40 protein-coding genes, 3 tRNA genes and 1 pseudogene (1 of these 44 running past the window's edge) are annotated in these 57,671 nt (G+C 54.0%); 35 read left to right on the top strand and 9 right to left on the bottom strand.

Translation table 11 applies throughout. The features are described 5' to 3' along the window. The 5 genes from M3087_RS05940 to M3087_RS05920 form a co-directional block, all read left to right on the top strand. Positions 1-10 carry the 3' portion of an alpha-isopropylmalate synthase regulatory domain-containing protein gene (locus tag M3087_RS05940; RefSeq protein ID WP_249094368.1) on the top strand. It extends 1,538 nt beyond the left edge of the window, so 10 of the gene's 1,548 nt are visible here — the last part of the coding sequence; its start codon lies off the left edge, out of view; the stop codon is at positions 8-10. A 48-nt stretch (positions 11-58) separates the two neighbouring features. Next, positions 59-1,123: a 3-isopropylmalate dehydrogenase gene (leuB, locus tag M3087_RS05935; RefSeq protein ID WP_022385122.1), complete on the top strand. Its 1,065-nt coding sequence runs from the start codon at positions 59-61 to the stop codon at positions 1,121-1,123. Between the two features lie 304 nt (positions 1,124-1,427). Continuing rightward, positions 1,428-2,585 carry a peroxiredoxin family protein gene (locus tag M3087_RS05930; RefSeq protein WP_249094366.1) on the top strand — a complete coding sequence of 386 codons (1,158 nt, stop codon included), beginning with the start codon at positions 1,428-1,430 and terminating at the stop codon, positions 2,583-2,585. A 199-nt stretch (positions 2,586-2,784) separates the two neighbouring features. Continuing rightward, positions 2,785-4,380, top strand: coding sequence for a glycoside hydrolase family 28 protein (locus M3087_RS05925; RefSeq protein ID WP_249094363.1), 1,596 nt, complete (start codon positions 2,785-2,787; stop codon positions 4,378-4,380). A 116-nt stretch (positions 4,381-4,496) separates the two neighbouring features. Continuing rightward, a complete protein-coding gene (locus M3087_RS05920) occupies positions 4,497-7,142 on the top strand; it encodes a pectinesterase family protein (protein WP_249094361.1) in 2,646 nt (881 codons plus the stop codon). Here M3087_RS05920 and M3087_RS05915 read toward each other — a convergent pair. Next, positions 7,139-7,642 (bottom strand): GNAT family N-acetyltransferase, encoded by a 504-nt coding sequence (locus tag M3087_RS05915; RefSeq protein ID WP_022385126.1) that lies wholly within the window; start codon positions 7,640-7,642, stop codon positions 7,139-7,141. The two genes, M3087_RS05920 and M3087_RS05915, sit on opposite strands and share 4 nt — an antisense overlap. A gap of 80 nt (positions 7,643-7,722) precedes the next feature. Between M3087_RS05915 and M3087_RS05910 the strand changes: the two genes are divergently transcribed. The 3 genes from M3087_RS05910 to M3087_RS05900 all read left to right on the top strand — a co-directional run bounded on the left by M3087_RS05910 (position 7,723) and on the right by M3087_RS05900 (position 13,488). Continuing rightward, a complete protein-coding gene (locus tag M3087_RS05910) occupies positions 7,723-8,544 on the top strand; it encodes a tetratricopeptide repeat protein (protein WP_106484493.1) in 822 nt (273 codons plus the stop codon). Between the two features lie 794 nt (positions 8,545-9,338). After that, positions 9,339-10,229, top strand: coding sequence for a DUF4377 domain-containing protein (locus M3087_RS05905; RefSeq protein WP_249094358.1), 891 nt, complete (start codon positions 9,339-9,341; stop codon positions 10,227-10,229). 160 nt (positions 10,230-10,389) lie between these two features. Continuing rightward, a complete protein-coding gene (locus M3087_RS05900) occupies positions 10,390-13,488 on the top strand; it encodes a glycoside hydrolase family 2 TIM barrel-domain containing protein (RefSeq protein WP_410796880.1) in 3,099 nt (1,032 codons plus the stop codon). Between the two features lie 140 nt (positions 13,489-13,628). On the opposite strand, the gene recQ is transcribed toward M3087_RS05900, so the two are convergent. After that, the gene (gene recQ, locus M3087_RS05895) at positions 13,629-15,449 is read right to left on the bottom strand and encodes a DNA helicase RecQ (protein ID WP_249094465.1); all 1,821 of its coding nucleotides are present in this window, start codon (positions 15,447-15,449) and stop codon (positions 13,629-13,631) included. A 667-nt stretch (positions 15,450-16,116) separates the two neighbouring features. Here recQ and M3087_RS05890 point away from each other — a divergent pair. The 6 genes from M3087_RS05890 (at position 16,117) to M3087_RS05865 (ending at position 22,395) form a co-directional block, all read left to right on the top strand. Then, complete coding sequence (locus tag M3087_RS05890) at positions 16,117-16,572, top strand: helix-turn-helix domain-containing protein (RefSeq protein WP_369861041.1); 456 nt, start codon at positions 16,117-16,119, stop codon at positions 16,570-16,572. Positions 16,573-16,747: 175 nt separating this feature from the next. Further along, positions 16,748-18,796: a dipeptidyl peptidase 3 gene (locus M3087_RS05885; protein WP_249094355.1), complete on the top strand. Its 2,049-nt coding sequence runs from the start codon at positions 16,748-16,750 to the stop codon at positions 18,794-18,796. 15 nt (positions 18,797-18,811) lie between these two features. Beyond that, a complete protein-coding gene (locus M3087_RS05880; protein ID WP_317236692.1) occupies positions 18,812-19,474 on the top strand; it encodes a DNA alkylation repair protein in 663 nt (220 codons plus the stop codon). A 206-nt stretch (positions 19,475-19,680) separates the two neighbouring features. Beyond that, positions 19,681-20,157: a Fur family transcriptional regulator gene (locus tag M3087_RS05875; protein WP_022385134.1), complete on the top strand. Its 477-nt coding sequence runs from the start codon at positions 19,681-19,683 to the stop codon at positions 20,155-20,157. 29 nt (positions 20,158-20,186) lie between these two features. Beyond that, complete coding sequence (locus M3087_RS05870; protein ID WP_022385135.1) at positions 20,187-21,461, top strand: adenylosuccinate synthase; 1,275 nt, start codon at positions 20,187-20,189, stop codon at positions 21,459-21,461. A gap of 250 nt (positions 21,462-21,711) precedes the next feature. Further along, positions 21,712-22,395, top strand: a complete 684-nt coding sequence (locus M3087_RS05865) for a zinc metallopeptidase (protein ID WP_249094350.1) — start codon at positions 21,712-21,714, stop codon at positions 22,393-22,395. 88 nt (positions 22,396-22,483) lie between these two features. On the opposite strand, the gene M3087_RS05860 is transcribed toward M3087_RS05865, so the two are convergent. Beyond that, on the bottom strand, positions 22,484-24,457 hold the full coding sequence (locus M3087_RS05860) for a transglycosylase domain-containing protein (RefSeq protein WP_249094347.1): 1,974 nt from the start codon (positions 24,455-24,457) through the stop codon (positions 22,484-22,486). A 113-nt stretch (positions 24,458-24,570) separates the two neighbouring features. Here M3087_RS05860 and M3087_RS05855 point away from each other — a divergent pair, with 113 nt between their 5' ends. Together M3087_RS05855 and M3087_RS05850 are read left to right on the top strand one after the other, a co-directional pair. Next, the gene (locus M3087_RS05855) at positions 24,571-25,107 is read left to right on the top strand and encodes an HD domain-containing protein (RefSeq protein WP_249094344.1); all 537 of its coding nucleotides are present in this window, start codon (positions 24,571-24,573) and stop codon (positions 25,105-25,107) included. Positions 25,108-25,196: 89 nt separating this feature from the next. Next, positions 25,197-27,956 (top strand): putative LPS assembly protein LptD, encoded by a 2,760-nt coding sequence (locus M3087_RS05850; protein ID WP_249094340.1) that lies wholly within the window; start codon positions 25,197-25,199, stop codon positions 27,954-27,956. Between the two features lie 128 nt (positions 27,957-28,084). Here M3087_RS05850 and ung read toward each other — a convergent pair whose 3' ends face one another. Next, positions 28,085-28,747, bottom strand: coding sequence for a uracil-DNA glycosylase (ung, locus tag M3087_RS05845; protein WP_106484502.1), 663 nt, complete (start codon positions 28,745-28,747; stop codon positions 28,085-28,087). Between the two features lie 159 nt (positions 28,748-28,906). Then, positions 28,907-29,944, bottom strand: coding sequence for an aspartate--ammonia ligase (asnA, locus tag M3087_RS05840; RefSeq protein WP_022385141.1), 1,038 nt, complete (start codon positions 29,942-29,944; stop codon positions 28,907-28,909). Between the two features lie 220 nt (positions 29,945-30,164). Here asnA and M3087_RS05835 point away from each other — a divergent pair. After that, positions 30,165-30,236: transfer RNA gene (locus tag M3087_RS05835), tRNA-Arg, on the top strand. 714 nt (positions 30,237-30,950) lie between these two features. Here the strand turns inward: M3087_RS05835 and dinB are convergent. Then, the gene (gene dinB / locus M3087_RS05830; RefSeq protein ID WP_249094335.1) at positions 30,951-32,027 is read right to left on the bottom strand and encodes a DNA polymerase IV; all 1,077 of its coding nucleotides are present in this window, start codon (positions 32,025-32,027) and stop codon (positions 30,951-30,953) included. A gap of 210 nt (positions 32,028-32,237) precedes the next feature. On the opposite strand from dinB, the gene M3087_RS05825 reads away from it, so the two are divergent. Beyond that, on the top strand, positions 32,238-37,871 hold the full coding sequence (locus M3087_RS05825; protein ID WP_249094332.1) for an alpha-2-macroglobulin family protein: 5,634 nt from the start codon (positions 32,238-32,240) through the stop codon (positions 37,869-37,871). A gap of 87 nt (positions 37,872-37,958) precedes the next feature. On the opposite strand, the gene M3087_RS05820 is transcribed toward M3087_RS05825, so the two are convergent. Beyond that, positions 37,959-38,558: a MarC family protein gene (locus M3087_RS05820; RefSeq protein WP_022383343.1), complete on the bottom strand. Its 600-nt coding sequence runs from the start codon at positions 38,556-38,558 to the stop codon at positions 37,959-37,961. A 162-nt stretch (positions 38,559-38,720) separates the two neighbouring features. Between M3087_RS05820 and M3087_RS05815 the strand changes: the two genes are divergently transcribed. From M3087_RS05815 to M3087_RS05790, 6 genes are read left to right on the top strand one after another with little or no spacing between them, the layout of a single operon-like run. Continuing rightward, the gene (locus M3087_RS05815; protein ID WP_106484506.1) at positions 38,721-39,413 is read left to right on the top strand and encodes a Crp/Fnr family transcriptional regulator; all 693 of its coding nucleotides are present in this window, start codon (positions 38,721-38,723) and stop codon (positions 39,411-39,413) included. A gap of 36 nt (positions 39,414-39,449) precedes the next feature. Next, on the top strand, positions 39,450-41,513 hold the full coding sequence (locus M3087_RS05810; protein ID WP_249094331.1) for a M3 family metallopeptidase: 2,064 nt from the start codon (positions 39,450-39,452) through the stop codon (positions 41,511-41,513). Positions 41,514-41,554: 41 nt separating this feature from the next. Next, positions 41,555-42,007, top strand: coding sequence for a DUF4847 family protein (locus tag M3087_RS05805; RefSeq protein WP_106484508.1), 453 nt, complete (start codon positions 41,555-41,557; stop codon positions 42,005-42,007). Between the two features lie 30 nt (positions 42,008-42,037). Then, positions 42,038-42,472 (top strand): deoxycytidylate deaminase, encoded by a 435-nt coding sequence (locus M3087_RS05800; RefSeq protein ID WP_022383347.1) that lies wholly within the window; start codon positions 42,038-42,040, stop codon positions 42,470-42,472. 10 nt (positions 42,473-42,482) lie between these two features. Then, complete coding sequence (locus tag M3087_RS05795) at positions 42,483-44,132, top strand: S41 family peptidase (protein WP_249094329.1); 1,650 nt, start codon at positions 42,483-42,485, stop codon at positions 44,130-44,132. After that, positions 44,129-44,680 (top strand): 5-formyltetrahydrofolate cyclo-ligase, encoded by a 552-nt coding sequence (locus M3087_RS05790; RefSeq protein WP_262918898.1) that lies wholly within the window; start codon positions 44,129-44,131, stop codon positions 44,678-44,680. The genes M3087_RS05795 and M3087_RS05790 overlap by 4 nt, the downstream gene beginning before the upstream one ends. A 20-nt stretch (positions 44,681-44,700) precedes the next feature. Here the strand turns inward: M3087_RS05790 and M3087_RS05785 are convergent, their stop codons facing one another. Both M3087_RS05785 and recF read right to left on the bottom strand, forming a co-directional pair. After that, positions 44,701-44,991, bottom strand: coding sequence for a DUF721 domain-containing protein (locus tag M3087_RS05785; protein ID WP_022383350.1), 291 nt, complete (start codon positions 44,989-44,991; stop codon positions 44,701-44,703). Continuing rightward, the gene (gene recF / locus M3087_RS05780; RefSeq protein WP_022383351.1) at positions 44,988-46,109 is read right to left on the bottom strand and encodes a DNA replication/repair protein RecF; all 1,122 of its coding nucleotides are present in this window, start codon (positions 46,107-46,109) and stop codon (positions 44,988-44,990) included. The genes M3087_RS05785 and recF overlap by 4 nt, the downstream gene beginning before the upstream one ends. Before the next feature lie 820 nt (positions 46,110-46,929). On the opposite strand from recF, the gene M3087_RS05775 reads away from it, so the two are divergent. From M3087_RS05775 to M3087_RS05725, 11 genes and pseudogenes are all read left to right on the top strand, one after another. Beyond that, a complete protein-coding gene (locus M3087_RS05775) occupies positions 46,930-47,604 on the top strand; it encodes a tetratricopeptide repeat protein (protein WP_022383352.1) in 675 nt (224 codons plus the stop codon). A gap of 218 nt (positions 47,605-47,822) precedes the next feature. After that, positions 47,823-48,317, top strand: a complete 495-nt coding sequence (ribH, locus tag M3087_RS05770; RefSeq protein ID WP_022383354.1) for a 6,7-dimethyl-8-ribityllumazine synthase — start codon at positions 47,823-47,825, stop codon at positions 48,315-48,317. A gap of 51 nt (positions 48,318-48,368) precedes the next feature. Continuing rightward, positions 48,369-48,451: transfer RNA gene (locus tag M3087_RS05765), tRNA-Tyr, on the top strand. 8 nt (positions 48,452-48,459) lie between these two features. After that, positions 48,460-48,532: transfer RNA gene (locus tag M3087_RS05760), tRNA-Gly, on the top strand. A gap of 436 nt (positions 48,533-48,968) precedes the next feature. Then, entirely contained in the window at positions 48,969-49,604 is a 636-nt protein-coding gene (locus M3087_RS05755) for a hypothetical protein (protein WP_022383303.1), read from the top strand. A gap of 67 nt (positions 49,605-49,671) precedes the next feature. After that, positions 49,672-50,169: a sigma-70 family RNA polymerase sigma factor gene (locus M3087_RS05750; RefSeq protein WP_022383304.1), complete on the top strand. Its 498-nt coding sequence runs from the start codon at positions 49,672-49,674 to the stop codon at positions 50,167-50,169. Between the two features lie 74 nt (positions 50,170-50,243). After that, positions 50,244-51,404 (top strand): FecR family protein, encoded by a 1,161-nt coding sequence (locus M3087_RS05745; RefSeq protein WP_249094326.1) that lies wholly within the window; start codon positions 50,244-50,246, stop codon positions 51,402-51,404. Positions 51,405-51,450: 46 nt separating this feature from the next. Then, the gene (locus tag M3087_RS05740; protein WP_022383306.1) at positions 51,451-51,774 is read left to right on the top strand and encodes a YbjQ family protein; all 324 of its coding nucleotides are present in this window, start codon (positions 51,451-51,453) and stop codon (positions 51,772-51,774) included. A gap of 446 nt (positions 51,775-52,220) precedes the next feature. Further along, a pseudogene (locus M3087_RS05735) lies at positions 52,221-55,549 on the top strand (SusC/RagA family TonB-linked outer membrane protein). Positions 55,550-55,578: 29 nt separating this feature from the next. Continuing rightward, positions 55,579-57,141 carry a RagB/SusD family nutrient uptake outer membrane protein gene (locus tag M3087_RS05730; RefSeq protein ID WP_249094324.1) on the top strand — a complete coding sequence of 521 codons (1,563 nt, stop codon included), beginning with the start codon at positions 55,579-55,581 and terminating at the stop codon, positions 57,139-57,141. Positions 57,142-57,170: 29 nt separating this feature from the next. Then, on the top strand, positions 57,171-57,671 hold a 501-nt coding region (locus M3087_RS05725), incomplete at its 3' end, for a substrate import-associated zinc metallohydrolase lipoprotein (protein ID WP_249094322.1).

Here is a 57,671-nt window from a genome sequence, read left to right as displayed (position 1 = left end):
GTTGAACTGAAATAATACGTATTTTTGCAATCCAAAACACTCACAAACTTACAACAGTATGGAATTTAAAATAGCAGTATTGGCCGGCGACGGCATTGGCCCTGAGATATCCGTGCAGGGTGTGAATGTGATGACAGCCGTGTGCGAGAAGTTCGGGCACAGCGTGAACTATGAATATGCACTCTGTGGAGCCGATGCCATCGACAAGGTGGGCGACCCCTTCCCCGAGGCGACCTACGAGGCGTGCCGGCGTGCCGATGCCGTGCTCTTCTCTGCTGTCGGACACCCGAAGTTCGACAATGACCCCACGGCGAAGGTTCGTCCGGAACAGGGGCTGCTGGCAATGCGCAAGAAGCTGGGACTTTTCGCCAACATCCGTCCCGTGCAGACGTTCAAGTGCCTGCTCCACAAATCGCCCTTGCGCAAGGAGCTGGTCGAGGGGGCCGACTTCATCTGCATCCGCGAGCTCACCGGAGGCATGTACTTCGGTGAGAAGTATCAGGACAATGACAAAGCCTACGATACGAACTACTACACCCGTCCCGAGATTGAACGCATCCTGAAAGTCGGCTTTGAGTATGCCATGAAGCGCCGCCGCCACCTCACCGTGGTCGACAAGGCGAACGTGCTGGCATCCTCCCGTCTGTGGCGTCAGATAGCCCAGGAGATGGCACCCGCCTATCCTGAAGTGACCACGGACTACATGTATGTCGACAACGCCGCCATGCGCATGATTCAGGAGCCGACCTTCTTTGACGTGATGGTGACGGAGAACACCTTCGGCGACATCCTGACCGATGAAGGCTCTGTCATCAGCGGTTCAATGGGACTCTTGCCGTCGGCATCGACCGGGGAGAGCACGCCGGTTTTTGAACCCATCCACGGTTCGTGGCCGCAGGCAGCCGGACTGAACATTGCCAATCCGGTGGCACAAATCCTTTCGGTGGCGATGCTCTTTGAGTATTTTGACCGGAAGGAAGAAGGCGCGCTCATCCGCCGTGCCGTCGATGCTTCCCTGGATGCCAACGTGCGCACACCCGAAATCCAGGTGGAAGGTGGAGCCCGATACGGCACGAAGGAAGTGGGCGAGTGGATTATCGACTACATCCGCCGCGAGGCATAGAACCCGCAGGAGACTGGACGGACGGAGGGACTTCTCCCTCTTCCAACACAGGGACAGACCTGGAACAAGCCGGCCTTAGACAGACCAAAGTATTATACTTAGCCTGCCTAAGTATTATACTTAGGGTGCCAAAGTATTATACTTAGGTCTGTCTAAGTGGCGGTTTAGCCGGGTCTGTCCCTTACTTTGATGCGGTGGATGTACGCCAAGGACGCGATGGAAAGAAAAAACGTGCTTCAAAGTGCTTTGAGATGTCATATTTTTTTGTTCCTTTACAGCCGCAAAAATAAAACATGAAGCAACCATGAAACGATTATTCAGCTATTTGATGGGAGGATGCCTGCTCGCAGCCTGTGCAGCTCCCCAACACGATGAGATCAGTGGTGAACTGACCGACCTGGATGCCGACAGCATCATCGTCTATTCCTACCCGTTCGGTTCACGCAGCCAGGACGATGTAAAGATGGATACGATTGCCGCTCCGCAAGGCAAGTTCGTCGTCAATGTGGGCGACAGCGTGGTGAAGGGTGTCACCATCCGTCCGTGGAAGACCCCGGTACCCGATGCCGATGGCAAGATTCGTCCGGTAATGATGAAGGGTGTCAACTTTATTCTTGTTCCGGGTGCTCCCCTGACGCTGACCGGAACGCTGGATAACTATACACTGGGCGGTTCCCCCGTCTATGAAGCTTACAATACCCTGCTGACTCAGCTGAAGCCTTATGAAGCCAAGATTGACTCCGTGAGCAAGCTGTGCAGGGATATGGGCAAGCAGGGCGTAGGACGCGACTCCATCATGCAGGCTTATGCTCCGGTGGAAGGATGGCAGGACGAGATGGAGCAAATCCATGTGGACTTCGTGAAGCAACATGCCGACCAGGATGCAGCCCTGTTGGCGTTGCTCAACGTACGTTCGGTAAAGAGCATCCATGAACTGCTGGGCGCAATCGCCGAACCGGTACGTACGGGTGTCTTGTCGTCCGTCTATGACGTCATGAAGACGAACAATGACAAGGCGATGGCACGCGAAGCCGCCAAAGAGAAAATCAAGGAGGGCGCCGAAGCTCCCGACTTCACTCTGAAGGATATCAACGGCAAGGACTTTACGCTTTCTTCGTTGCGCGGCGGTAAGTATGTCGTGCTCGACTTCTGGGGAAGCTGGTGCGGATGGTGCATCAAGGGCATGCCCGACATGAAGAAGTACTATGAGAAGTACAAGAACAAGCTGGAGATTGTCGGCATCGACTGCAATGACACCGAAGACTCCTGGAAGGCTGCCGTCGAGACCCATGCACTCCCGTGGATTCACGTACGCAATGCCGGCGACCCGGACATCAGCGTGATGTATGCCATCGAAGGCTATCCCACCAAGATTGTGCTCGACAAGGAAGGCAAGATTGCCAAAGTCGTTGTCGGCGAAGATCCCGAGTTCTATAAGTACCTGGATAGCCTGTTGAAGTAAGCTGTCCGTAGCCCGGAACGGGAAAAGAAGACGACGCAGGGTGAACATGACCGCTCATCCTGCGTCGTCTGTGTATATACGGGTCACGAAAGTTGCATCTTCTCCCGCAGTTGCCTACTTTTGTCCCGTCAAAATTATTCTCTACTGAATTGTTAACCACAACTGGAGCTTGCGACAGTTGCATAAAACTATCGAAAACATGAAACCGACAATCCCTTTCCGTACGCCGATGCGTGCGCTGCGGGCGATGGCTGTTGCCGCCTGTCTGTGGGCAGGAGCCTGCCTCCCGTTGCCTGCACAGACCCAGGCTGTCATCCCGACTGCCGACCAGGTGGGCGCAGCTTGTATGCCCGACACCTTGGCACCCATCCGTGCCCCGTTTGAGATGCCCCAACTCACACGTCCCGTCTTTCCGGACCATACGCGGACGCTGACCGCACAGGAACTGCAGCAGCACCGGCTGGCATCCGTTGCCATCCAACAGGCCATCGACGAGACCAGCCGACGGGGAGGAGGGACGGTCATCGTGCCGTCCGGTGTGTGGAACGTGGGACGCATCGAACTGAAAAGCCGCGTCAACCTGCATCTGTCTGAGGGAGCCGAGCTGCACTTCAGCGGACGGGTGGAAGATTACCTGCCCGTGGTCTTCACCCGCAGTGCGGGCGTCGAGGGGATGTCGCTCGGCAGCTTCGTTTATGCGTGCGGACAGGAGAATATCGCCTTGACCGGAAAGGGACGGCTCATCGGTCCCGAGCGCGACTGCCCCATCCTGAAACAGAACATCGGCTATGGCGACTTTGACCGCTACATTGCCTATGACAAGCCTGCCACCGAACGCATCTATGACGGGCATGACGGCACGGCGGTCTTCCTGCCAACCTTCATCGGACCAGTCAACTGCCGCAATGTCCTCATCGAAGGCGTGAGCCTGGAACGTTCGGTGTTCTGGAACATCGTGCCTACCTACTGCGACGGGGTCATCATCCGTGGCGTGACGGTGAACTCCGCCGGCATCCCTACGGGCGACGGCATGGACATCGAGTCGTGCCGCAACGTGCTGATCGAGTACAACACGATTTCAGCCGGAGACGACTGTTTCACGCTGAAGGCAGGACGGGGGATAGACGGTCTGCGGGTGAACCGTCCGAGTGAGAACATCGTCTTGCGCTACAACCTCGCGCTGACCGGTCACGGCGGCATCACCTGTGGCAGCGAGACTGCCGGAGTGATACGCAACGTGTATGCCCACGACTGTGTGTTCCAGGGCACAGACGTCGGGCTGCGCTTCAAGACACGACGTCCGCGGGGCGGAGGAGGCGAACAGCTCTACTATGAGCGCATCCGCATGAACCTGCATGCCACTGCCATCCACTTTGACATGCTGGGCTCCAGTCAGTACGTCGGTTCACTGGCAGGACGTGCGTGGGTCGAGCCGGACCGTTTCACGCCGTTCTACCGTCAGGTCCGCATCAGCGATGTCGTGGTGGAGGACGCGACCCACTTCCTCAAGGTCAGCGGCATCCCCGAATCGCCGGCAACGGACGTACGCATCTCGCGCGTCACCTCGAACTCTGGACAGCTCATCCGCATTCACGACATGGACGGTCTGGTGTTGGAAGATGCCGAACTGACTTCGCCTGACAATACCGTGGAGATATCCGACGGACGCAACCTCCGCTTCGAACGTGTGTCGTTCAAGGTGGACGGCGGACGGGTGTACCGGCAGATTGACGGCAAGCTCTCGTCACACATCGACTTCGTGGACTGTACACCCGAGGTGGAAGCCAAGCCGTGAGGCAGGGCAGCGTCGGCGGAGCGTGAAAAAGAGGTTAAATCTCAGGCGTGAGACTAAGCTTCGGACACCACGCCGCGTCTTAGATACAATCAAAAGAACAGTAACAGAACATCCTTATGAAAATGAATATCCTATGCGTGGGACTGCTCGCCTGCTGGTGGGCAGCCCCGTTGGAGGCTCGCTCGTTCGTCACGGTTGTGGCAGCGGACGGGAGTGGAGACTACCGTACCCTGCAGGAAGCCGTGAATGCTTGTCCGGCGGACGGAGACCGGCACCTCATCTTTGTGAAGAACGGAGTCTATGCCGAGCGGGTGAACCTGCCCAAGGGCAAGCTCATCAGCCTGCTGGGAGAAAGCCGCGACGGAGTGGTCCTCACCAACGACCGTAACCGGGGCAAGAACAGCCCTTACCGGAACTTCCGCGACATCACGACCTTGCAATGCTACGGCGACGACTTCTACATGGAGAACCTCACCGTGCGCAATACGGCAGGCAATGTCGGGCAGGCGGAGGCGCACTTCATCGCCGGGGCACGTCAGGTCTACCGCGACTGCCGTTTCACCGGATACCAGGACACGCAGCGCACGAAGAACGGTGCGTACGCCTACTTGCAGAACTGCCGCATCGAAGGGGCTGTCGACTTTATTTACGGGGACGGGCTGATGTATTACGACCATTGCACGATTCATTCCGTGAAGGGAGGAGGATACCTGACGGCTCCTGCCGAGTGTGCCCATACGACGGAACCGGCTGCTGACGGCAAACCTCTTCATTATGGCTACATCTTCCGCAACTGCAACCTGACGGCGGACCGCGACGTGCCTGCTGGAAGTTACTACCTGGGACGTCCGTGGAAGGAGCAGGCGGCTTCCTATTTCATCGGTTGCCGGCTGGGTGCGCATATCCATGCCAAGGGCTGGCGCGAGTGGAACGGCAACGGGGCGACTGCTGACTTTGCCGAGTCCGGCAGCCTGGATGCAAAAGGTGCTCCGGCAGATGTCAGCGGACGGGTGGCATGGAGTCGTCAGTTGTCCGAGGAGGACGCACGTCGGCTGACTCCCGAGACCGTGTTTGCCGTGATGTCCGGCGGAACAGACTTCCGTGTGAACGACTACTACCGTCCGGTGGAAGGTCCGGCGTGGGCAGAGCAGACGGGAAACGACCTGACTTGGGCTGCCGTACCCGATGCAGCAGGTTATCTGGTGTTCTGCGACGGCAACTACCTGACCGCCGTTGAGGGGACTTCATGCCGGGTGGACCAGGCAGAAGGACACATCTATACGGTGAAAGCCGTCTCGGCTGTGGGAGCAACGAGCCGTGCCGTGCGTGCACTGACTGCGGGAGAACGGACGCTGAAGGCATTCCCGACGGCGGAGGGCTTCGGCAAGTATGCGTCCGGTGGAAGAGGAGGCAAGGTCGTCACGGTGACCAACCTGCAAGACGATGCCGAAGGGAAGACCGTCGGTTCGCTGCGGTGGGCGTTGAACCGCTATCCGAGTGACTTCACGGTGGTCTTTGTCGTGTCGGGCACCATCGACCTGGTGGCGCCGTTGCGCTGCAACAAGCAAAACTTCACCATCGCCGGACAGACGGCACCGGGCGACGGCATCTGCATCTCGAAGAACAAGGTGAACCTGGGAGGCTCGCGGAACTTCATCATCCGCCACGTACGTTTCCGGGTGGGCAATCAGGATGCCGGCGGACATCAGCTGTCTGCCAATGCCCTCGGTGCGGAGAACTGCACGAACTTCATCATCGACCACTGCTCGTTCAGCTGGTCGGCGGAAGAGAACCTCAACACCTTCGACGACCACTTCCACACCGTGCAGTGGTGCATCGTCAGCGAAGGACTGTACCGTGCCGGACATGTGAAAGGCGTACGCGGCTACGGATGCCAGTGGGGCGGTTCGTCGGCGACCTACCATCACAACCTGCTGGCGAACAACTCGTCGCGTTCCTGTCGCTTCAACGGTGCACGGGGCAAGGACGTGGGGCAGGACCTCTCAGTCTACCTGGAATACATCAACAACGTCAACTACAACTGGGGCCGTGTCGCCTCCTGCTACGGGGCAGAGAACTCCTCGCAGCACCCCGACTACTACGGCTATGAGTCGAACTTTGTGAACAACTACTACAAGCCCGGTCCTGCCACGCCGGAGTCGCCGCTCTTCTTCTTCGAGCAGTCAATGGCACGGAAGGAAGCTGTCTCGCGCGGTCCTTCGGTCTGGTACCTGAATGGGAATGTGATGGAAGGCGATGCGTCGGTGACGGCAGACAACTGGAAGGGCGTACGTCCCGGGAAAGGCATGACCTACACGGTGGAGGAGATGAAGTCCGACACGACGGTCATCCCCTCCGGTCGACGTGATGCGCCGCAGTACCAGTATGACTGGCACCGGTATGCCTATCAGGATTATCAGCCTGCCGACGCGGCTTATGAAGCAGTGCTCAACGGGGCAGGAGCTTTCCCGCGCGATGCTGTCGACAGCCGTCTCATCGGCGACGTGCGCAGCGGAAGGGCTACGTACGGCAATGCCGGCATCATTGACTTGCCGACGGATGCCGAGGGCTTCCGTCCTTACCTGACGTATGGCTCCTGTTCGGATCAGGATGGCGACGGCATGGACGATGCCTGGGAGCTGGCACACGGACTGGACCCTGCCAATCCCGATGACGGCAACCGGCTGACCCCCTCCGGTTACACGATGCTGGAGGTCTATCTGAACAGCCTTGTCGGCGAGAACATACGCCTCTCCGATTAACCCTCTTCCCCCGTCAGCTGCAGGGTGAGGTCCTCCACGTCGAGCCAGCGTCCGAATTTGCGTCCTACCTCGCTGAAGTGGGATGCCCGGCTGAATCCCAGCGCCCGGTGCAGGGCGACGCTCGCCTCGTTGGGGACGGTGATGCAGGCCACCAGCACATGGTAACCCCGCTCGCGGCATGCCCCGATGAGCCGTTCCATCAGGGCACGTCCGTATCCGTGGCGCGTGTGGTCGGGGTGCAGGTAGATGGTGGTCTCCACCGTCAGCCGGTAAGCCTCCTTGGTCTTCCACGGATGCACGTAGGCATAACCGACGAGCACTTCATCCTTCAGGCAGACGAAGGCAGGTTGGGATTCGATGACGGGGAGCAGCAGGCGGCGCATCTCTTCAGCGGAAGGGACCGCCGTGTCGAAGGTTACCACCGTGTGCTGCACATAGTGGGCGTAAATTGCTCGGACGGCTGCGAGGTCGTCCTCCCTCATGGGACGTATCTGTATCATGCTTTTTTCAAATCTTTTAGGCAAAGGTAAGGAAAATAGCTCCTATCTTTGTCCGCACATTCGTAAAACATCCGACCGACATGAAGAAACTCATTGCAGGGGCTTTCGCAGCTCTCTTCCCCTTGTGCGCCGGGGCGCAGACCTATCAGGAACTGGCGGAACATGCCTTCCGCTGTGTGGAGGCCGACAGCCTCGACCGGGCAGTTGTCCTGTTTCAGGAGGCGCTGAAGAAAGAGCCCGGCAACGCCTTCAACGCTTCGCTCTTTGCCGGAGTGGGAGAGATTTACCACCGTCAGGGACGTCAGCAGGAAGCCATCGAGCAGTACAGCCTTTCGCTTAATCTCCGTCCGAAGTCCGTCCCGACGCTGCTTGCCCGTGCGGGAGTCTATATGGAAGTGGGCGATGAACGCCGTGCATACACGGACTATTGCGATGTGCTCGATCTGGACAAGGACAACCGCGAAGCCCTCTTCTTCCGTGCCTACATCAATATGGAGCAACGCGACTACCGTGCCGCCCGTGTCGACTATGAACGCTTGCTGTTGCTCGATGCCAATCACTTCAATGCCCGCCTCGGTCTGGCTATCCTCAACCAGAAGGAAGGTCGCCTGAAGGAGGCCAATGACCAACTGTCCACACTCCTCACAGCCCATCCGCAAGAAGCTTCCCTCTATGCAGCCCGTGCCGATGTCGAGAAGGAACTGAAGGCTTATGACCTTGCCCTGCTTGACATGAGCGAGGCCATCCGCCTGCAACCTTCACAGGCGCAACATTACCTCATCCGTGCCGCCATCTATGTGAAGTTGGGCAGGAAGAAGGACGCGCGTGCCGACCTGGAGCGTGCCGTCGAACTGGGTGTTCCCCGTGTTTCGCTGAAGGATTTTATCCGGGATAATGAGTGAGTGGGGGAGATGATGGGTGGCGTGTGGTTGTCAAAAAGCAACCCTTTCCACTGTTTCCTCTTGACAAATTTGCGGAAATGCACCTTTTGTGCTAACTCGTCTTTTCCCAATTCCGCTTAAACTAGCGTTCAATAGCAAATGAATGCAAACGAAAATGCTCTAAAAAGCCTCTTGTTTTAGAAAACTATACAGTTGAATTTCGGAATCCTTACATTTTAACGTCCAAACAATGTTGTTTCACGCGTCAAACAATATTGTTTGGCGAGCCAAACACATTAGTTTCACCTCTCAAACAATATTGTTTCGTCCGCGAAAGTCCAATCTTTGGAAAATGGAATGCAAAAACACCGGGTTTCACTCTCCAGAAGGTGAGTGGTGTCAACAAATCGGAAAGTTTCGTTATGCGTGGTGTATGTATCTTCCGATGTCTGTCGGGAAAGGTCCTGTGTCTGTAAGGTTTCAGAATAATGCCATTCCGTGTACATCTGCATCCATGTGTATTTTGCGAATCGCCCGAGAAGGGCCTTGGAATCCACCAAACCGTATTTTGGTGCGAGGAAGGGCACTGTGGAGGGCTTCGTTTGACAAAATGTCAAAATGATTTGGAAATGTAGGGGCGACCGGTCTGGTCGCCCGGTCCAACCAAGTTCCGTTTTAATCGGATAAGTGGGGTATTGGCTTCAATGTGAACAGGAAATTATATGTGAAGCCGGACATGAAATAGGTCTTTCTCTCCACTCCCTTTCCAAAATAGTTTCTAACTTTGTGGCATGACCATTGAAAATACCAGTAAAATGAAAACAACAGGTTGGTGGGGGATGCTGATGCTGTTCCTCTGTACATTCGGCTTGATAAGCTGTGATGACGAAAACGAAGAAGGCAGAAAAGTGACGGACTACAAGGAGATTGTGCTGACTGTCGCTTCGAAGAAAGTTCCGGGTATCCTGGGTGACGGGCATAGTCATCTCACGGAGGTCTATGCGGTCAAAGAGGAACCGTCCGATGAATGGAGTGCCTTCGGCTACATCGACGGATTTGAGTTTGAACCGGGATACGAGTACAGGATAAGGATAAGCAGGACCAGTTACCTGGATTACAGCATGGGGCAACCGGCCTGGGACGAACAGAAATTGCTGGAGGTAATCTCCAAGGACAAGAAGGACTCGGAAGGCTTGCCGTTGCACTTGATTCCGGAAGCGTATTACAGCCGCATTCCGTTCCCCCAATACAGCTATGCGATTGATGCAGACCAGAAAGAACCGGTTGAGCAGGATTTGAAAGAGAACCCCCTCATTCCTTTGGATGGCCACTACATGCTTTATAGCAGAGAGGAGGGCTTTCAGGTGTTGGCGGTGCAGGATGCCGACCATGCATACGGACCGTATCAGATACGGCTGGAGGGGAAGGCACCGGAAGAGATGCCGGAATCGTATAAGTCGCTTCCTCCGGAGGGGGTACAGATCGTCAGTTATGCAGCATGGACTTTTCTGGGTGAAGAAGGAGATGAAACCGAACGTCTCTCCTTTGATACGTTCATCGGTTATGGAACCAGGACCAGGAACGTCGGACCTACTCCCGATGTCTTTTTGCTTTATAAGGACCTGACCACCCATTACCAGGTCAAATATCCGGAAGCGGGAGTGAAATCGGTCGTGGTTGCCTATAAACTTTCGTCAATAGGATGAACTCTTTCGTCAACTTGGACCGGATGGTCCAGAATACATCGGGAAACAGTTGAGTGGTACTTCAATTTTTGCTATCTTGTCGCCGCTTTACAGCCCCGCTTTGCTCCGGATGAGGAACAAGGGGCTGGAATCCGAATACAACAATCAAACCCTATAAACCATGAACAAACTTATGAAACCATGGCTGCCGGTGTTGCTGTTGGGATGTGCTGTGCCGACAATGGCACAGACTTTCCAGGAATGGCAGGACCCGGGAGTGAATGAAGTCAATCGAGAACCGATGCACACGGCCTATTTTGCTTATCCCGATGAGGCTGCGGCGTTGGAAGGCATCAAGGAGAATCAGAAGAATTACCTGTCTCTGAACGGAGTGTGGAAATTCCACTGGGTGAAGGATGCCGATGAGCGTCCCACTGATTTCTTCCGAAAGAATTTTGACGATACGGCGTGGACGACGATGTCTGTCCCCGGCCTGTGGGAGCTGAACGGCTTCGGTGACCCCATCTACGTGAATGTGGGTTATCCTTGGCGCGAGCATTACCGGAACAATCCGCCTCAGGTGCCGACCGAGGAGAATCACGTCGGCAGTTACCGCCGCACGATTACCGTGCCTGCCGACTGGCAGGGCAAGCAGGTGTTCATCCACCTGGGGTCGGTGACCTCGAACGTGTACCTGTGGGTGAACGGACGCTTCGTGGGTTACAGCGAGGACAGCAAGCTGGAGGCGGAGTTCGACGTGACCCGTTACCTGAAGAAAGGCGAGAACCTGATTGCCTTCCAGGTGTTCCGTTGGTGTGACGGTACGTACCTGGAGGACCAGGACTTCTTCCGCTATTCCGGTGTCGGTCGTGACTGCTATCTCTATGCACGCGAACGGAAGCGCATCCGCGACATCCGTGTGACTCCCGACCTGGATGCCGACTACCGTAACGGCAGCCTGGCAGTGAAGCTCGATGTGGAAGGCAGCGGCAGTGTGTCGCTCCGTCTGCTGGATGCTGCCGGACGTCAGGTGACGGCAACAACCCTGAAAGGCAGCGGGGAACGGACGGCAAGTCTGACGGTGGACAACCCGCAGAAGTGGACGGCTGAGACACCTTATTTATATACCTTGCTGGCTGAGTATGCCGACGGCAAGCGGGTGAGCGAGGTTATCCCCGTCAAGGTGGGCTTCCGCAAGGTGGAAATCAAGGGCGGACAGCTCTGCATCAACGGACGTCCGGTACTGATTAAGGGAGCCAACCGCCACGAGATGGACCCCGACAACGGTTATGTGGTGTCCCGTGAACGGATGTTGCAGGATATCCGCATCATGAAGGAGATGAACATCAATGCCGTGCGTACCTGTCACTACCCCGACGACCCCTACTGGTATGAACTCTGCGACGAATACGGCATCTACATGGTTGCCGAAGCGAACGTCGAGTCACACGGCATGGGCTATGACGAGCAGACGTTGGCAAAGCGGGAAGACTACAAGCTGGCACACCTGCAACGCGACCAGCGCAACGTGCAGCGCAACTTCAACCATCCGTCGGTCATCATCTGGTCGATGGGCAATGAAGCCGGCTTCGGTCCGAACTTCGAGGCATGCTACCGTTGGACAAAAGCCGAGGACCCGTCGCGCCCCGTTATGTACGAGCGTGCCGGTCTGAATGAATATACCGACATCTTCTGCCCGATGTATATGGGATACGAAGGGTGTGAACGCTATGCGCAGGGCAACGACTCCCGTCCGCTGATTCAGTGTGAGTATGCACACGCGATGGGCAACTCGCAGGGAGGATTCAAGGAATACTGGGACCTGATACGGAAATACCCCAAGTATCAGGGTGGTTTCATCTGGGACTTTGTCGACCAGTCCGTGCTGGTGCGTCGTGACGGAAAGACCTTCTATGGCTATACGGGCGACTGGAACAACTACGACAGCAAGTTCGACCAGAACTTCTGCAACAACGGACTCATCGCTCCCGACCGTACGTGGAATCCTCACGCCTACGAGGTGCAACGTGTCTACCAGTCCGTCTGGGTGACTCCCGTGGAGGGAAGAGCCGGACAGGAGGTGGAGGTCTACAACGAATATGCCTTCCGCAACCTCGACAACTATTACCTGGAGGCTACCGTGTTGGTAGACGGACGTCCGGTGGCAAAGGGGCAGACTGACCTCACGGGTGTAGCGCCTGGTGAACGGAAACGTTTCCAGCTTCCGGTGATTGTGCCTGCACAAGCAGGGAATGCAGAAGTGCTGGTCAATGTGGCAGTCCGTCTGAAGGAGAGCGAGCCGTTGCTGGATGCCGGCTTTGCCGTGGCGAAGAACCAATGGGCTTTGCAGGACTGGCAGTTTGACAACGCTTATACACCGGAGACGGCGCCTGCCTATCCGCTGGAGAAGTTGTCGGTGAAAGATGACGGCAAGGTGTTGCAGATTGCAGGTGAGCAATGTAGTTGGAGCTTTGACCGCGAGGACGGTTTCCTGACCGGTTACCGGGTGAACGGACGTGAGCAGCTGGCAGAAGGCGGACGACTGACACCGAACTTCTGGCGTGCACCGACAGACAACGACATGGGTGCCAATCTCCAGAAGAAACTGGCCGTCTGGCGTAATCCCGGCTACCAGCTGCTGGACATGAATGTGTTGCCCCAACCCGATGGCACCGTACAGCTGACCACGACCTATCGCCTGGAACAGGTCGATGCACGGCTGACGCTGACCTATACCTTCTATAAGGACGGCGTGATGAAGGTCCATCAGGCATTGGAGGCGGCAGGTAAGGAAGGTCCCATGTTGCCCCGCTTCGGCATGCAGATGCAGGTACCCGCAACAATGGAATACATCACCTACTATGGCAGAGGACCCGTGGAGAACTATGCCGACCGCAAGGAGGCTGCCGACCTGGGCATCTATCACCAGACGGTGACGGAACAGTTCTATCCCTACATCCGTCCGCAGGAGACCGGCAACAAGTGTGACGTACGCTGGTGGAAACTGACGGAGAAGGGAGGTCGCGGACTGGAACTTCGCGGAGTTGCACCGCTGTCCGTCTCGGCATTGCACTATTCGGTTGCTCAGCTAGATGACGGAGACAACAAGGACAATCGCCACTCTGAGCTGATTACCCCGTCCCCCTACACCAACTGGTGCATTGACAAGGTACAGATGGGCTTGGGCTGTGTCAACACCTGGGGCGCCCTGCCGCTTCCTAAGTATCTCTTGCCGCTCGGTGACTATGAGTATACATTTTTCATTTACCCCATCCGTTGAGGGGCAATGAACCGATAGGACAGTCCTGTTGAGATAAAAATAAACATCCCCGTCGTGATTTTATGTCATCGGCGGGGATGTTTTTTTCATTTCTTCCTATCCGGATGCTTGCATGGTTGACGGTCGGAATCTCAGGACGCTCACTGCTTCTTCAGGTAGTTCCGGATGAGGCTGACGAAGCCATCGCCGTATTTCTCCCGCTTGAAGTCCCCGATGCCGCTGATGTTCCCGAACGCCTCTACCGTTGTCGGACGGATACTGCACAGCAGATGCAGCACTTTGTCAGAAAGGACAATGTATGCGGGGTAGCCTTGCTCGTCGGCTAATTTCTTACGGTGAGCACGGAGTATTTCAAACAAATCGTCGTCCTCTTCTCGCAGCTCGGGCTTGAGCAGCGGACGTTCTTTCTCGACACTCTTCTTCCGTTGTCCTTTTTTCTTTGTTTCCTCCTTGTCGCGCCGGATGACTACCAGCATGGCTTTCTCCTGTCCGAAGAGAATCTTGCGCCCGCTTTCCGTCACCTTCAGGTGATTGTCCTCGTTGTAGGCAATCTCGAAATAGCCCAGCTGCAGCATTTGCAGCAGATAGTCCTGCCAGTCGCGTGCCGGTACGTCGCGTCCGGCTCCGAAGGTCTTCAACCGGTCGAAGCCGTTGGAGGTAATCTCATGGGTGTAGTTTCCTCGCAGGACATCGACCAGCAGGTGGGTACTGATGTGTTCATTGGCACGGACGATGGCACTCAATGCTTTCTGCACCAGGATGGTCCCGTCAAAGCGTTGGGGAGGATTCAGGCAGACGTCGCAATGTCCGCAGTCGTATTCGCGATTCTCTCCGAAATAGTTGAGCAGGATGCGTCTCCGGCAGATGTCGGCTTCGGCATATTGCTGCATGCGGTGGAGCTTGTCGAGGTTGATTTCCTGTTGCGAGCTTTCGTTGGCAAATTTGGACAGTAGGATGATGTCCCCCAACGAGTAGAACAGCAGTGTGTCCGACTCCAGTCCGTCTCGTCCGGCACGGCCTATCTCCTGGTAGAAGTTCTCCATGCTCTTGGGCAGGTTATAGTGGATGACCCAACGTACGTTTGACTTGTCGATGCCCATGCCGAATGCGATGGTCGCACACACCACCTGCACCCGGTCGTTGATGAAGTCCTCCTGTGCACGGTCCCGTGCTGCGGGGCTGAGTCCGGCATGGTACATGGTGGCGGAGATTCCATGCCGTTGCAGGGCGGCTGCAACTATTTCCGTCTTGTTCCGGCTCATGCAGTAGATGATGCCGCATTGCCCCCGGTGACGGTCGATGAAATCAAGGATGGCGCGCATCTTCTCCTTCTGTTGGTATCCCCGTTTCACGGTCAGGCTCAGGTTCGGTCGGTCGAACGAGGAAATAAAGATACGCGGGTCTTTCAGTTGCAGCTGGTCGAGGATGTCCTGCCGCGTGATTTTGTCGGCAGTGGCAGTGAGGGCAATCATCGGTATGCGTGGAAATTCTTTGCGCAGCACCTTGAGCTGGGTATATTCCGGACGGAAGTCATGTCCCCACTGGGAGATGCAATGCGCCTCGTCGATGGCAAAGAGGGATACGTTGATGTCTTTCAGCAGGAAATTCACTTCGCCCATCAGGCGTTCGGGAGAGATATAGAGCAGCTTGATGCGTCCTTGCAGGCAATTCTTGCGTAGCAGGGCATTCTCTGCCTCCGAGTTGCCGCTGTTGAGTGCTGCGGCAGTGATACCGTTGGCGCGCAGTGCCTCCACCTGGTCTTTCATGAGGGAAATGAGCGGCGATATCACCACCGTCGTTCCCTCCATCAGCAGGGCGGGCAGCTGGTAACAGATGGATTTTCCTCCACCGGTCGGCATGAGCACCAGGGTGTCTCTGCGGGCAAGGACATTGCGTATGATTTCTTCTTGGAGAGGTCGGAACGAGTCGTATCCGAAGTAAGTTTTCAGTGTCTGTAACATCATGGACGGATGTCTGTTTTTAGTATGGTCTGCAAAGATACATAAATAGGTTGAAGGGGCAAGACGGCCTCTTCTCGAATTGAGTCGTTGGGGATGAAGGAGTCTCCCGATGTTTTCAAGAAGCCTTTTCCGATGAGGCTTATTGTTTACAATACAAGTTACTTGATTTATTCTTTATTCTTTACAAATGGAAGTTCTTTTAAAATTCCTGATTCTTGTATACTCGAAAATGTTTTTGTTAATTATTGAATAAGATTTTCCCCTTTTAAGACGAATTCCTAGAAAGAATGATAACGTGGATTTCACCTATATATAATAGGTATAGTCAAGTTTCATTTGGGCGTCCGATGGGAAATAATCTCATTTCATTCCGTAACAGACGGTACCCGCCCCGAAACTCACAAATCGACTTTGGTTTCTTGCATTTAAGCGTGCGTTATACACCAAATGAACCCCCGACATGGTTTCAAATGAAATTTAAAGTAAAACAATCAGGTGTTTCAGGTTTTTTATTTCGTAAGTCTCCGAAAAGGATTAATCGGGTTAATATTCTTTTTGAAAAAAAAGATTAAAGGTGTATTGTTTACAGAAAAAAATATATGTACTTTGTGTGAATCCAAGGAAAAGAGAATTAATGTAAAAATTTCTACAAGAACTTATGACAAAAATGGCGAAGGATGTTGAAGGAGGAGAGGTACGTCGTCCCTACAACATTAGAGAAAGAAAGGAAAAGGATGCTGCTTATCGGTCCTTGATCCGCGCTGAACTGGCGGACGAACTGTATGATAAGATTGTGAACATCATCGTTGCTCAGAAGAAGTACAAAGATCCTGACTATTCTGCCAAGGAGCTGGCGTCGGACTTGAAGACCAATACCCGCTACCTGTCAGCAGTCATCAACTCACGCTTCGGTATGAACTACTCATGTCTGGTCAATGAATACCGCATCCGTGAAGCGGCGCACCTGTTGATTGACCGGCGTTATCTGGACAAGAACGTGGAAGAAATCAGTACGATGGTAGGCTTTGCCAACCGTCAGTCGTTCTATGCCGCATTCTATAAGTTGAAAGGGGAGACTCCCCGCAACTATAGGCGGAGACATCTGGAGAAGAACAGCAAGTAACTTCACACGATAGCTTGAAATTGGGAAGGTTGTCTGGAAAGTCTGCTTTGACGTTGGGCTAGGGAAGGGGAGGGGACTCCTGCTTCCTGAATTGAGAGAATGGGTGCCCGGACGCTGAAGCGCTTTGCAGACAACCTTCATTTGTTGATACCATGAATTCAAAATAATAGTGATTATGAAGAAAAGAATGATGCAAATGGCTATGACTACAATGTTATTGACAGCTTGTGGCACGGCAAATAAGGAGGCTGTGCCGGCTGACGATTTTAAGTACACCGTGGAGCAGTTTGCCGACTTGCAGATTCTGCGTTACAAGGTGAAGGACTTTGACAAGCTCACCTTGAAGCAGAAAGAGCTGGTCTACTACCTGTCGCAGGCTGCCCTCGAAGGTCGGGACATCCTGTACGACCAGAATGGCAAATACAACCTGACCATCCGCAAGATGCTGGAGACGGTCTACACCGACTATCAGGGAGACCGGGCGGACAGTAACTTCGTCAACATGGAGACTTACCTGAAACGGATGTGGTTCTCCAACGGTATCCATCATCACTATGCAACCGACAAGTTTGTGCCGGGCTTCACGCAGGAGTTCTTCCGGGAAGCACTGAAGGGAGTCGATGCAGCCAAACTTCCGTTGGCGGAAGGACAGACCGTGGACCAGTTGTGCGACGAGGTGTTCCCCGTCATCTTCGATCCGGATGTGATGAAGAAACGGGTCAATCAGGCTGATGGCGAAGACCTGATACTCACGTCCGCCTGCAACTATTACGAAGGCGTGACTCAGGCTGAAGCCGAGGCGTTCTATAATAAGATGAAGAACCCTGCCGATACCATGCCGGTGATGTTCGGCATGAACAGCCGCCTGGTGAAGGAGAACGGCAAAATCCATGAAAAGGTCTGGAAGGTCGGAGGACTGTATGGCAAGGCTATCGAACGCATCGTCTACTGGTTGCGCAAAGCCGAGACCGTAGCGGAGGATGACCAGCAGAAGGCTGTCATCGACAAGCTGATTGCGTTCTATACCACCGGAGACCTGAAGACGTTTGACGAGTACTCCATCCTGTGGGTGAACGAGCAGAATGCCAAGGTGGACTTTGTTAACGGCTTCATCGAAAGCTATGGAGACCCTCTCGGACTGAAGGCAAGCTGGGAGTCCATCGTAAACTTCAAGGATGAAGAGGCGACCAAGCGGACCGAAACACTGAGTGCCAACGCCAAGTGGTTTGAGGAACACTCGCCGGTAGACAACCGCTTCAAGAAGGATACCGTGAACGGCATTACCGCCAAGGTCATCACGGCAGCCATCCTGGGCGGCGACCTCTATCCGTCGACAGCCATCGGAATCAACCTGCCCAACTCCAACTGGATCCGCAGTGTACACGGTTCGAAGTCGGTGACCATCGGAAACCTGACCGATGCCTACAACAAGGCTGCCCACGGCAACGGGTTCAACGAGGAGTTTGTGTACAGCGACACCGAGCGCGCCTTGCTCGACAAGTATGCCGACCTGACCAACGACCTGCATACCGACTTGCACGAATGCCTGGGACACGGTTCGGGACAATTGTTGCCGGGTGTTGACCAGGATGCCCTGAAAGCATACGGGTCGACTATCGAGGAGGCACGTGCCGACCTCTTCGGTCTGTATTACCTGCCTGATGCCAAGATGGTGGAACTGGGACTGACTCCGGATGCGGAAGCCTACAAGGCGGAATATTACACCTACATGATGAACGGACTCATGACGCAGCTCGTGCGCATCGAACCGGGAAACAACGTGGAGGAAGCACACATGCGCAACCGTCAGCTGATCGCTCGCTGGGCCTTCGAAAACGGCAAGGCGGACAACGTGGTGGAACTGGTGAAGAAGGACGGAAAAACCTATGTAAAGGTGAACGACTATGAGAAGTTGCGTGCCCTCTTCGGCAAGCTCCTGGGAGAAATCCAACGCATCAAGTCGGAAGGTGACTTCGATGCAGCCCGCAACCTCGTGGAGACGTATGCCGTGAAGGTAGACCCTGAGTTGCACAAGGAGGTGCTTGCCCGCTATGAGAAACTTCACCTGGCTCCTTATAAGGGCTTTGTCAATCCGGTATACACACCGGTGACCGACAAGGACGGCAACATCACCGACGTGAAGATTTCCTATGAGGAAGGTTATGCCGAGCAGATGTTGCGCTACAGCAAGGAATATGCCAACCTGCCTTACCGCAACGAATAAAGGAGTATACCCATGATGGATTTGCAAGAAACACTGAAGGACATCAAGACCCAGTTCCGCATGGGAATGAACGGTGTCACTTCGAAAAGCATGCGCGACAAGGGGCTGGACTACAAACTCAACTTCGGTGTGGAAGTCCCCCGGCTGAAAGAGATCGCCGCCCGCTATGCGAAAGACCATCAGCTGGCGCAGGCTCTCTGGAAAGAGAACATCCGCGAATCGAAGATACTGGCAGCCATGCTCCAGCCCGTCGACACCTTCTATCCCGAGATTGCGGAGATATGGGTGGAGGACATGCACTATCCCGATCTGGCGGAACTGACCTGTCAGCACCTGTTCCAGTATCTGCCCTACGCTTCCGAAAAGGCGTTCGAGTGGATTGCCGACGAACGTGAATACTTTGCAGCCTGCGGTTACCTGATTCTGGCACGTCTGTTTACCCGTCACCAGGCACTCAGCGAACGTTCGGCAAACGAGTATCTCGATCAGGTGGTTGCCGCACTTCAGTCCGGCACACCTTTCGTCCGCCGGTGTGCCTACGCTTCGCTGCTGAAATACGTACAGCAAGGGCAGGATGCAGGCAAAAAGGCCCTGGCAGCCCTGGCACCCCTGCAAGAGTCAGCCGATGAGACGCTGCGCAACCTTTATGAGGAAGTAAAACTTGAGACGGAGGGTTGAACTGCCGTCTGCATGACCTGACATATTCCGGCGAGCCGATGAAGGAGGACAGTACCGCTCCGTCCCTCTTTCGGCTCGCCGGCTTGTCTTTCCGACGGACGATTCCGTCTTTTTTGCATCCGTCCCTTTCAAATATTCACAGGTTTCTTTTCTGTTTCAGCGAAAAGGCGTAATTTTGCGCGTAAACCCTATGAGTTTGTTAAGACGTGGACAATGTAAAAGATAGAGTCAAACAACTGTTTACCGAGTATCTTCGTGTCAATAAGCATCGCAAGACACCCGAGCGTTTTGCCATACTCGATGCTATCTATTCCATTGACGGACATTTTGACATCGAAACCCTCTACGGCATCATGCTGAGCAAGGAGAACTTCCGTGTCAGCCGTGCCACGCTTTATAACACCATCGTGCTGCTTCTCGACGCCAAGCTGCTCATCAAACATGCTTTCGGCAACACTGCCCAATACGAGAAGTCGTTCAATATCGAGACCCACCACCACCTTATTTGTACCACTTGCGGACGAGTGTCTGAATTCCAGGACGAGGACCTGCAGACCCACATTGCACAGATGGACCTGAAGAAGTTCCAGATGTCGCACTATTCGCTCTATATCTATGGGACATGCGGACGGTGTGCGGCTGCGGCGCGACGGAGGAAAAAACAAACCCCGGATAAGAAATGACACAACATACTATAAAAAACAAAAAGATCATGAAAGTAGACGTCTTGCTAGGACTCCAATGGGGAGACGAAGGCAAAGGTAAAGTTGTCGACGTGCTGACCCCGAACTATGACGTAGTAGCTCGTTTCCAAGGCGGACCGAATGCCGGTCATACGCTTGAGTTTGAAGGACAGAAATATGTGCTCCGCTCCATTCCCTCCGGAATCTTCCAGGGTGACAAGGTGAACATCATCGGCAACGGTGTGGTGCTCGACCCGGCCCTCTTCAAGGCGGAAGCCGAGGCGCTCGAAGCGTCGGGACACGACCTGAAGGAACGCCTTCACATTTCAAAGAAAGCCCATCTCATATTGCCTACCCACCGCATTCTCGATGCTGCCTATGAGGCTGCCAAGGGAGCTGCCAAGGTGGGAACCACCGGAAAGGGTATCGGACCGACCTACACCGACAAGGTGAGCCGGAACGGATTGCGCGTGGGGGACATCCTGCATGATTTCGAGAAGAAGTATGCAGCAGCCAAGGCACGTCACGAGCAGATTCTCAAGAGCCTGAACTATGAGTACGACATCACCCAGCTGGAAAAGGAATGGATGGAAGGTATCGAATACCTGAAGCGTTTCCACCTGGTGGACAGCGAGCATGAAATCAACAACCTCTTGAAAGACGGGAAGTCAGTGCTTTGTGAAGGAGCACAGGGAACGATGCTCGATGTGGACTTCGGTTCCTATCCTTTCGTGACTTCCTCCAATACGGTGTGTGCAGGCGCCTGCACGGGTCTCGGTGTGGCTCCGAACAAAATCGGCGAAGTCTTCGGCATCATGAAAGCCTATTGTACCCGCGTGGGCAGCGGTCCGTTCCCTACGGAGCTGTTTGACGAGACGGGAAAGACCATCCGTGCCATCGGTCACGAATATGGCGCCGTGACCGGACGTGAACGTCGTTGCGGCTGGATTGACCTGGTTGCCTTGAAGTATGCCATCATGGTCAACGGGGTGACCCAGCTCATCATGATGAAGAGCGATGTGCTCGACGGATTCGACACCGTGAAGGCATGCGTGGCCTACAAGGTGAACGGCGAAGAAATCGATTACTTCCCCTATGACATCAACGAGGGTATCGAGCCGGTCTATGTGGAGATGCCGGGATGGAAGACCGACATGACGAAGATGACCAGTGAAGACGAGTTCCCCGAGGAATTCAATGCCTACATGTCGTTCCTGGAGTCGGAACTGGAGACACCCATCAAGATTGTCTCCGTGGGTCCTGACCGCGAACAGACCATCGTACGTTATACGGAAAAAGACTGAACCGCTCACGATGGAGGGTAGCAACCGGGTGCTTGCTGACACCGGCTGTGCCCCGTCGGTGCGGATACCAAGAAACGAAGACACGGAGGAAACAGGGGAAGCCCGGGTTTCATTCCGTGTCTTTTACTTTTTTTACTAAAACATTCCCAAAAAGCCTCTGTATAAATGGCAGTTCCTGCCTGAATTCCTATCTTTGGCATATCGTTTGCTTTTCCTTAAACAGATTAACCATTAAACACATAGAAACATTATGATTGGATATTGGATATTGTTTGGTGCCATTGCCGTCATCAGTTACCTGGTGCAGGCAAATTTGAAGAACAAGTTTGAACGCTACTCGAAGATTCCCACCGAGAACGGAATGACCGGGCGCGAGATTGCCTTGAAGATGCTTCACGACAACGGCATCTATGACGTGCAGGTGACTCATACGCCAGGCATGTTGACCGACCACTATAATCCGATGAACAAGACGGTCAACCTCAGTGAAGGCGTCTATGCCAGCAACAGTGTGGCTGCCGCTGCGGTGGCTGCCCATGAATGTGGACACGCCGTGCAGCATGCCCGCGCCTATGCTCCGTTGCGGCTGCGTTCGGCATTGGTACCCATCGTGCAGTTCTCGTCAGGCATCGTACCTTGGATTCTGCTCATCGGCATGCTCACCATTCAGGTGTTTCATGGGCTGATGCTGTTGGGTATCATCCTGTTTGCCATGACGACGCTGTTCAGCTTTGTCACCCTTCCGGTGGAGATTGACGCCAGCCGACGTGCCTTGGCATGGCTCAACAGTGCCGGCATCACGACTGTCCGCACTCACGACAAGGCTACGGATGCATTGCGGTCTGCCGCTTATACCTACGTCATAGCCGCACTCAGCTCGCTTGCCACATTACTTTATTACGTGATGATTTACCTGGGTGGACGTCGCGAATAAGTCCTCCCTGATACAGACTTTGATACAGGAAGCTGTTTTGAATCCTTGCCTGTTTGCGTCCCGGAGACGGATGCAGGAGGAAGGGGATTCAAAACGGCTTTTTTATTTCCTGTTCCGTCAGAGAGACCGAATCGCGTGCAATGATGTCCTTGGCAGGACCGGTCACCTGGATGACGGGACGGATCTGTTCGGCTTCAGCTTCCGTGATAAGTCCCTTTTTTGCCAATCGGTCGGCAATGAGGTGGTAGTAGCCGGAGAGATTCTCACGCAGGTTGCCTTCCGCATCAAACGAACTGCGGAAGTGCTTGGGCTTGGGGACGATGGATGCCAGGAAGATGGCTTCTTCCGTACTGAGTTCGGAGGGACGCTTGTTGAAGTAGAAGTGTGAAGCCTCGGCGGCTCCGTAGACCAGCGGTCCCCATTCGATGATGTTCATGTAGACTTCATACATACGCTCCTTCGAGGTCAGCCCCTGGTTTTCGATGAGCCACACGATGAGTGCTTCCTCCAGCTTGCGGGTGATGTTCTTCTGACGGTTGAGAAACACATTCTTCACCAGTTGCATGCTGATGGTGCTGCCTCCTCGGGCGAACTTCCGCTTCTTCAAGTCCTCGATGAGCGCCTCGCGCAGGGCATCGATCAGGAAGCCGCGGTGGTAGAAGAAGGCCCCGTCTTCACTCTGCATCACTGCCATTTGCAGCAAGGGGGAGATTTGGCTGAGGGGTGTGAAGTGCTCCCACGACGGACCGATGGGGAAGGTGCGGACAGGACGTCCGTTCTCGTAAGCCGTGTATTCGAACTCGCCGTTCATCTTGCTCAGGTTGGCGTTGCCGTAACGGACGATGCGGAAATTCTTCTTTTGCAGCTCCGACTCCAGCTTCAGGCTGTCAAGGCAGGCAAAGTCGACGTCGAGCAATCCGCGGTACGCCAGTTCACCTTCCGTCTGGATGCCGTCGAGGGTGTCAAAGAGTCCTTTGGGCAGGGAGCCGAAGAGGTCCTGCGAGGGGAACCACGGACGGTTGACCGATGCCCGGACATGCCACCGTTCCAGGGGCGAGAGCCGTGTGTCGGACCGATGGGTGAGGCAGAGGTAGGGATGGAACGTCAGCCGGTTGAAACGCACGGTGCTGGTACTGTCCAGCTCGATGTCCTGCGGACGGAAGTTCAGGCGGCAGTCCAGTGTGCCGCGGTCGAGGCGGACGGTATCAGGCGACAGGGCCGGATGGAACACCTGCAATCCGGCGACGTGTGTCCGTCCGTTGAGTTGCGTGAGGCTGCTTCCGCCACTTGTCTCCGTCAGTTGGCAGGTCAGGGTGTCGAGCCGGATGTCTGCCCCGATGCGGCGTTGCAGGTAGGGCAGTCGCAGAGGCTGGCGTCCGTCAGCTGACAGACAGACGTCGATGTTGCGTTCCGAGGGGGACAGCTGTCCGCTCAAGGTCCATTGCTGGGTGGGGAGGGAGTCTTCCGTGATGGAGAGGTGAGTCCGGAAGCGGTTGTTTTCGATGAGCAGTTCGGGCAGACGGAGGGTGACACCGTGGGTGTTGTGCCGTTCGCGGATGCAGACGTTGCTGATGCGTCCGTTGTCGGGTACCCGTCCGTAGAGCCAGCTCAGGAGTGTGTGCATGCGGGTGGCATAGTTGGCTGTCCGGTCGGACGATTCCTGTGTGCCGCTGTCGGTTCCACGGAAGAGGAAGTCATAGTTGGCGGTGGAGTCGTTCTTCAACAGGTTGGTAGACAGTCCGTCCAGGGTGACTGTCTTGACCCATATCTCTCCTTGGATGAGTTCCCACAAGCTGAGTTTCAGGTCGAGCTGTTGCAGGGTGAGCAGGGTGTCGCGTCCGTCAGGGACGACCGTCAAGCCACGGAGACAGACCGTGTTGAGCCCTTCGAGACCCAGCGATTGGTAGCCGACGTGCAGACCGTAGTGCTGTTCCAGAGCAGAGATGTGTTGTCCTGCCATACGTCGGAGGAAGGAATCCTTGGCGGCAAAGAGCACACCGACGCCAATCACGATTGCCGCTCCGGCTATCCCGGCAGCAATCTTCCAATGTCGTTGAAGCATGTTTGTTTCTATACGTTTTGCGGCTGCAAAAGTAGTCTAAAGCAAGGACTTGGACGAATGATTGGGAGGGAAATCGAATATTTTGCCTACCTTTGCGCAAACAACGAACATCTATGAATGCATTAGCCCTCATCGACAAATACTATCCCGTTGAAAACGAGTTGAAACACATCCTGTTGGTACATAGCCGTTCGGTGGCAGACAAGGCGTTGCAGGTGGCGGACCGCCATCCCGAGCTTCTGTTGGACCGCCAATTCCTGGAAGAAGCTTCCCTGCTTCATGACATCGGTATTTTCCTGACGCATGCCCCCGGTATCTGTTGCCTGGGTGACAAGCCCTACATCTGCCACGGTTCGTTGGGAGCGGACCTGGTGCGTGCCGAGGGGTTTCCCCGCCATGCTTTGGTATGCGAACGCCATACCGGAACCGGACTCTCGCTGGAGCAGATCGTGCGCGAGCAGTTGCCCGTTCCCCATCGTGACATGCTCCCCGTCAGCCTGGAGGAGCAGGTCATCTGCTTTGCCGATAAATTCTTCTCAAAGACCCATTTGGACCGGGAGAAAAGCGTAGAAAAAGTCTTACGTAGCCTGGCTCCTTTCGGGGAGGAAGGAGTGGAGCGTTTCAAGGGGTGGTGCGAGCGCTTTCTTTAACACCTAAAAATCAATAAAATTAGAAGCTCTCATTTCTTACCATTGGTGGATAATATGTAATTTTGCCGACCAACTGTAATAAGGGATTGATGAAATCGTTAAGAAACTGTTTATATATACCTCTTCTGTTTATCGTGATGCTGTCGCTCGTTCCGCAGAGTACGGATGCGCAGCGTCGGCGTTCCAAGGGAAATCCGACTTTCGACTCGCTGGTCACCGACTCCCTGTCGCTGCCGAAAGATTCGCTGTTGCTCGATTCGCTGGCTGTCGATACACTGAAGACAGATACCACTGCCAAGAAGAAGGATGCCCTCGAAGCGCCTGTCACTTTCTCTTCGACAGACTCCACGGTCATGACAGCCGTCGACGGCTTTGCCCGCATGTATGGCAATGCGAAAATCAATTACCAGACCATTGAGCTGACTGCCGCCGTTGTGGCGATGAACATGGACAGCAGCATTGTCCACGCCAACGGAGTGAAGGACACCATGGGAACCATCCAGGGCAAACCGGTGTTCAAGGACGGCGAGACTCCTTATGAGTCGGAGAAGATGAGCTACAACTTCAAGTCGAAGCGCGGTTTCATCAACAACATCACCACCGAACAGGGGGAAGGATACATCACCAGCGAGAGTGCCAAGAAGGGCAACGACGAGGAGTACTACATGGAGCACGGACGCTACACCACGTGCGACGACCACGAGCATCCGCACTTCTACCTGGCATTGAGCCGTGCGAAAGTCCGTCCGAAGAAGAATGTCGTGTTCGGACCAGCCTGGCTGGTGCTGGCGGACGTTCCCCTTCCGCTTGCCATCCCCTTCGGTTTCTTCCCGTTCAGCAGCAGCTATTCGTCAGGTTTCCTCATGCCGAGCTACGGTGACGAGTCGACCCGTGGTTTCTACCTGCGTGACGGTGGTTACTATTTTGCCATCAACGACAACATTGACCTGCGGCTCACCGGAGGTATCTATACCAAAGGTTCCTGGGAGGCGAATGCAGCGTCAACCTATAACAAGCGCTACCGCTATTCCGGTAACTTCAGCTTCAACTATCAGGACATCAAGACGGGTGACAAGGGAATGCCCGACTACACGGAGACACGGAGCTTCCGCCTGCAATGGACGCACCGCCAGGATGCGAAGGCAAACCCGAACTCCAACTTCTCGGCGAGCATCAACTATTCGTCGACCAGCTATGACCGGAACAACCTCAACAGCCTCTATGACCCCAGCCTGTATGCACAGAGCACCAAGACTTCGAGTGTGAGCTATTCGCGCACGTTCCCCGACATCGGTCTGACGCTGTCGAGCACCTTCAACGTTTCGCAGAGTACGCGAGACTCCACCGTGTCGCTGACCTTGCCCGACCTGAACATCAACCTCAACCGTATCTTCCCCTTCAAGCGGAAGAAGGCGGCAGGCTCGGAACGTTGGTATGAGAAAATCTCCATCCAGTATACAGGACAGATCAGCAACACCATCACGGCGAAGGAAGACTACATCCTGAAGTCAAACCTCGCACGTGACTGGCGCAACGGATGGCAGCACCGCATCCCCATCCAGGCGACTTTCTCCCTGTTCAACTACATCAACATCACTCCGTCGTTCAACTATACCGAACGGTGGTACCTGTCGAAAATCAAGCGTTCGTGGGACCCGCAGACGCAGACGGTGGTGCGCGACACCATCAACGGCTTCAACCGTGTCTACAACTATGACTTCAGTATCTCGGCAAACACGAAGCTCTACGGTTTCTACAAGCCGTCGCCTAAAATCTTCGGCGACAAGATTGAGATGATCCGCCACGTCTTCACGCCGAGTGTCAGCTACAGCATGTCGCCGGACTTCAGCAAGTCGCGCTACGGCTTCTATGATACCTATACTTATACGGACGAGAACGGTGAGGTTTACACCCAGAAATACTCCTATTATGAAGGTATGCTTTACGGAACGGCTCCGCAAGGCAAGACGGGCAACATCAACTTCTCGTTGTCAAACAACCTGGAGATGAAGGTAAAGTCTGACAAGGACTCTACGGGTGTGAAGAAAATCAGCCTGATTGATGAGTTCCGCGTCGGCATGTCCTACAACCTCGCCGCTAAGGAAAAGCCATGGAGCGACATGGACATCAGCCTGCGTCTGAAGTTGTCGAAGAGCAAGACCTTCAACCTCTCTGCCAGCTTTGCTACTTATGCCTACGAGTTCAACGACCGCGGCCAGGTGGTGGAGGGCAACCGTACGGAGTGGTCCTACGGACGTTTCGGACGCTTCTCGGGCATGAGCCAGAACTTCTCATATACCTTTGACAACAACACGTGGAAGAAGTGGTTCGGTAAGGACGATGAGGACACGAAGACCAATGAAGATACGGAGAATGAGGACGATGAAGAGTTCACCGACCTGGAGGAACGCGAGGAACAGCGCAACAAGAAGAAGACGAAAGTGAGTGCCGAGGTGGATGATGACGGCTACCTGAAGTTCAGCATGCCCTGGTCGCTCACGGTCTCCTACGGTATCACGATGAGTGAGGATCGCTCAAAGCCCATCAATGTGAAGACGATGCGCTATCCCTACCGTTTCACGCAGAACCTGAACTTCTCAGGTAACCTCAAGCTGTCCGAAGGATGGAACGTGAACTTCTCCAGCGGTTACGACTTTGAAGCGAAAGAAATATCCATGTCGACCGTCAACATCACCCGCGACCTTCACTGCTTCAGCATGAGCTGTGGTCTGGTGTTCGGACGTTACCAGTCCTACAACTTCACCATCAGTGCCAATGCCAGCATGCTGAAGGACGCCCTGAAGTGGGACAAGCGAAGCAGCTACAGCAGCAACGTCGAGTGGTACTAGACCCGTTGACGGATTCCTGAAAAAAAACGAGTTGACAAGGATTGGAAAGGCATGACATCCGCTCAGGTGCCTTCCTCCTTGTCAACTCGTTTTTTTTTGTCTGTTTTTCTCGTCCGCTGTCAGAACCACTACCAGTCGATAGGAGTTTGTCCGTGTGCCCGGAGGTAGTCGTTGGTCAGGCTGAAGTGATGGTTGCCGAAGAAACCGTTGTGTGCCGACAGAGGAGAGGGATGTGCCGAGGTCAGTACCAGGTGACGGGAGCGGTCAATGAAAGCTCCCTTTTTCTGAGCGTATGCACCCCAGAGGATGAACACAAGGTGTTCCCGTTCGTTGTTGAGGGCACGGATTGCAGCGTCGGTAAATTCTTCCCAGCCACGGCGTTGGTGGGAGCCGGCTGCATGGGCGCGTACAGTCAGGGTGGCATTGAGCATCAGTACACCCTGTTCCGCCCAACGTGTCAGGTTGCCGCTGGTCGGTATGGGCTTGCCCAAGTCAGCTTGTATTTCCTTGAAAATGTTTTGCAGGGAGGGCGGGAAGGCAATCCCGTCGTTTACCGAGAAGCACAGTCCGTGAGCCTGTCCCGGACCGTGATAGGGGTCTTGTCCGATGATGACCACTTTCACCCGGTCAAAAGGACAGAGGTTGAAAGCATTGAAGATTAGCCGTCCCGGAGGATAGACCGTGGTGTGTGCATATTCGTTGCGTACGAAGTCGGTCAGCTGCACAAAATAATCCTTCTCAAATTCAGGAGCCAGGTGTTTCTTCCAGCTCTCTTCTATCTGTACATTCATGAGTCTGCTTGTTGGTTGGCTGCAAACTTACGAATAAATGCTGAGATACGGAAGTGGAACCGGGTATCCCACTTCCGTTATCTTTGTACGTCTGCCTGTGGATTCCGGTGCATCAAACGGACGGATTCAACCCAAATCGGTCATTCGACCGCTCCAGGTTCAAATCAGGGGAATGTGGAGCTTGGCACACGCTTCGCGCATCTCTTCGGGCCAGATGCTTGCCTGGATTTCGCCGATGTGTGCCTTGCGGAGATATATCATGCAGAGTCTGGACTGTCCGATGCCGCCTCCGATGCTGAGTGGCAGTGAACCTTCGAGCAGCCGGCGGTGGAAATAGAGCTCCTTGCGTTCCTCTTTCCCCGACAGGGTCAGCTGACGGAGCAAGGTCTCCCGGTCCACACGGATACCCATGGAGGAAACCTCAATGGGGCAGTCCAGGATGTCATGCCACACGAGGAGGTCACCGTTCAGTCCCAGGAACCCGTCGCTGTTGGGAGTCGTGTAGTCATCGTAGTCGGGAGCACGCAGGTCATGAGGCTGTCCGTCACCCAGATTGCCACCGATGCCCATGATGAAGACCGTTCGGTGCTGGCGGGTGATGAGGCTCTCGCGCTCTTTCGGTGTCTTGTCCGGATAGAGGCGGCGCAGTTCCTCGGAATGGATGAAGAAGATGTCCGGAGCCAGGAACGGTTCGATTTGCGGATACTGTTCACACACCATGTATTCCGTGCGTAGCATGGCAGCATAGATGTGGCGTACGATGTTTTTCAGGAAGTCCAGGTTGCGGTCGTCTGCCGTGATGACCCGTTCCCAGTCCCATTGGTCAACATAGAGCGAATGCAGGTTGCCCAGTGATTCGTCGGCACGGATGGCATTCATGTCCGTATAGATGCCATATCCCGGAGCTATCCGGTAGTCTGCCAGCGTTACCCGTTTCCATTTCGCCAACGAGTGGACCACCTCGGCACGTGCGTCGCCCAAGTCCTTGATGGGAAAGCTCACGGCACGCTCGATGCCGCTCAGGTCGTCATTCAATCCCGTACCTTGGAGGACAAAGAGAGGAGCGGTGACCCTTCGCAGGCGGAGTTCCGAGGACAGGTTCTGCTGGAAGAACTCCTTCACTTTTTTAATTCCCAGTTCGGTTTGTTTCAAGTCGAGCAGCGGCTTGTAGCTTTTCGGTTCAATCAAATAACTCATCTGTTGTTTTTGGTTTCTCTTTACTTGGTAATTGTATTTTTACTTATCTCGTTTCTTTTTGATGGGCAAATATAGATAATAGTTTTTATTTTGATAGTATATTCCCGATATAAATGACGTTTAGAAAATGAAAAAGAAGAACGTCCGGCATAAAAAAGTCAGCCAGAGTTAGGAAGATTCTGCATTATTTGTTACTTTTGCACCGATTTGAAAAGAATCTGTCTCCGTAGTTCAATGGATAGAATATTGGATTCCGGTTCCAACGATTGGGGTTCGACTCCCCACGGGGATACACAGAAGGACTTGTTGTCACAGACAGCAGGTCCTTTTTTTGGTTGGTGTCAATCGTTCCAATTGGCAATGTCTATCGGGTAGATGTCCAACAAACAAAAATGTAGGGGTGTGGATGTTTCTGAATTATGTTTTGACAAAATGTCAAACGAAGGGTTCTACAATGTTCTTTCTCGCACCAAAATACGATTTGGTGGATTTCGTGGCATTCTCAGACGATTCGCAAAATACAGATTGTTGCTGTATGGAGAATTTTCTTTCCTTTCTGAGTGTATTATTGGGGAGGAAGGCGACTTTTGTCATTCATACTATTCGAGTAGACCTCTTTTTATCACCTTCCGATTTGTTGACAGCACCTTTCTTCTAGAGAGTGAAACTCGCTTCTTTTTACTTCCATTTTCCAAAGATTTGACTTCTGGGCATGAAACAAAAGTGTTTGGGAGGTGAAACTATATTGTTTGACGCGTCAAACTATATTGTTTGGCTCGCGAAACAATATTGTTCCGGGCACGTTTTGTCTGTTTTTCGAAAACGAAATGTATAGTTTTCTAAAATCAAAGGCCTTTTTCGGGCATTCCGTTTGCAATCATTCACGTTTCGTCTCCAGATTATCGGACTTTCGAAAAGGACGAGTTAGCTGAAAAGGGCGTATCGGGTGATTCTGTCAAGCAGATGAGGGAAAATCGTGTCTTTCTGCTTTCGGGTCCGCTGTCTGCTACCTCTTGAACGGCAGTTCCAGTTGCCGCCAGACCCCCTTTCTGTCTTCCTGCGGGTTGGAGACAGAGAGACCGATGAGGCGGACGGCATGATGTTCGCAGTCGACCTCCTTCAGGAGCTGTTTGGCGAGGGGGAGGATATCTTGCAGGCTGACGAGAGGTTGCACCGTGCTCTGGCTGCGGGTGATTTGTGTGAAGTCGTGGAACTTGATTTTCAGCGTCAGGGTGTTGCCGCGGAAGTTGTGGCGTTTCAGTCGCTCCACCAGTTCGGTGGTCACGTGATACAGTTCGATGATGAGCGAGGTCCGCGAGGTGAGGTCGCGCTCCAACGTATGTTCGCAGCCCAGGGATTTGCGGATGCGTATGACCTCCACCGGACGTTCGTCAATGCCTCGGGCGAAGTCATGATAGAGTTGTCCTGCCTTGCCGAAATAGTGTGTGAGCATCTCCAGCGAACAGGCACGCAGGTCCTTCCCCGTATGGATGAACAGTTCGTGCATCTTTTTTGCCGTCACCTTGCCCACGCCCCAGAAAGCCTCCACCGGAAGGTGGTCGATGAAGTCCTGCGCCTGGTCGGGGTGGATGGTGCACAGTCCGTCCGGCTTGCGGTAGTCCGAGGCAACCTTGGCGAGGAACTTGTTGTACGATACACCGGCGGATGCCACCAGGTGCAGCTCCTCCCGGATGCGCCGTTTGATTTCCTTGGCAATGTCCACTGCCAGTTCCATCCCCTTCTTGTTCTCCGTCACATCCAGGAACGCCTCGTCGATGGACAGCGGTTCGATGAGGTCCGTGTATTCCGCAAAGATGTCGCGTATCTGCTCCGACACCTTCTTGTAGACCTCCATCCGTCCCGGTACGAAAATCAGTTCCGGGCACAGCTTGCGTGCACGGGTCGATGCCATGGCAGAGCGGACGCCAAACTTGCGTGCCTCATAGCTTGCCGCCGCCACAACACCCCGTTCTTCTTCGCGTCCTACGGCAATCGGTTTGCCGCGCAGCTCCGGGTTGTCGCGCTGTTCAATGGAGGCATAGAAGGCGTCCATGTCGATGTGGATGATTTTGCGTAAGGTCATGGGGTTGTCCGGTAAATCGTGAGCGAAAATAGTGAAAAAAGCTTGGCACGTTCTTTCCTTTTAATTATCTTTTGCACGTCTTTATGCAGTAAGTGCCCTTCCGATACGTTTACTGGTAAAAACCAAGTCTCTATGTCTGTGGAGTAAAATGATTCAGAGAGTGTCGTGTCTCTTTGTCACTGATACTTGAGTAAACTTAAACAAAAGAATATGGAAAGAATGTTGTTGAAAAGCATGCTGCTGCTCGCAGCCTTCTGCTGGATGGTTCCGCTGATGGCACAAGATTACGCCCGTCAGTGGAAAGAAGTGGAAGCCATGCAGAAAGCAGAGTTGCCCGTATCCGTCATCCGGCTTGCGGACGAAATCTATCGCCGTGCCGAGCGCGACGGCAATTTCCCCCACATGGTTAAAGCCTTCCTCACGGCAGCACAGGAACGCCGTGCCATCAGTCCCGACAGTGCCTGTACGGACGTGCGTCGGCTGACGGAATGGATTGCTGCCGAGAAAGACCCTGCCCACCGTGCCGTGCTGAACATGGTGCTGGGCAATGCCTACCATGAACTCGGGATGCAGAAGAGGGCGGACAGCCGTCAGGTGACGGAAGCCTTGTCGGACGACCCTGCCAAGTGGAGCCGCACCGACTTCCTGCGTGCCCGGTTGACTGCCTACACCGAGGCACTGACGGACATGCCGTTGCTGATGCGCACGACGACCGGCGACTATGCCTTGCTGGTGGAGAAAGGGGAGGAGAGTGCCTTCTTCGGGCACGACCTGCTGTCCTTGATGGTTCGGGAGATGCAGGACCGGTGTACGGATGCCGACGGCGTCGCTTTCATCCTTCAGACCTACAGCCGTGCCGTTGACTGCTACCGGACGTCCGGTAATCGGGAAGCGCTCGGATTGATGGAACTGTGGCAGGCGGAAGCCTTGTCCGATCTGGGTAGTGGCGGCAATAGTCCGCTTTGGAAACAACGGGAGACGTTTATTGCTACGCTGAAACAGGCACTCAATACCTACCGCGACACCTCTCTTCCACCTTACATCTACCAGATGTGGGTGGAGTATGAGCAGGAAGACTCCGTCCGCTACAGCCTGTGCCGGGAAGCCCTGGAACGGTACCCCCGTTACAAGTTTGCCGATTTCTTCCGCGAACGGCTGGACGGCATGACCTCCCCCGTGCTGCATCTGAATTTGGAGGACGCGCCGTTGAAGGGACGACCTTGGAGCTTAAGGGTTCTCCATCGTTCGGTGTCGGAGATGCGTCTGACTGTGAGAGACCGCCTCACCGGTAAGGTAGTGGAACGCCGGACGGTGCGGCTGACTCACCCACTGCCGTATGAAGCGGAAGATACCCTGCTGACCCTGCAACCCCTGCCTCACCCGTCGCAGTACGTGGTGGAGGCACAGGCAGGCAAGTCGGTTGAGAAGCTGAAGTTCAACCATTGCTACCTGCGTCCCGTGGTACTCCACCTGCCTGATGGTAGTCGTCAGGTCGTGGTGCTCGACAACCTGACGGGACATCCCGTGGAAGGTGCCGAGGTGGAATGGCTGAAGCGCGACATCAGTGGACGCAAGGAGGTCTATCACTCTCTGGGCAAAGCTACGACCGGACGTGATGGCGAAGTCCTCATCAAGAGCGAGGTCAAGGACCTGTATGTGAGCGCCTACAAGTCGGACGCAGGACGTACCGATACGCTGAGCGTGCGCAATTGGGACTGGCTGCGTTTCGATGAGGATGCCACAGAGACTACCCTCTATACCTATATGTATACGGACCGAGCCGTTTATCGTCCCGGACAAACCATCCAGCTTAGTGGACTGGCATTTACGGATAAGGACAGACGTCAGCATGTGGCGATCAATCAGGAAGTGGGGTTGGAAGTGCGCGACACGAACGGTCAGATGCTGGCGAGGCTGAATGTGCGTACCAACGATATGGGTTCCTTCAGTACCCGAGTAACCTTGCCGGAGAACTGCATGCCGGGACAGGTCACTATCGAATGCGACAATGACGGAGGAAGGACGACCTGCCGAGTAGAAGAATACAAGCGTCCGGTGTTTGAAGTTGCGCTTCGTCCGTTGACGGAAGCCTATGTCGTGAATGACAGTGTGACCCTGACCGGCACGGCAATGAACTACAACGGAACCCCTGTGGCAGGAGGCAAAGTGACCTATAAGGTAATCCGTGAAAGGTTCTGGACACGTGATGGCATGTTTGACGAGCAGGTGCTGACTACCGGAGAAACCACAGTTGGTGACGACGGATTGTTCCATATCCCCTTCCGCTTGCAGTGCGAAGCAGACCCGATGAGCTACGACAACTTTACTTTCCGGGTAGAAGCCTCGGTGACCAGCCTTGCCGGAGAGACTCAGGAGGCTGAATGGGCAGGAAATGCCGGAAAGGAGTCGTTGAAGCTCTTCTTCAAGAACGAATATGTGCAGGTGAAGGAACACCTCGATTCGCTCTTCGTCCGTGTGACCAACAGCAATGGAGTACTCATGAACGTGACCGGCGAATGGACGGTAGCTCCGTATCGCTACAAGGAAGGTGGAGAGAGGGAGGCAGGCGAACCCGTCTATCGCGGACAGTTTGAGGCGAACCGTCCCTTCGAGCCGGAAATCTTCAAACAGTTGCCTTCCGGTGAGTATGAGTTGCTCTTCACGGCTGCCGATGCCCGGGGGCGTCGTTCGGAGGAGAAAGCCTCTCTGACGCTCTTCAGCTTGGACGACCGACACATCCCGACGAAAGACGTCTTGTGGGTTTATCAGGACCAGAGTGAGTTGAAGCCCGAAGGCACAGTCACCATCCAGGTGGGCACGGCTGCCAAGGACGCCTGCATCTTCTACGATGTCTTTGCCGGTAACCGTCGGTTGGAGAAGAAGCGGTTCCTGCTCACGGACTCCGTGTTGACCTTCCGCTACGCGAACAAGCCCGAATATGCTGAAGGGGCTCTCATCCAATTTATGGCGTTGAAGGACGGTGTCGTTTATCAGCAAAGCAAGAAGTTGACACCCCCGGCTCCGAAACAGGAGCTGCAACTCCGTTGGGAAACCTTCCGTGACCGTCTCCGTCCGGGTGATACCGAGGAATGGCGGTTGAAAATCACTCTTCCCGATGGGACTCCTGCCGATGCCGAGCTGCTTGCTACCCTCTATGACCACTCGCTCGACCAGTATGGACGCTTGGAATGGTTGCTTCGTCTGCCTTCCCACCTGCGCTATCCTTTCGTGCAGTGGAGAGCACCAGAAACCTTCTTGCCTTCTGCCTATTTCAGCTTTGCAAACAACAAGCGGTACCGCAACCTCTTCTGGTCCTTCGACCGCTGGACGGAACTGATGGCTTTCCGCGAACAGTGGAGGGGATTTGCCGGACGGCAATACATGACCAAGGCAGTAGCTTCGGTGGCGGGCAGTGTTGTGGTGGAGAATGCTGCGTTGATGGAACCCGCCGTGGCGGACATGCAGGAGGTGGTGATGACAGATGTTGTTCCACTTTCACTGCTGGAGGAATCAGGTACGAATACGGGTGCAACGTCCGAGACTCCGCGCTCCAACTTTGCCGAGACCGCATTCTTCTATCCGCACATCCGCACCGACAAGAACGGCGTGGCAACCCTTGCCTTCACCTTGCCCGAGAGCCTGACGACCTGGCGTTTCCTTGCCCAGGCGCATACGAAGGACATGCGGTACGGTCAGTTGGAAGACGAGGTCGTGGCGAGCAAGGAGTTCATGCTCCAGGCACAGCTGCCGCGCTTCATCCGTGTGGGCGATGAGGCGACCCTCTCGGCAACCATCCAGAACCGTTCGGCACGGATGGTCAAGGGCGTGGTGCGCATGGAGCTGTTTGACCCGCAGACCGAGAAAGTCCATGACTCCCAAAAGCTGACGTTCGAGGTGGGTGCCGGCAAGCAAACCGTCGCCTCCTTCCGTGTGACACCGACGGAAACGACCCTCCTTGCCTGCCGGTTCGTGGCAGAGGGAGATGCTTTCTCTGACGGCGAGCAACGCTACCTGCCCGTGTTGAGCAACAAGGAGTGGATTACCGAGAGCAAGACCATCTCCGTGAACGGAGCAGGACGTCATGAAATCAGCCTGAAAGACCTGTTCAACCGCAACAGCCGCACGGCTACGGAACGCCGGCTGACAGTGGAATATACCAATCACCCGGCTTGGCTTGCCGTGATGGCTCTGCCGTCGATGGCCCAACCCGACGCAGACGATGCCATCTCGCTGGCTTCCGCCTACTATGCCCTGACGCTGGGCAGTCACGTGGCAAATGCCCATCCGCGCATCCGCGAAGTGGCAGCTGCCTGGGTGGCACAAGGAGGAACCGGAGAGACCTTGTGGAGCCAGTTGCAGAAAGACCGTGAGCTGAAGAACATCCTGCTCGAAGAGACTCCGTGGCTCTCGGAAGCTGCCAATGAAGCCGAGCAACGCCGCCGCCTCTCCACCCTCTTCGACCTGAATACGTTGGGAGCACGCACATCGGACTATGTGAAGAAGCTGTCTGCCCTCCAGCGTGCTGACGGCGCCTGGTCCTGGTATCCCGGAATGCCGGGCAGCCGGTATGTGACGACTCAGGTTGTGGAGACGCTGCTCCGTCTGCGTCAGCTGGCAGGAGAAGAGGCGACCGGTGACGTGCAGACGAACATCCGCTCGGGCATGCACTACCTGACGGAAGACATGGTGGAGGAATACAAGCGGATGCGTGAGGCGGAAGAAAAGCACGGGGGAGACCTGATGCCTTCCGAACCGATGCTGCACTATCTCTACCTGCAGACGCTCTACGGTGGCAGTCTGACCGACGAGGAACAGACGGCGTGGAACTATTTCATGGGGAAACTGGAGCGGATGTCGTCAGCCCTGACCATCTTCGGGAAGGCGGCTTCGGCTTATGTGCTGACGAAGAACGGCAAGCAGGATGCCGGACAGACCTTCTTGCAATCGTGCCTGGAATACTCCGTGCAGACTTCCGAACTGGGACGTTACTATGACACGAACATTGCCCGGTACAGTTGGGCGGACTATCGCATCTCGACTCAGGTCATGGTCATCGAGGTATGCCGTGAGATGGGTGTGGCGGACAGTACCGTACAGGAGTTCCAGCACTGGCTGCTGAAACAGAAACAGGTGCAGGCATGGGATACGCCGATGAACAGTGTGAATGCGGTCTATGCCTTGTTGGACGGACGGGACGAATGGCTGGATGCCGCTGAGCCTGCTGTACTGACGCTCGACAAACAGCGTCTGGCAGACAAGGAGCCGTCATCGGCTTTGGGTTATGTGAAGCAGACCGTTCCGCTCGGCGATAAGGCGAAAACTCCGAAGACACTGGTTGTGGAACAGAAAGCCGACCATCTGTCGTGGGGTGCTGTCTATGCCCAATACCTGGAACAGCTTGACCGGGTCAGCGCTGCCGCCACGGGGCTGAGCATTGAACGCCATCTGCTCGTGCGTCGCCGGAACGGTGACCGGGAAGAGTGGCAGGAAGTGAAGTCCGGAGATGTCCTGAACGTAGGCGACCGGGTACTCTCCCGTCTGCTGGTCACGGCTGACCGCGACCTGGACTTCATACAGATAGAAGACAAGCAGGCTGCCTGCATGGAACCGGGTGTGGTGCTTTCCGGCTATCGCTGGGACAACGGCATGGGTTACTACCGGGTGGTGAAGGATGCTTCCGTCCGCTATTTTGCCGATACCTTCCGTAAGGGCGTGCATACGTTTGACATGGAATATACGCTGACGGCTCCGGGTACTTACAGCCTGGGCATCGCGACCATCCAGTCGGCCTATGCGCCGGAGCTGAATGCCCATTCCGCAGCCGGAACGATACAGGTGAAGTAGCCGTCATGTTACGGCTGAATACGGGTGTGTCCCGTGAGACGCGTCGGATGGATGCGTTTCACGGGACACACTGTTTGGTGGGGTACGTCAGGAGTTCTGTAGTTCGGTAATCAATGCCGAGATGTTGGCAGTGAAGAGGCGGGCGGCAATGGCAATCAGGATGATGCCAAAGAACTTACGCATGATGTAAATACCGCCCTTGCCCAGGAAACGTTCGATGCGGTCGGTCATCTTCAGGACGAAGTAGACCCACACCATGTTGAGCACAAGGGCAATGAGGATGTTGATGGTGGCATATTCGGCACGCAGGGTCACTAGCGTGGTGAAGGTACCTGCACCGGCAAGCAACGGGAAGACAAGGGGTACGAGGGTCGCTTCTTGAATGGGACCCTGATTCTTGAAAATCTCAATGTCGAGAATCATTTCCAGTGCCATCAGGAAGATGATGAGCGCACCGGCAATGGCAAACGAAGCAATGTCCACCTGGAAAATCTTCAGGACGGCATCACCGCCGAAGAAGAATAGAATCAGCAAGGCAAATGAGATGAGCGTAGCCTTCGGCGCATTGACTGGGCGACCTTTCTGTTTCAGGTTCAAAATGATAGGTATGGCACCGATGATGTCGATCACGGCGAATAGCACAATGAATGCGCTCACTAATTGCTGAAAGTTGAATTCTGCAAACATATCTTCCTCCTTTTTTTCTGCAAATATATCTATTTTTTATGCACCGCTCTTCATTTTAATAAAAGAAAAAAAACATAAAACATCGGGCAAAATGGTCTGCTGTAAAGGTTTCGTCCTTATATTTGTATAATTTAGCAAGTAATGATATAAACACGAAGAACGATGGAGATGACAATGTATGACACTTTGCTACAGCTCCCTTTGTTTCAGGGACTCGCAAAGAATGACTTCACCAGCATACTCGATAAAGTAAAGATACATTTTCTGAAACGCAAAGCCGGAGATACTGTAGCGCTTGGAGGAGAGGACTGCCGTGAGTTGGTTTTCCTGCTGAATGGCAGCCTGGTATCGAAGACTTCCGACAGGGATGAGCTCTATACGTTCTACGAGGCAATCAATGCTCCTTTTCTGATAGAACCCTATTCGCTTTTCGGGTGGTCTACCAAGTATGTGTCGACTTATACGGCACTGACGGCTTGCAACCTGGTCACCATCGAAAAGGCCTACCTGCTCTCCGAGTTGAACAACTATGAAATCATCCGTCTGAACTACCTGAACATCCTGAGCAACCGCGCCCAGAACCTGCACGACCGTCTGTGGACCAATCTGCCCGAGAGTCTGCATGACCGCATCGTGGAGTTCATCCTGCTGCACAGCTACGTGCCGGGTGGAGAGAAACGGCTGAAGATCAAGATGGACGACCTGGCGAAGCTCTTGTCAAGCACACGCATCCGGGTGTCGAAGGCACTCAATGAGATGCAGGACAAGCACTGGCTGACCCTGCATCGGGGAGAAATCCGCATCCCCGACATTTCCTTGCTGAAGGAACATCGCGACATGCGACTGAGTGAATGAACCGAAAGTATCAACCGATTAAAATCCCAACATGATATGACAGAACCTATTTCTTCATCCAATCCCTTTTTGGAACCTTACCATACGCCCCATCATACCCATCCGTTTGACCGTATCCGTACGGAGCATTACGAGCCCGCTTTCCGGGAGGGTATGGAACGGCAGAACCGGGAGGTGGCAGCCATCATCGGGAATCCCGAGGCACCGACCTTCCGCAATACCATCGTGGCACTGGAGCGTTCCGGTGAACTGCTGGACCGTGTCTGCCAGGTGTTCTTCAACCTGATGGAGGCGGAGAGCAACGACGACATGCAACAGCTGGCGCAGGAGATTTCGCCGGTCTTGGCGGAGCACAGCAACAATATCAGCCTGAACAAGCAACTGTTTGCCCGTGTGAAGACCGTCTATGAACAGGAGGCGGACACCCTGAAGGGGGAGGACCGCGAACTGTTGCAGAAGACCTATGACAGCTTCGTGCGCAGCGGTGCCAACCTGGAAGGAGAGGCAAAAGAGGAATACCGTCGGCTGAGCATGGAGCTGAGCCGGCTCACGGTGCAGTTTGCCCAGAATACGTTGAAGGAGATGAGCAATTTCCGCCTGGTGGTGACCGATGAGGCACAGTTGGCAGGACTGCCCGAGTCTGCGGTGGAAGCGGCTGCACAGACGGCACGTGAGAAAGGTCTTGCAGGGTGGGTCTTCACGTTGCAGGCCCCGAGCTATCGTCCGTTCATGACCTATTGCGCCGACCGGGAACTGCGCCGGCAGATGTACATGGCCTACATGACCCAATGTACGCACGGCGATGCGTATGACAACCGGGGCATCGTCCCTGCCATCGTCAATACGCGCATGAAGCTGGCACAGCTGCTGGGCTATGAGACCTATGCCGACTATGTCCTGAAGAAACGCATGGCAGAGAACAGTGCCAATGTCTACAAGTTGCTCAACGAGCTGATCGAGGCATACCGTCCCACGGCGGAAGCGGAATGTGCAGAGATCCGTGCGCTCGCCGAACGGATGGAAGGCAAGGACTTCGAAGTCATGCCCTGGGACTGGGGTTACTATTCGGAGAAGCTGAAGAATGAGAAGTACAGCATCGACCAGGAGTTGCTTCGTCCCTATTTCGAGCTGGACAATGTCATCGCCGGGGTATTCGGGCTTGCCACACGGCTCTACGGCATCACCTTCCGTGAGAACAAGGACATCCCGGTGTTCCATCCGGACGTGAAGGCGTACGAGGTCTATGACAACGACGGCAGCTACCTGGCTGTGCTCTATGCGGACTTCCATCCGCGTGAAAGCAAGCAGTCGGGAGCCTGGATGACCTCGTTCAAGGACCAGTGGATGGAGGACGACGGCACGAACAGCCGTCCGCATATCTCCATCACGACGAACTTTACCAAGCCTACCCCCAACAAGCCTGCCCTGCTGACGCTGGAGGAGGTGGAGACCTTCCTCCACGAGTTCGGACACGCCCTGCACGGGATGTTTGCCAACACACGCTATGCCTCGATGAGCGGGACGAGCGTCTACCGCGATTTTGTGGAACTCCCGTCCCAGATTATGGAGAACTTCGCCATCGAAAAGGAATTCCTGCACACCTTTGCCCGGCATTACCAGACGGGCGAACTGCTGCCCGACGAATACGTGGAACGCATCATCCGGGCATCGAACTTCAACGTGGCTTATGCCTGCCTGCGTCAGGTGAGCTTCGGGCTGCTCGACATGGCATGGTACACCCGTCACGAGGACTTTGACGGCGATGTGCGTGCCTACGAACAGGAGGCCTGGGCAAAGGCACAGCTGCTCCCGGTCGTACCCGATACCTGCATGAGCGTGCAGTTCTCTCACATCATGGATGGTGGCTATTCGGCAGGCTATTACAGCTACAAGTGGGCGGAGGTGCTCGATGCCGATGCCTTTTCGGTGTTCAAGCAGAAAGGCATTTTCAACCGCGAGGTGGCTGCGTCCTTCCGCGAACAGATTCTGTCGAAGGGAGGGACGGAACATCCGATGGTGCTCTACCGACGCTTCCGAGGACAGGAACCGACCATTGAGGCCCTCCTGCGCCGGAATGGCATTATTACAGGTGACAAGTGAGCAACCAATCTTTCCCCGTCAACACTAAAAAACAAGAACCGATGAAACATTGGACAACCCTTTTCAGACTTTCGCTGGTGTGCCTGCTGTTACCGTTGCTGGCAGGCTGCAACGACGAAGACGACATCTCGGGCATCTTTGTCGAACGCACCTGGTATGTGACCGAACTGTATAACGCCGACGGGCGGACCTCCAGCCTGGACGAGGCACAACACCAGCAGTTGGGCAATCGCCGCGATGCTTACCGCATCTCTTTCACGCCGGAGACATTCAATGCCCAGGCAGGAAGTACTACCCTCACCGGAACATGGACGGTCGACGGTTCCAACCAGACCATCCGCTTCCATTTCGACAGACCGGTGACAGGCGAGGACGCCATCAGCCGGATTATGATAAAATATTTGGAAGAAGCTGTACGTTATGAAGGAAGTTATATCTATCTTCGCATCTATACGGAAGCAGGGACTTCCATCCTCTTCAGCCCGGACAAATAGAAAGGGAGTGAAACAAAAAGAATGAACAGTATGACATACGACGAAACCAAGCAATACGAACTGGACCGGCGCTACATCCGCATGGCAGCCATCTGGGCGGAGAACTCCTATTGCAAGCGCAGGCAGGTGGGTGCCTTGATTGTGAAGGACAAGATGATTATCTCCGACGGCTACAACGGGACACCGTCGGGATTTGAGAACATCTGCGAGGACGAGAACAATGTGACGAAGCCCTACGTGCTCCATGCCGAGGCGAATGCCATCACCAAGATAGCCCGTTCGAACAACAGCAGCGACGGTGCCACGCTCTACGTCACGGCTTCGCCCTGCATCGAGTGTGCCAAGCTCATCATTCAGGCGGGGATACGCCGTGTGGTCTACTCGGAGAAGTATCGCCTGGAGGACGGCATCGAGCTGTTGCGGAAGGCAGGTATCGAAGTGGTATATGTGAATCCTAAAGAATAATATAGAATGTATGAGTGACAACAACAAGACCTCTCGTTTCATCCCTGTCATCATTGCCGTCAGCATTGTCGTCGGCATCCTGATAGGAACCTTCTATGCCAACCATTTCTCGGGAAACCGGTTGAGCATCATCAATACGTCATCCAATAAGCTGAACGACCTGCTGCGCATCATCGACGACAAGTATGTCGACTCGGTGAGCATGGGAGACCTCGTGGAGAAAGCCATGCCGCAAATTCTGGCAGAGCTGGACCCGCACTCCATGTATATCTCCGCCAAGGATGTGGAGGCGAGCAATGCCGACCTGAAGGGACACTTCAGCGGCATCGGCGTGTCGTTCACCATCCAAAAGGATACCATCTGCATCAACAGCGTCATTCAGGGCGGACCCTCCGAGAAGGTGGGACTGATGCCGGGCGACCGCATCATTGCCGTCGACGACTCGGCGTTCGTGGGTAAGGTGGTGACCAACGAGAATGCCATGAAGAAGCTGAAGGGCGAAAAGGGCAGCGTGGTGAAGCTGGGCATTTACCGTCCCGGTGTGAAAGAGACGCTCGACTTCACCGTGGTGCGTGGCGATATCCCCGTGAAGAGTGTGGATACCTACTACATGCTGACCGACAAGATAGGCTACATCAAAATCAACAAGTTTGCCGAGACGACCTATGCTGAGGTGATGATTGGCATTGCTACCCTCCAGCAGCAGGGCAGCGAAGGACTGGTCATCGACCTGCGTGGTAACACCGGAGGTTACCTGGGCTCGGCGGTCAACATCATCAACGAGTTCCTTCCGCGCAACAGCCTCATTGTCTATACCGAGGGACGCAAGTCGCCGCGTGAGGAGTTCCGTTCCGACGGACGGGGCACCAATCAGAAGACGCCCATCGTCCTGCTGACCGATGAGATTTCGGCTTCCGCAAGTGAGATTTTCTCCGGAGCCATCCAGGACAATGACCGCGGACTGATTATCGGACGCCGTACCTTCGGCAAGGGACTGGTGCAGCAACCGATTGACTTCCGCGACGGTTCGTCGATGCGGCTGACCGTGGCACGCTATTACACTCCCTCGGGACGTTGCATCCAGAAACCCTATGTGCGTGGCGAAGGGGCGGAGTATGAATACGACATCGTCAACCGTTTCAATCACGGGGAGTTCTTCTCGGAGGACAGCATCAAGCAGAACACCGAGGAGGTCTACCACACTTTCCTGGGACGCACGGTCTATGGTGGCGGAGGCATCATGCCCGACATCTTTGTGCCGCAAGACACCACAGGATACACCTCTTACTACATGACGTGCGTGAACCGTGGCGTGTACATCGAGTTCGGTTTCCAATACACCGACAAGAACCGTCAGAAGCTGGAAGAGTTCAAGGACCAGGCTTCGCTCGTGGCCTACCTGAAACGTCAGAACCTCGTGGACAAGTTCGCACGCTTCGCCGAGACACGGGGCATCAAGCGCCGCAACCTGATGATACGCAAGTCCTACCCGTTGCTGGAGAAGCTGGTCATCGGCAGTGTGGTCAACTATGCACTCGACTTTGGCGACTACGTGCAATATATCAATGAGAGCGACCCCACGGTGGCAAAGGCTGTCGAAGTGTTGGAGAAGGGGGAATCGTTCCCGAAAGCTCCGCAAACTGAAGAGAAATCCGAATGAATGAAGAGAAGAAAGCCATGCGCAGGCACATTGCGCAGTTGAAACGTTCGATGGCTGTCGCCGATGCCGCGGCAGCCTCCGAACGGCTGTTTGCCATGCTGGAGCACTCGCCCCGTTTTCGGGAAGCACACACGGTGCTGTGCTACTATTCCATGCCCGATGAAGTCGGGACTCATGACTTTGTGGAACGTTGGCGCACGAAGAAGTGCATCCTGCTTCCGGTGGTGAAGGGAGACGAACTGGAACTTCGCCGATACACGGGACCACAGGACCTGCAACCGGGCGAACGTTACCACATCGGTGAGCCGACGGGTGAGCCGTTCACTGACTATGCGTCGATTGACCTGACGCTTGTCCCCGGTGTGGCGTTTGATGCCGAAGGCAACCGGCTCGGACGGGGCAAGGGATACTATGACCGTCTGCTGCCGAAGCTCAACTCCTATAATATAGGTATAGCCTTCGACCTGCAACTGGTCCCCCGTGTTCCCTGCGAACCGTTTGACCGTCCGCTGGATGCCGTGCTGACGGACAAGGGATGGGCGAAATAGCCCGTTCCTGTTTTATGACTTCAGTAGATAACGATATTTGTGATAACCTGGGCCCCCACGTGGTGGTTCAGGTTTTTCAGTATCCGGTCGCGTCCCATCGAGAGCTCCTGGCGGAGGACCGGCGAAGTGATGTGCACGTAGAGCGTCTGGTTCTTGATGTGCAGGCCGTCGGTGTAGGAAGAGATGCCCGGACCCAGGACCTCCTTCCACGCCTGGATGAGCCGGTACTCGTTGAGTGGAGACTCCAGTCCTTCCCGGCGCATGAACTGCCGGATGAGCAGTCCGATTTGTTCCGCATCGTTGCGTTTCATACCTTGCCGCCCTCCTCGATGCGGTCGCTCACGGCACCCTTGTCGACGGTGAACAGGCGGTAGTTCTGTTCCGTCTTCCGCAATATCTTGTCCAGGTGGTCCCGGTTGGTGTCTGTGATGAAAATCTGTCCGAAGCTGTCGCCTGCCACGAGTTTCACAATCTGTTCCACCCGCGAAGCATCCAGCTTGTCGAAAATGTCGTCCAGCAGCAGGATGGGTTGCGTACGGCTGCCCGTCCGCTTCAGGAAGTTGAACTGTGCCAGCTTCAGGGCGATGAGGTACGTCTTGTTCTGTCCCTGTGACCCCTCGCGCTTGATGGGGAAGTCGCCCAACTCCATCTCCAGCTCATCCTTGTGGATGCCGTGGAGCGAATATCCCATGATGCGGTCCTTCGGTCGGCTCTCCCGGATGACGTCAATGAGGGCACCCCGTTGGGCATGCGAGCGGTAGGTCAGTCCCACCCGTTCGCGGTCCTGCGAGATGTAGGAGTAGAACGACTGGAAAATGGGGATGAATTCGCGGATGAACTCCTCCCGTTTGCGATAGACCGTCGTGCCCGTCTCCGCCATCATCTCTTCCCACACCGCCATCAGTTCCCCGTCAGGTTCCTCCTCCTGCTTCAGCAGGGTGTTCCGCTGTTGCAACGCCTTGTTGTAGCGCATTAGCGCCTCCAGATATTCGCGGTCATACTGCGAGATGACCACATCCATGAAGCGGCGCCGTTCCTCACTGCCCCCTGCGATCAGTTCCGCGTCAGCCGGTGACACCATGATGAGCGGGATGAAGCCGATGTGCTCCGCCAGCCGTCCGTATTCCTTCTTGTTGCGTTTGAACTGCTTCTTCTGCCGGCGTTTCAGTCCGCAGTAGATTTCTTCCGGTGTCCCGTCCTCCAGCTCATAGAAGCCCTGGATGACGAAAAACTCCTCGTCGTGCCGGATGTTCTGCGAGTCCACCGGGTTGGAGGCGCTCTTGCAGAAGGACAGGTAATAGACCGCATCGAGCAGGTTCGTCTTTCCCATGCCGTTCTGCCCGATGAAACAGTTGATTTTCGGCGAGAAGTCCAGCTCCACTTCCGCCAGGTTCTTATAGTTGAGTATCGAAATTCGTTTCAGTATCATGCCGCAAAGTTACGTCTTAAATGTCGATTCGGAAAGAGCCGGAACCCTCTTTCTTTGCGGAAAACGGAGACGGTCCGGCGGCGTCCCCTCTTGTCAGAAAGACACGGATTTAAGTTAATTGCTTGACAGAATCGCGGAATATGCCTTTTCCGGCTAACTCACACTTTTGCGAAAATCGGAAAAGCAGGTTTTTTTAAGAATAGATATGCGACAGAATTTGCATAAAGATTCCATTTCTGACCCGAAATGAATAATTATACCCTTCAAACACTATTGTTTGAGCCGTCAAACACTTGTGTTTGCCACGTGAAACAATATTGTTTGGCGGGTGAAACAATATTGTTTCGTCCGTCGAGTACAAATGTTTCCGTTACGGAACGTTGTAGTTTGCTTACGATAACACTTGTTGTGCTTTGTTTGCTTCTGGTTTGAACGGACGGACGTCTTTTCCGGATGTGTGATTTTGCACGGAAGATGTGCGTTCCCGCTTTCCATTCTTTTTATCCGACGTTTGACCGGCGGACGGATGGAAGGCGCTTCGTCCGTAGTTGTGGCACGGTGAATTTTGCAAACCGCCTGAAACGGCAAAAAAATCCACCGACTCCTGTCCCGGCTGCGAAAAGGGCCTTTGTGGAGCGATTCGTTTGACAAAGTGACAAGCTGACGATTTGTCAAACCGTCCGTTCGTCCCCCGGTTCACCCCTCAACGGATTACTAATCCTAAAAAAGATGCGTTGAAATTTTCTTTATATACGGAAATAAACTACTTTTGCCCTCCGAAAATACGGTAAATAAGTAAATATTAAAAGTTTCTATAAATATGGCAGAACAAAAACACACTCCCAATGCAATGGATGTGGAAGAGGCACTGAGCTCTTCGGAAGCATACATTATTAAGAATAAGAAGACAATCATCGGCATCGTTGTCGCAGTGGTAGTCATCGTAGGTGGCTGGTTGCTTTACAACCACTTCGTTGCCATGCCGAAAGAGCAGAAAGCTTCGACCATGCTGGCGAAAGGACAGGAATATTTCGCAATGAGTCAGTATGAGCTGGCACTCAATGGCGATTCGCTGAGCTACAAGGGCTTTGCAAAGATTGCTGAAGAGGAGAGTGGAACGGCTGCCGGAAACCTCGCCAACGCATACGCAGGTCTCTGCCTGGCTCAGACCGGGAAATACGAAGAGGCTATCCCTTACCTGGAGAAGTTCAGTGGAGACGACCAGATGGTGGCTCCTGCCGTGAAGGGTGCGTTGGGCAACTGCTATGCCAACAAGGGTGACCTGGAGAAAGCCGTCGCCCTCCTGGTCGATGCTGCCAACAGCAGCGACAGCCAGTCGCTGAGTCCCATCTTCCTGCTTCAGGCAGGTGAGCTGTATGAGAAGCTGGGCAAGAACGACGAGGCCTTGAAGCTCTACCAGACCATCAAGGAGAAATATTTCAACTCATACAACGGAGCGAATATCGACAAGTACATCGAGCGCGTTTCGAAATAATCCGGGGCAGGTCCTCCGGGAAGTCCGGAACACGTTTCGTCACGGACGCGGCAAATAACCTTTTACATACACAAAACTTGTTGAACGACGGATGATGCGGATAAGGACGGGAACGGACCGTCAGTCTATCCGTGTCATCCGTTTTCCTTGTTTGGCGGACGCCCCGTCCGTCTGTCAGCTGAATACCTTCATAAACCAACAAAAACCAAATAGAGACTATGGCAACAAAGTATCACAACCTTTCAGAGTATAATGTAGACACGGTGCCCGATGCGGGTGCCATGCGTTTTGGCATTGTCGTTTCCGAATGGAATGACAACATCACCGGTGCGCTGCTGGACGGTGCGCTGAAGACGTTGAAGAAGCATGGTGCGAAAGACGAGAACATCTGCGTCATGACTGTTCCCGGCAGTTTTGAGCTGACGTTCGGTTCGGCACAGATGATCAAGAGCGGCAAGGTGGATGCCGTTATTGCCCTGGGCTGTGTGGTCCGCGGTGACACCCCTCACTTTGATTACGTTTGTGCTGGAGCCACGCAAGGCATTACCCAACTCAACGCAACCGGCGATGTACCTGTGATTTACGGCCTGATAACCACCAACAACATGGAGCAGGCAGAAGACCGTTCCGGCGGCAAACTGGGCAATAAAGGCGACGAATGTGCAATTACTGCAATAAAAATGGTCGATTTTGTTTGCAGATTAAAAAAATAGTCGTACCTTTGCATCGCAATTGAGAGATAAAGCCTCTCAGTGATGCAAAACGGGCAAATACCAGAGTGGCCAAATGGGGCAGACTGTAAATCTGCTGGCTTACGCCTTCGGTGGTTCGAATCCATCTTTGCCCACTGAATTTGCGGAAGTAGCTCAGTCGATAGAGCATTAGCCTTCCAAGCTGAGGGTCGCGGGTTTGAGTCCCGTCTTCCGCTCTTACGAAGAGGAATTCCATATTGGAGTTCCTCTTTTTGCTGTTATGGCGGCGGTGGTCTCTCTGAGGGGACTCAGTTAGGGCATCAGACAATCCTATTTTAGAAGAAAGCAAAAGGTTACAGACTTTGAGTAAATTTGCAAACAGATTTGAGTAAAATTCTCATCACAATTGAGTAAAATCTTCATTAGAATTGAGCATGGACTATATTCGTAAACAATATCAGGGCTGTGCTGACGGTATCGATGATTTCCCCTCCTGACATCTTCTCGTTGTTCGAATCCCCTTCCGTCTTACTACGGAACGGATAATTTGATAAAATCCAAACCACTTTTATATCCATTTATAATTTATTCGCTATATTTGCCCTACAGAGGAGAACCCGTCAACCTTCGCTTGCGAAAGTTGGCTCATGTTACTTATAAACTAGGAAGAATATGGCAGACTTGACAATTCTAATTGCAGTAATCGCGCTTTCGGTATGGCCGATCGTGTGCTTCTTCTATTTCAGAAGAAAGCACAAGGAGATTGCCGACCGGCTGGCTGAAAGAGACTTGGACGACATCAGTACGCAGGACCTTGTGGTAACCGTCCTCCAAGCCATTGGCTGCCAACCGCAACTGAATGAGGAAAAACATATCTGTTTTAAATACCAGGGGGATGACTTCTACATCGCTACGCAGGAAGACAGCCGCTTCATCGTCATCTGGAATCCCTGGTGGGGCACCAGTGAACTGACCAACAAGGCATTGCCCTACCTGAAGGAAATTGTCAACCTGGTCAATGTAGATTCCATCGTGACAACCGTCTATACGACTGACGAGGAACAGAAGAACCTGGGATTCCACTCCAAGTGCCACATCCTCTTCACGCCGAAAGAAGCTCCGCTCGACGAATACCTGAAAGCGGTGCTCGACCAGTTCTTTGCCACGCATGATGTCATTAAGGACAATTTCAAGCAGCTCAATGCTGCCCCGACAGAGACTGAGAAGGAGAAACGGGTGCGCGTGAAAGGTTTTGCTTCCTACAAGGACAGCGGAAGCACCGTGCCACTCGACAATGTGGAGGCATAATGCCTCGTTGTGATGTCAAACACCCTGACGCAAGAAAGAGAGACTTGCGCCTTTTTTGCTGTTTGTGATGGAAGAAAAAACTGAATTCGACGATATATTCCGCTTATACTATACCCGGCTTTTTATCTATGCTTTCCAGATGATCGGTACCAAGGAGGAGTGCCGGGACATTGTCAACAGTGCGTATGAACATGTCTGGATGAACTTTCAGCTGATGGACCGTTCGACGGTGCGCTCCTTCCTGTATTCGTTCGTGAGGAGCCGTTGCCTGGATTACCTGCGCCACCTTGATGTGCACAACCAGTATGTGGAGTATTGCAAGTCGTGCGACGAAGGTTATGAGCCGGAACCGGCACTCATGGATATGGACTATCGGATTGTGATTATCCGGGAACTGATGTCAAACCTCAAGCCTTCGACCCGTCAGATTCTGGAAGCCTGCTACATTGACAAAAAGAAATACAGGGAGGTGGCGGAAGAGATGAACATGAGCACCAGTGCCGTGAAGAAGAATCTGACGAAGGCACTGAACTTACTTCGTGAAAAAATTGCAAAAAAACAATAAAGCCGTACCCGATTGACCGGGCTGATACGTTATATATATAGGATATTCCCTGAAACCTTGTCAACTGTTATTGTATGGATACGAAAGATAGACCTGTCACAGACGAAGAACTGTTGGACCTCCTGGAGGGGATGTCCGAGCGGGACGGAGAGCTGTGGCAGCAAGTGAAAGAGAAAGGATTGACCGACGACTGTCTCCACCTGAGACTGCTCGCCGCTGCTTCACGCATCGGGCAGGAAGAGCCGGATGTGGAGGCACTGTTGGCTGCCTTCCATGCCGGGCAGTCCCGCAAGCGGCGTCTGCGACTGAGACGCTGGGGACTGTCCCTGGTCGGAGTGGCGGCGGCTGTGCTGCTTCTGTTCCTGTGGATGTTGCCCGGCGGAAACGGGGCAGGGACCGGCAAGGAACCGTTGCTGGTGTTTGCCTCCGACTCGGCAGCCTTGCGCTGTCCGGTGTTGCAGACAGAGAAGGCGCCGGGTGTACAGGCTTCGGCGGATGACGGGGCAGACCGTCCGGCAGTGTGGGTCGCCAAGGGACCTCATGAGCTGGATTATCACACTCCCGCCAACCTGTCAGCCTATGCCAAGGACCTGCCCGAACGCCACAGCCTGACTGTCCCTCGTGGTCAGACCTTCAAGCTCATCTTGTCCGACGGGACGGAAGTCTATCTGAATGCCGACAGCCGCCTGGTGTATCCCAGTCGGTTCACGGGGAAGGAGCGGAGTGTATTCCTGGACGGGGAAGCCTACTTCCGTGTGGCAAAAGATGCCGGACACCCCTTCATCGTGCGTACGCAGACCTTGCAGACCCGGGTGCTGGGGACGGAATTCAATGTCTCCGGTTATGAAGGTTCTGACACGGAAGTGACGCTGGTGGAAGGCAGTGTGGAGGTGAGTGACGCCGACCGTCAACGGACGGTACGCATCAAGCCCGGCGAACAGGCAAGCCTGCAGACTGACGGCGGCTTTGCCGTGCAGAAGGTCGATGTGTCACAATACATACACTGGCGGGAAGGTTATTTCTATTACGACAATGTCACCCTGCTGGACATCATGAAGGAGCTGGGACGCTGGTACAACGTGTCCGTGGTCTTCTGCAATGCCGAAGCCATGGAGAGCCGCCTGCACTTTGTGGCAGACCGCCGGCAGGATTTGCAGCATGCCCTCACGCTGCTCAACCGCATGAACAAGTTCACCATCACTCAGAAGGCGGACGGACGCGTGTACGTGGAGTAGGGGGGATGCGATGGATGTTGAACTTAACTTAGTTAGATAGAAGAATATGTTATTGACGACAACGCCTTCGGTAGAGGGCAAACACATCACGGCTTACTATGGCGTGGTGTCGGGAGAGACAATTATCGGTGCCAATTTCCTTCGCGACTTCATGGCGAGTGTCCGCGATTTCCTTGGCGGACGTTCCAAAGCGTATGAAGAAGTGCTTCGCGAAGCCAAACAGACTGCCCTGCGGGAGATGGAGGAGGAAGCCCAGCGTCTGGGTGCCAACGCCGTCGTTGGCATTGACATCGATTACGAGACGGTGGGACAGTCCGGCAGCATGCTGATGGTGACTTGCAGCGGCACGGCTGTCCGTCTGGAAGACTGAACGAACAGAGTATCCGGTGGACGGACCGGTCGGGGAAATGCAGGCTTCGTGTGCGAAGTCTTCTCCCCGGCAGGTTCGTCCACCGGCTTTTTTTTTTCCTTTGATGAGTACGAAATCTTAAAGAAATGTTTGCGTAGGTAAATAAAAGTGCGCAAGTTTGAGAGAAAGAGTTTCAACCGTGTGTGTGGATAAGGAGAAGAGAAAAGACGCATCAGAGCGCGTGACCCTTCACTTGTCAGAACCCCAAAATCTTTTTGCTTCGTCCTCCTGTGGGACGGGTACCCGGGTCGGCTGACCCCTTGTGTACCCATGCTGTGTGTGCATCTCCGTTGCCGCAAGGTGGCGGGGAAGGGAATGACTTTTTCCATTCCCGTGCAGATAAATCTATTCAATCGGAAGGTGTGTTGGATGTGTATACACCTGATAACCTTAACAACAAGAACTTTATGAAACGAATCTTAGCACTGTTCTGTGCGTATTTATTGATCGGTGTTCACCTGGCAATTGCCCAAACCTTGCAGGTGACAGGTACGGTGATATCCGGCGAAGACGGTCAGCCTATTATCGGTGCCTCGGTTGTGGTCGAGGGAACGAAGACGGGCGTAACAACGAATGTGGAAGGTAAGTTTACCTTGCGTGTCGACAAGAGTGCGAAACTGAAAATCAGCTACATCGGCATGCAGACCCAAGTGCTGAAAGCGCAAGCAACCATGAAGATTACCCTCTATCCCGATGCCATGCTGATTGATGAGGTGGTGGTGACGGGTATGCAGAAAATGGATAAGCGTATGTTTACCGGTGCCACGGCAAAGGTGGATGCCGACAAGGTGAAACTCGACGGTATGGCGGACATCAGCCGCTCGCTGGAAGGACGCATTGCCGGTGTGTCGGTGCAGAATGTGTCGGGAACCTTCGGTACGGCTCCGAAAATCCGTGTCCGGGGTGCTACCTCCATCTATGGCAGCTCCAAGCCTCTGTGGGTGGTCGACGGTGTCATCATTGAAGATGCAGTCGATGTGGGTGCCGACGACCTTTCGTCGGGTGATGCCGAGACGCTGATCAGCTCTGCCATTGCGGGACTGAATGCCGACGACATCGAGAGCTTCCAGATCCTGAAGGAGACGGTTCCGCCACCTCCATCTACGGCGCACGCGCCATGGCGGGTGTGATTGTCGTCACCACGAAGAAGGGACGTGCCGGACACAGCAGCATCAACTACACCGGTGAATTCACCATGCGCATGAAGCCCAGCTACAACGAGTTCAACATCATGAATTCACAGGACCAGATGGGCGTGTATGACGAAATGGAGAAGAAGGGCTGGCTCAATGCCGCCGACCTCCACCGCGCCTCTGACAGCGGTGTCTATGGCTACATGTACAAGCTCATGAATACGTATGATCCGGCTACCGGACAGTATGCCCTGCCCAATACGCCCGATGCCATCAACGCCTACAAGAAGGCCGCCGAGATGCGCAACACGGACTGGTTTGACCTGCTGTTCTCCAACGCTGTTTCACAGAACCACTCCGTGAGCATCTCCACGGGTACGGAGAAGGCATCGTTCTATGCCTCCCTGAGTGCGTTGACAGACCCGGGATGGTACAAACAGAGCGAGGTGAAACGTTACACCGCCAACCTGAACACTACCTATAACATCAGCGAGAAACTTTCCGTGGGCTTGATTGCCAATGCCTCTTACCGTAAGCAGAAGGCTCCGGGCACCCTGAGTGCCACGGTCGATGCCGCCAGCGGAGAGGTGACACGTGACTTTGACCTGAACCCCTACTCCTATGCACTCAACTCCTCGCGAGCCTTGGACCCCCATACGTTCTACACCGCCAACTATGCTCCGTTCAACATCCTGCATGAGCTGGACCACAACAACATGGAGCTGAACATCGTCGACCTGCGTTTCCAGAGTGAGTTGAAGTACAAACCCATCCGCGGTCTGGAACTGTCGGCACTGGCAGCCATCAAATACCAGACCACCTCGCAGGAGCACAACATCCTCGACGATGCCAACCAGGCCATCGCCTACCGCACCGGCATGGACGACGCGACCATCCGCGATGCCAACGACCTGCTCTACAAAGACCCCGACGATCCCTATGCGCTGCCCATCAGTATCCTTCCCGACGGAGGTATCTACCAGCGTCGCGACTACAAGATGGCAGGTTGGGACTTCCGTGCCACCGCCAACTGGAACAAGGCATGGGGTGCCGATGAACGTCACCTGACCAACCTCTTTGCCGGTATGGAAGTGAACAGCCTGAAGCGCTCCAACTCCATGTTCCGCGGCTGGGGCATGCAGTACTCGCTGGGTGAGCTGCCCTCCTATGTGTACCAGTTCTTCAAGAAGGGCATTGAGGCGGACGACAAGTACTATTCGCTGAACCATACCATGGGACGTGCGGTGGCTGCCTTCATGAATGCCACTTACTCCTATGACGGACGCTATACCCTCAACGGTACGTTCCGTTACGAAGGTACCAACCGCATGGGTAGCAGCCGTTCGGCACGCTGGTTGCCGACCTGGAATATCTCGGCAGCCTGGAATGCCCATGAAGAGAAGTTCTTCAAGGACCTGTTCGAGCCGGTGCTGTCGCACTTCACGCTGAAAGCCTCTTACTCCCTGACAGCCGACCGCGGTCCTGCCAGTGTGACGAACTCCCACGCCATTTTCCTCGGCACGACGCCTTATCGTCCGTTTGCCAGCATTCAGGAGACGGGTCTTTATCTGGACGAACCCGAAAACAGCGAATTGACCTACGAGAAGAAGCACGAGCTGAACATCGGAGCCGAAATGGGCTTCCTCAACAACCGCATCAACTTTGCCATCGACTGGTATCGCCGTAACAACTACGACCTGATTGGTCTGATCAATACCAGCGGTATCGGTGGATTTGCCTATAAATATGCCAATGTCGCCTCCATGCGCAGCCACGGTGTGGAGTTCACCCTCTCGACCGTGAACATCCGGAACCGCTCCTTCTCATGGACTTCCGACCTGATTTTCTCGAATTCGAAAACAAAGGTGACCGACCTTCCGTCGCAGAACAAGATGATGGACTTCATCTCCGGTACAGGCTTCACCCGTCCGGGTTATCCCGTGCGCAGCCTTTTCTCCATTCCGTTTGTCGGACTGGATGAGAACGGTATCCCGCAGTTTGATATAGACGGCGAAGTGACCAGCACCGATATCAGCTTTCAGCAACGCGACAATCTGGACTTCCTGAAGTATGAAGGACCGACCGATCCGACCATTACCGGTAGTTTGGGCAACGTATTCACCTACAAAGGATTCAAACTGAATATCTTCCTGACATATGCCTTCGGCAATGCCGTGCGTCTAGACCCCAGATTCAGTGCCATCTATTCGGACCTGGATGCCATGCCGCGCGAGTTCAAGAACCGTTGGGAACTGTCAGGCGAAGAGCAGTCGACCAATGTTCCGGGCATTTTACCGTATCGGTTATATAACGACCAATATAAGTACTATTATGCCTACAATGCCTATAACTATTCGACAGAGCGTGTGGCAAAGGGTGACTTTATCCGTCTGAAAGAGATTTCCTTGGGTTATGACTTCCCCAAGAAGTGGATATCCTACCTCAAGATGCAGACCCTCTCGCTGAAGCTGCAAGCCACCAACCTGATGTTGCTTTATGCAGACAAGAAGTTGAACGGACAAGATCCCGAGTTCTTCAACACCGGTGGTGTGGCTTCTCCCGTACCTCGTCAGTTTACGTTGACCGTACGCCTGGGACTTTAATCTGACTACTCATCTATAAACTCACGATTATGAATAAAATACTATATTGGGCTTCATGCCTGGCTGTCTGTACGGCATGCAATGATTTTCTCGATGAGATGCCTGATAACCGTACCAGCCTCGATTCAGAAAAGAACATAGCCAGCCTGTTGGTGACCTCCTATCCCGACCAGACCAGTTGTCTGATTGGGGAGTTCCTCAGTGACAACATTGACGAGAACCGCCATTCGTTTACCTATTGGCATCGACTAGACCAGGAACTTTATTTGTTGCAGGACCCTACCGAAGAACGTCAGGACAGTCCTCACGGATTGTGGCAATCCTGCTATCAGGCTATTGCACAAGCGAACTATGCCTTGAAGGCTATTGAGGAGAAGGGGAATCCCGCTTCTCTGGATGCCAGTCGTGGTGAGGCGTTGCTCTGCCGTGCCTACAGCGCTTTCACGTTGGCGACAATCTTCTGCGAAGTGTATAATCATGAAACGGCTGAGAAGCAGTTGGGTATTCCTTACCCTACAGAACCAGAAACTACGGTTAATCCGAAGTATGAGCGTGGAACACTGGCGGAAGTTTACCGACGGATTGAGGCTGATTTGGAGACTGGTCTTCCTTTGATTAGTGACGATGCCTATAAAGTGCCTAAGTATCACTTTAACCGTCGTGCGGCGTATGCTTTTGCTGCCCGTTTCTATTTGTACTACATGCAACCGGATCTCTCGAATCTGAAGAAAACCATTGAGTATGCGACTCGGGTGTTAGGTCCGGAACCTTCTGCACTTTTGCGGAACTGGAAAGCTTTGGGTACACTCTCCCCCAATAGAGAGGTTCAGCCTGATGCTTATGTGAATGCTAATGAACCTGCAAATTTATTGTTGGTTAGTGCAGCTTCGAATGTGGGCGGTATTGTTGATGCTGGTTATACTTACTGTCAACGTTATTCTCACAACGATGTTACATCAATAGAAGATTGTCAGTCTGTAGGGACGTGGGGGGCTTATACTCGTTTTTATCAACAGCCGTTCCAGCCGGGTAGTGGTAGTCCTAAGCGCTCATTCCGTCGTGTGACACTTTATCGTAAAATGAGCGTCGATGGTAATTCTTATTGGCCTTACACCCTTGTTCCGCTATTTACGACTGACGAAACATTAATCACGCGTGCTGAGGCTTACGCTTTGCTCGGGCAATATAACGAGGCGGCTGCCGACATTTCTGTCTGGCAGAAGAATTTCACGACAAATAAGGTTGATGTAACCCCTGATGACATAGTGTCGTTCTATAGCCAGATTCCGTACTACGAACCAGGTAAACCGACCGTGAAGAAACACCTTTCACCTGACTTTATCCAGTTGGACGCCACCAAAGAGGCTTTCATCGACTGCGTATTGCACATTCGCCGTATTCTGACGTTGGGCGAGGGCGTACGTTGGCAGGACGTCCGTCGGTATGGCATTACTGTTCATCGTCGTTACGTGGAAGATGGCGTATTTGTAGAAGTGACCGATTCGATGCCGAAGGGTGATTTGCGTCGGGTCGTACAGATTCCCCGTTCGATTATTTTATCCGGTATGGAACCCAACCCGAGGGCTAAATGAATGTTGAATCCCATAAAACAATAGGAACAATGAAAAAGATATATACTGCACTTCTGTTTTCCGTTGCTTTGGGCTTCGGACTGAGCAGCTGCAACGAGGATAAGGTGGACTTTGACCACAGTATCTTCGAGAACAAAGAGGCACAGGCGAATGCTGAGGCTGCCAAGAATGATTTTGACCGTTGGTTGGATGTCAATTACCTGGCACCCTACAATGTATCGTTCAAATATCGTTTCGAAGATAATGAAAGCGATAAGAAATATAATCTAGCTCCTGCTGATTTTGACAAGTCGGTAGCTCTTGCCAAGATTGTGAAACATGTCTGGATGGAAGCTTACAATGAAGTAGCAGGTTCCGATTTTCTACGTACTTATATTCCCCGTACCATTCATCTGGTAGGTTCTCCGGCATATGATAAAGCAGGTACAATGGTGCTTGGAACGGCAGAAGGAGGCGTAAAAATTACGCTTTATAATGTGAATGATATCGATTTGAGTCGTATCAATATTGCGATGCTCAATGAATATTAT

Origin of the sequence: Mediterranea sp. ET5, from assembly GCF_023337025.1 — a bacterium.
GTDB lineage: Bacteria > Bacteroidota > Bacteroidia > Bacteroidales > Bacteroidaceae > Phocaeicola_A.
This window is presented reverse-complemented; position numbering and strand designations above follow the sequence as displayed.

Excerpts from the sequence above, each read along its gene's own strand:
- M3087_RS05740 (WP_022383306.1), top strand. The coding sequence starts at position 51,451 with ATGTTATTGACGACAACGCCTTCGGTAGAGGGCAAACACATCACGGCT.
- dinB (WP_249094335.1), bottom strand. The coding sequence starts at position 32,027 with ATGACCTTACGCAAAATCATCCACATCGACATGGACGCCTTCTATGCC.
- M3087_RS05855 (WP_249094344.1), top strand. The coding sequence starts at position 24,571 with ATGAATGCATTAGCCCTCATCGACAAATACTATCCCGTTGAAAACGAG.
- M3087_RS05805 (WP_106484508.1), top strand. The coding sequence starts at position 41,555 with ATGAAACATTGGACAACCCTTTTCAGACTTTCGCTGGTGTGCCTGCTG.
- M3087_RS05815 (WP_106484506.1), top strand. The coding sequence starts at position 38,721 with ATGGAGATGACAATGTATGACACTTTGCTACAGCTCCCTTTGTTTCAG.
- M3087_RS05925 (WP_249094363.1), top strand. The coding sequence starts at position 2,785 with ATGAAACCGACAATCCCTTTCCGTACGCCGATGCGTGCGCTGCGGGCG.
- M3087_RS05865 (WP_249094350.1), top strand. The coding sequence starts at position 21,712 with ATGATTGGATATTGGATATTGTTTGGTGCCATTGCCGTCATCAGTTAC.
- M3087_RS05775 (WP_022383352.1), top strand. The coding sequence starts at position 46,930 with ATGGCAGAACAAAAACACACTCCCAATGCAATGGATGTGGAAGAGGCA.
- M3087_RS05745 (WP_249094326.1), top strand. The coding sequence starts at position 50,244 with ATGGATACGAAAGATAGACCTGTCACAGACGAAGAACTGTTGGACCTC.
- M3087_RS05850 (WP_249094340.1), top strand. The coding sequence starts at position 25,197 with ATGAAATCGTTAAGAAACTGTTTATATATACCTCTTCTGTTTATCGTG.
- M3087_RS05795 (WP_249094329.1), top strand. The coding sequence starts at position 42,483 with ATGAGTGACAACAACAAGACCTCTCGTTTCATCCCTGTCATCATTGCC.
- M3087_RS05790 (WP_262918898.1), top strand. The coding sequence starts at position 44,129 with ATGAATGAAGAGAAGAAAGCCATGCGCAGGCACATTGCGCAGTTGAAA.
- M3087_RS05910 (WP_106484493.1), top strand. The coding sequence starts at position 7,723 with ATGAAGAAACTCATTGCAGGGGCTTTCGCAGCTCTCTTCCCCTTGTGC.
- M3087_RS05730 (WP_249094324.1), top strand. The coding sequence starts at position 55,579 with ATGAATAAAATACTATATTGGGCTTCATGCCTGGCTGTCTGTACGGCA.
- M3087_RS05905 (WP_249094358.1), top strand. The coding sequence starts at position 9,339 with ATGAAAACAACAGGTTGGTGGGGGATGCTGATGCTGTTCCTCTGTACA.
- M3087_RS05860 (WP_249094347.1), bottom strand. The coding sequence starts at position 24,457 with ATGCTTCAACGACATTGGAAGATTGCTGCCGGGATAGCCGGAGCGGCA.
- asnA (WP_022385141.1), bottom strand. The coding sequence starts at position 29,944 with ATGAGTTATTTGATTGAACCGAAAAGCTACAAGCCGCTGCTCGACTTG.
- M3087_RS05915 (WP_022385126.1), bottom strand. The coding sequence starts at position 7,642 with ATGATACAGATACGTCCCATGAGGGAGGACGACCTCGCAGCCGTCCGA.
- M3087_RS05890 (WP_369861041.1), top strand. The coding sequence starts at position 16,117 with ATGGCGAAGGATGTTGAAGGAGGAGAGGTACGTCGTCCCTACAACATT.
- M3087_RS05880 (WP_317236692.1), top strand. The coding sequence starts at position 18,812 with ATGGATTTGCAAGAAACACTGAAGGACATCAAGACCCAGTTCCGCATG.
- M3087_RS05810 (WP_249094331.1), top strand. The coding sequence starts at position 39,450 with ATGACAGAACCTATTTCTTCATCCAATCCCTTTTTGGAACCTTACCAT.
- M3087_RS05900 (WP_410796880.1), top strand. The coding sequence starts at position 10,390 with ATGAACAAACTTATGAAACCATGGCTGCCGGTGTTGCTGTTGGGATGT.
- M3087_RS05820 (WP_022383343.1), bottom strand. The coding sequence starts at position 38,558 with ATGTTTGCAGAATTCAACTTTCAGCAATTAGTGAGCGCATTCATTGTG.
- M3087_RS05870 (WP_022385135.1), top strand. The coding sequence starts at position 20,187 with ATGAAAGTAGACGTCTTGCTAGGACTCCAATGGGGAGACGAAGGCAAA.
- M3087_RS05930 (WP_249094366.1), top strand. The coding sequence starts at position 1,428 with ATGAAACGATTATTCAGCTATTTGATGGGAGGATGCCTGCTCGCAGCC.
- M3087_RS05885 (WP_249094355.1), top strand. The coding sequence starts at position 16,748 with ATGAAGAAAAGAATGATGCAAATGGCTATGACTACAATGTTATTGACA.
- recQ (WP_249094465.1), bottom strand. The coding sequence starts at position 15,449 with ATGTTACAGACACTGAAAACTTACTTCGGATACGACTCGTTCCGACCT.
- recF (WP_022383351.1), bottom strand. The coding sequence starts at position 46,109 with ATGATACTGAAACGAATTTCGATACTCAACTATAAGAACCTGGCGGAA.
- ribH (WP_022383354.1), top strand. The coding sequence starts at position 47,823 with ATGGCAACAAAGTATCACAACCTTTCAGAGTATAATGTAGACACGGTG.
- ung (WP_106484502.1), bottom strand. The coding sequence starts at position 28,747 with ATGAATGTACAGATAGAAGAGAGCTGGAAGAAACACCTGGCTCCTGAA.
- M3087_RS05800 (WP_022383347.1), top strand. The coding sequence starts at position 42,038 with ATGACATACGACGAAACCAAGCAATACGAACTGGACCGGCGCTACATC.
- M3087_RS05785 (WP_022383350.1), bottom strand. The coding sequence starts at position 44,991 with ATGAAACGCAACGATGCGGAACAAATCGGACTGCTCATCCGGCAGTTC.
- M3087_RS05750 (WP_022383304.1), top strand. The coding sequence starts at position 49,672 with ATGGAAGAAAAAACTGAATTCGACGATATATTCCGCTTATACTATACC.
- M3087_RS05920 (WP_249094361.1), top strand. The coding sequence starts at position 4,497 with ATGAAAATGAATATCCTATGCGTGGGACTGCTCGCCTGCTGGTGGGCA.
- M3087_RS05755 (WP_022383303.1), top strand. The coding sequence starts at position 48,969 with ATGGCAGACTTGACAATTCTAATTGCAGTAATCGCGCTTTCGGTATGG.
- M3087_RS05825 (WP_249094332.1), top strand. The coding sequence starts at position 32,238 with ATGGAAAGAATGTTGTTGAAAAGCATGCTGCTGCTCGCAGCCTTCTGC.
- leuB (WP_022385122.1), top strand. The coding sequence starts at position 59 with ATGGAATTTAAAATAGCAGTATTGGCCGGCGACGGCATTGGCCCTGAG.